Source organism: Pseudomonas sp. GW821-FHT07G10, assembly GCF_059418545.1.
On the sequence record NZ_JBWKQB010000021.1, the window covers coordinates 1 to 55135 of the forward strand.

A 55135-nucleotide genomic window follows, 5' to 3' on the forward strand; every position below is an offset into this window, starting at 1 on the left:
CGTGCCCTTGTTCGCCGGCGCACTGACCGCGTTCAGCGTGAACAGGTGGCCGTCGTCGACGTCGGTGTCGTTGGCCAGCACGTTGACGGTCAGGGTCTGGTTTTCCGTGCCGGCGGCTACATCGGCCACCGCTACCGGCGCATCATTGGTGCCGGTGATGGTCACCACCACGGTGCTGCTGGCGGGCGCTCCGTGCTCGTCGGTCATGTTGTAGCTGAGCGTCACGTGTTCGACCACGCCTTGCGCCAGGTGGTCGAAGTCGACCCCCGGGTTGAACACCAGCTGGTTGCCGACCACGCTGGCCGTGCCCTTGTTCGCCGGCGCGCTGGCGCTGACCAAGGTGAACGCGTGGCCGTCATCGACATCGGTGTCGTTGGCCAGCACGTTGACGGTCAGCGTCTGGTTTTCTGTACCGGCGGCCACATCGGCCACCGCTACCGGGCCGTCGTTGGTACCGGTGATCGACCATGACACCGACTCGGGAGTCGTGGCAATGCCGTCGGTAACACCAAAGCTCACCGTCACCGTCATCGGCTCGCCCGCTGCGAGGTGTTGATAGGCAGCGTTTGTCGGGTCAAGCGTGAAAGAATGCGTTGTCGCGTCATAGCTCACGCCGGCAGGCAGAGAGGCCGGGACATTAACGACAGTGAGTATCGTGCCATGATCGACATCTGAGGCGTGTGCTAGCGCGTTCAACGTGACGGCTTGCCCGTCCTCGGTGGCATTGCCGGTTACCGTGCCTGTCACCACCGGTGCGTCGTTGCGCCCCGCAAACTGCACCGTCGCAGTGGCCCAACTGAGCGTGCCGTTGCCGAGACGAATCGCATAAGTAAAGCTGTCCGTCAGGGACTCGCCAAGAGCAAGCGCCTGGAGTTGTGCCTTGAACGCAGTCGACAAGGCAGCGGTGTCGTAGCCGACCTTGCCATCCGACGTAATCCAGATCTTTGCACCATTGATACTGGTGTCAGAACTCGTTGCCTCAATTCTGCTTGTGTCTTGAACCAGGAGGTCGGCCGGAGCATAAACCTTGGTGTCAGTAGAAACACTGGTCGCGTTATCGAGTGACCAGAGTGTCTTCGCGTTGCCGCCGAGGTCATTGGACATGACATCCAGATACACGACTGCTAGCAGATCTTCAGTGATGGTCACGCTGCTCGTGCCAATAACACCAGTAGTGAAGATGTCATCCTGGGCTTGCGGCGTGTTGGAAAACGAAGTGACGGTTCCGCCGCTGGTAGTTGTGGTGGTAGCCATGTCTTTCTCCCGAGAATGCCAGTTCTTTTAAGAATCGCTACGGACTGCTAACAGCCACAAAACGGACTCTTCCTTGCTGGAGCAAACCGGCGCAGTGTTCTGTCCATTCACGATGTCGTCATCCGATGTCTGTGAGGCGATTGGGGTGAAGTCCCGTTCTTGTACCGTTGTACCGCTCAGGTTGTTCAGGAGCGGTGCGAGGCGGCTGCCAGACATCGTCGGCCAGCTGGACAGCCGACTGCCGGGATGGGCGCTGCCGGCAGAGGGGCGCCGGTATCGCGATGGTGGAGAGGTTCGCCGCGCTTGAGGAGCGGATCGCAGGACAGGTTGGGCAAACGTGGGGCCGAGTCTGCAGCTGCGCAGCGCATGGCACGCAATAAACTGAGAGCACCCATGTGGAAGGGACTCCTGAAATTATGGCTGGGTGGGGCCGTGTCTTGGGGTAGCACTGACTCAGGGAAACGGCCTTTCCTGGTATCAGTTTGATATTTTTTTTAGCTGTCGGGTCAGGCGTTGTAAAGGTGTTACCCGGAGGGAAAGGCACAATGCGCCAATATTCCGACAGGTGGGCACTATAGCGTCGGTATTCTGGCGATCTATTTTTGGCGAATGGGTCGCAAGGGCCATGGGCACTCAACACTGGCGCGGCTCGAATGAGCTGAAAACCCAGACGGCGGCGTAGGCTGGCTGAGTCTGTACCGGCGCTGGTTCTTCTGCCTGTTCTTGATGCTGGCCCTGGTCCGCCGACCGCCTGTTCCCGCTGCAGTTGCCCGGTGATGATCTGGCCCGGGTGGTGCTGGCCGAAGACGGCGCGCCCCTCTGGCGCTTTGCCGATGCCGAGGGTGTTTGGCGTTACCCGATCAAGCCAGAGGAAGTCTCGCCTTACGACCTGGAGGCGCTGCAGACCCAAGAGGACCGCTGACCAGCAGTTGCGAGGTCATTTGCAAGCTGCTGTCACGTCCCTGGGGCAATTGCTGGCCATTTTGCAAATGCACGACCACCGCGCCTTCGGCACCGGTGACCAGTTGATCCCCGACAAACAAGCGGTCCCCCTCGACCAAGGCACGTCGGGTTCCATCCCCTCCACCACTTCCCCGCCCTATGTTGAAAAAGTGATTGAACTTTCCTTCAGACCGCCAAAGCCCCTGGAGCGAATAAATCAAGGGGGCCTTCGGTTTGAACAACGTGCTGGATTTAGCAGAGCGCATAAGTTTTTTTTTTGACATAGGCTTTATGAGAAATTCTTCTTAGCTGCTCTCCAGGATGTTCTTAGCTCTCCGTTACAAACCTGAAACGGTTTGACCTATAAAGGTCGTCAATTATTTGGCGACCGATAAGTACCATCAGGATCAGGGACTATGGGCGTTTCGAACCCCCTCTGCAGCGCGATTTTATTGGCCATGGCTTGTTCACATCAGGCCCACGCAATGTCACTGACCGAAGCGATTCAGAGCACACTGGATAACCATCCGGAACTGCATGCCAGCGAGAACAATCGCCTGTCTGCCGATGAGGACGTGAAAGTTGCCAAAGGGGGCTTCTACCCTACCGTCGATTTGAATGCCGCTTACGGGCGCGGCTTCAGCGACAACAGCTCCACCCGCTCGTTGGGTAATCACAATACTGAAACCCTGACTTACACCCGGTCGGAACTGCGTCTGAGGCAAATGCTGTTCGATGGTTTCAACACCACCAATGAAGTCGGGCGGACCAAATCAGTGGTCAACTCCCGGGCTTACTTTACTCGTGGCACTGCCGAAAGCCTGGCATTGCGCACCATCGAGGTGTACCTCGAAGTTCTCAAGCGCCGTGAACTGGTAACCCTGGCCAAGAACAACCTGCAGGCGCACTTGCGAGTCAACGATCAGATCGGCCTGCGTACCGAACGCGGCGTGGGCAGCAACGCTGACCGCGATCAGTCGAGCGCCCGTCGGGCACTGGCGCAAAACAACCTCGATACTGCAGAAGCCGACCTGGCCGATGCCAAGGCGAATTTCTTCAGCGCGGTCGGGCGCATGCCCGATGAGCTGGAAACCCTCCCCTCGATCAGAGGCGAAGTCCCCACCACTCTGCCCGATGCGCGGAAAAGCATGCTGGAGAACAACCCATACCTGAAATCCGCCCAGGCTGACATTCATGCCGCCGAGAGCCAGTACGAGGTTGCCAAGTCACCGTTCTATCCACGCTTCGATGCCGAAGCAGCAGTCGGTGCCAACGACAATATTCAAGGCGACAAGGGCCACGACAACGAATGGCGGGTCGGCGTGGTGATGAACTACAACCTGTTCAAAGGCGGCAGTGACAAAGCTCGCCTGCAATCGGACGCACACAAAATCAACCAGGCCATGGACATCCGCAACAACGCCTTGCGCATGCTCAACGAGAACATCACGCTGGCCTGGAACGCCATGGTCAACGCGAAGAAACAAACCCCGACCACCCGTGAATACGCCGAAACCACCACCCGTGTGCGGGCCGCCTATCAGGACCAGTTCGGCCTTGGCCAACGGACCCTGCTCGACCTGCTGGACAGCGAAAACGAGCTGTACAACGCTAACCGCCGCTATACCGAAGTGCGCTACACCGAAGAGTTCTCCATGTACCGCGTTCTGGCCAACATGGGCCAGTTGTTGAACAAAGAAAAAGTAGTGGTGCCTGCCGAAGCGATCGCACAAACAGAAGTGAGAAGCGAAGCCCGTTTGCCAGAAATGAAGTAGGTAAAGGAGAGCTCAATTTGACCAGCATGGAACCTGCAAACTCTGGTGTCGATCCGCGCCAGAGCTTTGATGACCCGCTGTTGGACGGATTATTGATCCTCTGCAAACTGCATGACTGCACTGTCAGCCGCGCCAGCCTGAGCGCCGGATTACCGCTGCCCCAGCAGCGCCTGAGCCTGGACTTGCTACCGCGTGCCGCAGCGCGGGCCAGCTTGCAGGCGCGTTTACTGCGCCGAGAGCTGGGGGCTATCTCGGCACTCAACCTGCCGGTGCTGCTGATTCTCAAACATGGCCGATGCGCGGTCTTGCGGCGTTGGGGCGACGATGGCAAGGTGCTGATCCTGCCGAGCGAAGCCGAGGGCGGTGAACAATGGGTCAGCCGTGAAGAACTGGCCGAAGACTACAGCGGCCAGGCGCTGTTTGCCCGGCCACGGCATGAACTCGAAGACTTGCGCACACCACTGGTGCCGAGGGTCGAAGCCTGGTTCCGTGACACCCTGAAGCTGTCGCGCTGGCTGTACAGCGATGCGATTCTGGCGAGTTTCCTGATCAACCTGCTGGGGTTGATGGTGCCGTTGTTCGTTATGCAGACCTATGATCGCGTGGTACCGAATCAGGCGACTTCGACGCTTTGGGTGCTGTCCATCGGGCTGCTGATCGGCACCGGTTTCGAACTGGTGCTACGGGTAGTCCGCGCCCACCTGCTGGACCAGGCCGGGAAGAAAACCGACATCATCCTTTCCGCCACCTTGTTCGAGCGCATCACCGGTATGTCGATGAAGGCGAAGCCTGCGACCATCGGCGGCTTTGCCCAGAGTATCCACGACTTTCAGGGCCTGCGGGATTTTCTCACCGCCGTGACCCTGACCAGCCTGATCGACCTGCCGTTCGCCGTGCTGATGCTGGTGGTGATCGGCTTGCTCGGCGGCTGGCTGGTGGTGATTCCATTGCTGGCCTTCCCCATCACAATTCTCGTCGCCATGCTGATTCAGCTACACCTGCGCGACACTGTGCAGAAAAGCCTGAGCCTGGGCGCCGAACGCCAGGCGCTGCTGATCGAAACCCTCGGTGGTCTGGAAACCCTCAAGGCTTGCAGCGCCGAAAGCGAACGCCAGCACAAATGGGAAAGCATCCACGGCGCACTGACCCGACTGGACAGCCATGCGCGTAACCTGTCGGCGCTGGCCACCAACGGTACATTGTTCATTCAGCAATTCTCCGGCATGGCGACCATCGTCGCCGGGGTCTACAGCATCATCGCCAGCAACCTCAGCGTCGGCGCCCTGGTGGCGACCTACATGCTCGGCAGTCGGGTACTGGCTCCGCTGGGGCAAATCGCCGGGCTGATCACCCGCTATCAGCAAGCCCAACTGACCATGCGCAGCACCGACACGCTGATGTCGCTGCCGCAAGAGCGCGACACCAAACAGCGGCCGCTGGAGCGCACTCAATTGCAGGGTGGGCTCGATGTCAGCCAGGTGACCTTCCGCTACAAAGGGCAAAACACACCGGCCCTGGCCAATATCAGTTTCAGCATGAAACCCGGTGAACGAATCGGCATCATCGGCCGCAGCGGCTCGGGCAAAAGTACCCTGGCGCGGTTGGCAATGGGCTTTTATGCACCGGAAGAAGGTCAACTGTTGCTCGATGGTCTCGACCTGCGGCAACTGGATGTCGCCGACCTGCGCCAGCAAATCGGTTATGTCGCTCACGACCTGCCGCTGCTGGCCGGCAGCCTGCGGGACAACCTGACCCTCGGCGCCCGCTATATCAGCGACTCGCGGATGCTCGAAGTGGCCGAACTGACCGGTGTCACCGACCTCGCCCGTCAACACCCTCAAGGCTTCGATCGCCCCGTCGGTGAACGCGGCCAGTTGCTGTCCGGCGGCCAGCGTCAGATGGTGCTGCTGGCCCGAGCGTTGTTGCTCGACCCGCCGATCATGTTGCTCGACGAACCCACCAGCGCCATGGACAACAGCAGCGAAGATGTTCTGCGCCAACGCCTGCACAAGTGGGTTCAGGGCAAGACCTTGCTGCTGGTCACCCACCGCACCTCGATGCTCAGTCTGGTGGATCGGCTGGTGGTGCTGGACCACGGCCGGATCGTCGCGGACGGTCCGAAAGAAGCGGTCATCGATGCACTGCGCAAGGGCCATGTCGGCTCTGCGGCTGTCTAGGGTCTGTTGACGCTTGGTGACGACCGCGACGGGAACCCACTTGCGCGAGGCTGCGTTGCGGGATTTGCCAAGGGAACAACCATTAGCGGCATCCCGCGCCTTGCCTCGCACAAGTTGGCACAGCAACGCGGTTCGCCACCAAACGTCAACGGACCCCAGGAGTCGCCCATGTCTGCTTCACAAGGTTCACGCGGCTATTTCGACAGCTTCAGCAAAAGCGCAGAAAGCGAATTCATGCCCGACATCTGCGGAGCATCGCTGCAGGATTCGCCGCGCCGGTCGCGGATGACGGTGTGGATCGCCGCGGCGCTGATCATCACCGCGCTGATCTGGGCCAGGTTCGCCGTGCTGCAAGAAGTCACCATAGGTGAAGGCAAGGCCATACCGTCGAGCAAGGTTCAGGTGATCCAGAATCTGGAGGGCGGCATCGTCACCGAGATCTTCGTGCGTGAAGGGCAAATAGTGAACAAGGGCGATACGCTGCTGCGCCTTGATGACACACGGTTTCTGTCCAACAAGGGCGAGAGCGAAGCGGAACGCTTTGCCTTGATCGCAAAGGTCGAGCGGCTGTCTGCCGAAGCCGAGGGTCGGCCTTTCAAGCTCTCCGACGAGGTCATCGCCAAAGCCCCACAAGTGGCTGAAGACGAGCGCTCGCTGTTCGAACAACGGCAACGCCGCCTGGCCAGCGAGCAACGCACACTGACGGAACAACTTCGGCAAAAAACCCAGGAGTTAGCGGAGTTTCGTTCCAAACAGGGCCAGTTCAGTTCCAGCCTGGCTTTGCTGCAACAGGAAATGAACATGTCGGTGCCGCTGGTGGGGACCGGTGCGGTTTCGCCGGTGGAAATCCTTCGACTCAAACGCAGTGCGGTGGAGATTCGCGGCTCGTTGGACTCCACCACCCTGGCCATCCCACGGGCTGAATCGGCAATCAACGAGATCAAGAGCAAGCTCGATGAATCGGTGCAAGGCTTCCGGTCGGACGCCGCCAAGGAGCTCAACGAAAAACGCACCGACCTGTCGAAAATCACCGCGTCGAGCATCGCTATCGACGACCGGGTGACCCGCACCACCGTGGTCTCGCCGGTGCACGGTGTGATCAAGCAATTGAAGGTCAACACCATCGGCGGCGTGGTCCAGCCGGGCAGCGACATGGTGGAGATCGTGCCGCTGGAAGACAACCTGCTGATTGAAGCCAAGGTCCGTCCGCAGGATGTGGCATTCCTTCATCCCGGGCAGAAAGCCATGGTCAAGTTCAGCGCCTATGACTACACCATCTACGGGGGGCTAAGCGCCAAACTCGAACTGATCGGCGCCGACACCATCACCGACGACAAGGGCAACAGCTTCTACCTGATCCAGGTGCGCACCGACAAAAACCATCTGGGCGGCGAAGCCAAACCGCTGCTGATCATCCCCGGCATGGTCGCCACCGCGGACATCATCACCGGCGAGAAAAGCGTGCTGGATTACTTGCTTAAACCAGTGCTCAAAGCGAGGACCGAGGCAATGCGCGAGAGGTAGTATTCTTGATTGTTCCCACGCTCTGCGTGGGAACAATCTCTTTAGCCCTTACTTTCACCATGATTACGCCGAAAAGTCTCCTCCCCCATCGCCGCAATCTGTCCGTCGATCAACGCTTCAAACGGTCGCAACAGCGGCTCGAACGAGGTCGGGGCTTCAAGGGTCTGCAATGCCTGGACAATCGCTTCCAGCGTCGACAACGCCCCCGGCCCCGGAGCCTTGCGCAAACGGTAACGGGAGACCGAACCCTCGGCCAGCGTCACGCGGGGCAGCGCCGCCAGCAACGGATTGAGGTGCAGTAACTTGCGTGCCTTGCGCCAGGTACCGTCCGGCACCACCAGCAGCAATGGTTGATCCGACCCAGCGTAGGCTTGCAACGGTTGCGCATCATCCGCCGGAAACAGCAGTCGCGCTTGATAGCCGGGTGGGTTCAACAACGCGGGCAAATCCTCGAACACCTCCCCCACGATCAACTCGGCATTGTTCAAGCCCAGCGCCGCCAGCCGTGCGGTGTTCAGCGCATGGTTCACCTCGCTGGGATGCTGCAATAGCAGCACTCGGGTGCGACTGTCCATTTGCGGAATCAGCGGGCACAGGCAGTGGGTTTCAGGGCGCAGGCAACGGGCGCATTGGCTTCTGGACATGAGGTTCTCCCGATCAGGCCTGGTTGAGCTGGGCTTTGAGCAAGTCGCGGAAGGTCTGGATCAGCGGTTCGCGGCTGCGACCACGGCGCACGATCATCGAGAACGGTGCCTGATAGCCGAAGGTCGCCGGCAGCAGCACGCGCAAATCCCCCTTGTCGGCCCATGCCTGGGCGTAATGCTCCGGCAGATAGCCGATATAGGCACCCGATAGCACCAGAATCAGTTGCGCCTCCATACTTTCCACCGTCGCCGCACTGTGCTTGAAGCCGTGGCGAGCCAGTTCGGCCTGGCTCCAGTAACCGCGACCGACCATGCGTTGCTGGGTGATGACTTGCTCCGGGATACGTCGCTCGGTGAACAATGGATGGCGATTGCTGCAATACAGCCAGTGCTGCTCGCGGTACAGCGGCATATAGACCAGCCCGCTCATGCGAGTCGAGAACGCACCGATAGCCAGGTCCAGACGATTGTCCTGAACCCCGAGCTGTAGCTCATAGGGACTCATGACCGATAAGTGCAAATGCACCGCCGGGTGTTCCTGGCTGTAGGCACCGATGGCTTCGGCGAACGGCAGGGCCTTGTCGCTGACGGTCGAGTCGATCACCCCCAGGTTAAGGGTGCCACGCAATTCGCCCTTGAGCGCTGCGGCGTATTGTTCGAAACCTTCCAGTTCGCCGAGCAGGCGCAGGGTTTCCTGATGGAACAATTCACCTTTGCTGGTCAGGCTGAAACCACCCCGGCCGCGATGGCAAAGCACCAGGCCCAACGCCGCTTCGAGCTGGCTCATGTAAGTGCTGATGGCCGATGTCGACAGGTTGAGCTCCTGCTGAGCATTGGCAAACCCCTGATGCCGCACCACGCTGACGAAGATGCGCAATAGTTTCAGGTCGGGTAAAGCGTTGGCCATGGGGGCTCCACCTGGAAAATGTGTTCAAAGCTCATTCCCACGCTCCGCGTGGGAACTGGATGCGGAGCGTCCGGGGAGGCATTCCCACGCGGAGCGTGGGAACGATCAAGTCTAATCCCCAACCAACCATTAGTTTAGAAAAATCTGAACTAAGTATTTGCCAGTAGCGATTCTTCCCGTTCACTACATTTCTGCACAATCGCCTCCTGACAAATAAAACAACGATGAGGCTTATCCCGTGGACAAAATATTTCACCAACCACTGGGCGGCAACGAAATGCCGCGCTTCGCCGGCATCGCCACCATGATGCGACTTCCCCACTTGCAATCACCGGCAGGGCTCGATGCTGCTTTTGTCGGCGTCCCACTGGACATCGGCACCTCGCTGCGCGCCGGCACCCGCTTCGGCCCACGTGAAATCCGCGCTGAATCGGTGATGATCCGCCCGTACAACATGGCCACCGGTGCCGCGCCGTTCGACTCGCTGTCGGTTGCCGACATCGGTGACGTGGCGATCAACACCTTCAACCTGCTGGACGCCGTGCGCATCATCGAAGAAGCCTACGACGATATCCTCAGCCACAACGTTATCCCGCTGACCCTGGGTGGCGACCACACCATCACCCTGCCGATCCTGCGTGCGATTCACAAGAAGCACGGCAAGGTCGGTCTGGTGCATATCGATGCCCACGCCGATGTGAACGATCACATGTTCGGCGAGAAGATCGCCCATGGCACCACCTTCCGTCGCGCCGTGGAAGAAGGCCTTCTGGACTGCGACCGCGTGGTGCAGATTGGTCTGCGGGCTCAGGGCTACACCGCTGAAGATTTCAACTGGAGCCGTAAACAGGGCTTCCGTGTGGTTCAGGCCGAAGAATGCTGGCACCACTCGCTGGCGCCACTGATGGCTGAAGTTCGCGAGAAAGTCGGCGGCGGTCCGGTGTACCTGAGCTTCGACATCGACGGCATCGACCCGGCCTGGGCACCTGGTACCGGCACCCCGGAAATCGGCGGTCTGACCACCATCCAGGCGATCGAGATCATTCGTGGTTGCCAAGGGCTCGACCTGATCGGCTGCGACCTGGTAGAAGTCTCGCCGCCTTACGACACCACCGGCAACACCTCGCTGCTGGGCGCCAACCTGCTGTACGAAATGCTCTGCGTACTGCCAGGTGTGACCCACCGCTGAGGAATGACCATGAGCGAACGTGATCAGGTGTTGGAAGCCGCCGCAGAACTGGTGTCGGCCTTTGCCCGCAACGATCGCGAAGCCTACTTCGGCGCGTTTAGCGCCGATGCCAGCTTCGTTTTCTACACCCTCGAAACGCCATTGCTGTCGCGCGATGCTTACCAGGCCTTGTGGGACAACTGGCGCCGCAAGGATGGCTTCGAGGTGCTTTCGTGCACCTCGAGCAACGCCTTCGTCAGCCTGCAGGGTGATGTGGCGATTTTTATTCATGACGTCGCCACCGAGCTGCGCATGCAAGGGGAGCAACTTTTTAGCCAGGAACGCGAAACCATTCTTTTTAAAAAACAGGGGTTTCGCAAAGAAGAACAAGGCCGTTGGCTGGCCTGCCACGAACATTTGTCCGCAATGCCGGAAAGACTGCCCTCCCCTTAGCCAACACAGGTGACGCTCACGCACGATGAGCGCGCCTTGATGATCGGAGCAGATCATGAATAACAACAACAAAGAACAAAGCATCAGCACTATTGAAACCTTCGGGGTCGAACAGATCCCGGACCATGAGCGTACCGCCAGGCCCATCGATCTTTTTCGAATGATCTTCGGTGGCTCCAACACCTTTGCTACTGCGGTGCTCGGGAGTTTCCCGGTGCTGTTCGGCCTGTCCTTTCAGGCTGGCGTCTGGGCTATTGTGCTGGGCGTACTGTTCGGCGCGATTATCCTCGCGCCGATGGGCCTGTTCGGTCCGATCAACGGCACCAACAACGCGGTCTCCTCCGGTGCGCACTTCGGCGTGCACGGTCGGGTCGTCGGCTCATTCCTGTCGCTGCTGACCGCCATCGCCTTCTTCTCACTTTCGGTGTGGAGCTCGGGTGATGCATTGATCGGCGGAGCCAAGCGCTTGATCGGCGTTCCGGAAAACGACCTGACCCTGGCCCTGGCCTACGGTCTGTTCGCGATCCTGGTGCTGACCGTATGCATCTACGGTTTCCGCTTCCTGCTGTGGGTCAACAAGATCGCAGTATGGAGTGCCAGCCTGCTGTTCCTGCTGGGAATCTTCGCCTTCGCAGGGCCTTTCGACATTAACTTTGCCGGTAGCGTCAGCCTCGGCCAGCCAGGTTTCTGGGCAGCCTTTATCGGTGCAGCGCTGGTGGCCATGAGCAACCCGATTTCCTTCGGCGCGTTCCTCGGCGACTGGTCCCGCTACATCCCGCGGGACACCCCGAAAGGCCGGATCATGGCGGCGGTGATCATCTCGCAGATCGCCACGCTGATTCCGTTCATGTTCGGCCTTGCCACCGCGACCATCGTTGCCATCAAGGCACCGGATTACATTGCGGCGAACAATTATGTCGGCGGCCTGCTGGCGGTTTCACCGAGCTGGTTCTTCCTGCCGGTGTGCCTGATCGCAGTGATCGGCGGCATGTCCACCGGCACCACCTCGCTGTATGGCACCGGGCTGGACATGTCCAGCGTGTTCCCACGGGTGTTGTCGCGAGTCAAGGCGACCTTGTTGATTGGCGTGCTGTCGATTGCCTTCATCTTCATCGGACGCTTTGCGGCAAACCTGGTGCAGAGCGTATCGACCTTCGCCGTGCTGATCATCACCTGCACCACCCCGTGGATGGTGATCATGATCATCGGTCTGCTGGTGCGTCGTGGCTTCTACTGCCCGGATGACCTGCAAGTCTTCACCCGTGGCGAACAGGGCGGTCGCTACTGGTTCCAGCACGGCTGGAACTGGCGTGGTCTGGGTGCCTGGATTCCTAGCGCAATGGTCGGTCTGTGCTTCGTCAATCTGCCGGGGCAGTTCGTCGGCCCGCTGGGCAATCTGGCTGGCGGCATCGATATCAGCCTGCCGGTGACCCTGGGTCTGGCTTCGCTGGTGTACCTGACGCTGTTGAGCCTGTTCCCGGAGCCGACACTGGTTTTCGGACCGAACGATCCACGCAACAAGCGCACGGATTCGCGCGCCAAACCTGAACTAGGACAAGCAGCCTGATTAAGCCCCCCTACCTGTAGGAGCAAGGCTCGCCCGCGATGAACGATAACGCGGTTGGCGTGCAGTACCGCGCCTCCCTTCTCGCGGGCAAGAGCTAGGCGCCCCCCCTGCTCCTGCAGTGCTCGATTACGTTCCACATAAAAAAGACAATCGGAGACACGCTGTAATGGCTTTGGATTTATTTGTTGTTCTCATTTATGCCGCCGGTATGCTGGTGCTCGGTTATTACGGCATGCGCAAGGCCAAGACCCACGAAGACTATCTGGTGGCCGGTCGTAACCTTGGCCCGACGCTGTACATGGGCACCATGGCTGCTACCGTACTCGGCGGCGCGTCGACGGTCGGTACCGTGCGTCTGGGCTACGTCCACGGGATCTCCGGCTTCTGGCTCTGCGCCGCACTGGGCTGTGGCATCATTGCGTTGAACCTGTTCCTGGCCAAACCGCTGCTCAAGCTGCGGATCTTCACCGTCACCCAAGTGCTGGAAAAACGCTACAACCCGATGGCCCGTCAGGCTAGCGCAGTGATCATGCTGGCGTACGCGCTGATGATCGGCGTGACCTCGATCCTCGCCATCGGTACCGTGCTGCAAGTGCTGTTCGGCTTGCCGTTCTGGATCTCGGTGATGCTCGGCGGTGGCGTGGTCGTGGTCTATTCGACCATCGGTGGCATGTGGTCGCTGACCCTGACCGATATCGTCCAGTTCGTGATCAAGACTGTCGGTCTGATGTTTGTCCTGCTGCCAATCTGCCTGTACCGCGTCGGCGGTTGGGATGAGCTGGTCACCAAGTTGCCAGCGTCCAGTTTCAGCTTCAGCACCATCGGCTGGGACACGATCATCACCTACTTCCTGATCTACTTCTTCGGGATCCTGATCGGCCAAGACATCTGGCAGCGAGTGTTCACCGCCAAAAATGAGAAAGTCGCGCAATACGCGGGTACCTTCGCCGGTTTCTACTGCATCGCCTACGGCCTGGCCTGCGCCCTGATCGGCATGGCCGCTCACGTGCTGCTGCCAGATCTGGACAACGTCAATAATGCCTTCGCAGCGATCGTTAAAGCGTCCTTGCCGGACGGTCTGCGCGGTCTGGTGATCGCCGCAGCGCTGGCGGCCATGATGTCCACCGCCAGTGCCGGACTGCTGGCCGCTTCCACCACCCTGACCGAAGACCTGCTGCCGAGACTGCGCGGCGGCAAACAGTCGAGCCTGAGCATCAACCGTCTGTTCACCCTGCTGACCGGTATCGTGGTGCTGGGTATTGCCTTGGTGGTCAACGACGTGATCAGCGCCCTGACCCTGGCCTACAACCTGTTGGTGGGCGGCATGTTGATCCCGCTGATGGGTGCCATTTTCTGGAAACGTGCGACCACCGCCGGGGCAATCGCCAGCATGGGTCTGGGCTTTGTCACTGCACTGGCGTTCATGGTCAAGGACGGTCTGGATGCCAACACGCCGATCTACTACAGCCTGGTGGTAGGTTTGATCAGCTTCGTATTGGTCAGCCTGCTGTCCCCTCGCCCGGTGGCAGTGGCCAACGCGATCTAATCTGAGCGTAACAACGGTTTACCTTTTTCTTCGATGGGTACGGCGTCGGTTGCCGTACCCTTTTTTTTTCGCCTGAAGTTTTTCCCCCCTGAGGAGCCCCCAATGAAAATCGTCAGCCGCGATCAATGGTTCGAAGTCAAAACCCTGAGCGACGGTGTGCGCCTGATCCACGAGCCGTATATCCGCCCCTTCTACCGCTGCAACCTGTGGCATATCCAGGGCCGCGACAAAGACCTGCTGGTGGACAGCGGCTCCGGGCTGGTCAGCCTGCGCGAGCAATTACCCTGGCTCACCGAACGACCGCTGCTGGCAGTGGCCAGTCATTGCCATTTCGACCACATTGCCGGCCATCACGAATTCCCCGAACGCCTGGTCCACCCGGCTGAAGCGCAAATCCTCGCCGAGCCCGATGGTGACAACACCCTGGCCACCGCCTTCGTCGGCGACGACATGTTTGAAGCCCATCCGGATTGCCCGTTGTGCTACGCCGAATACCGGGTCAGGGCTGCGCCCGCCACCCGTTTGATCGAAGAAGGCGACGTACTCGACCTCGGTAACCGCACACTGCAAGTGCTGCACACACCCGGCCATTCACCGGGCGGTATCAGCCTCTGGGAGGCGGCCACCGGCACGCTGTTCAGCGGCGACATCATCTATGACGGTCCGTTGATCGAAAACGCCTACCACTCCAATCTCGAGGACTACGCGAAAAGCCTTCAGCGACTGCGCGAACTGCCAATCCGCACCGTGCACGGCGGACACTTCCCGAGTTTTTCAGGAGAGCGCCTGCGCGTACTGATAGATGAGTGGAACCGTCAGCATGAGTAATGTGTGCTGTACTGGCAGTTAGCGACTGCCGTTTTTGCAGGAAGATGGTACAAGGATCGCTAACGTCATTTATGACAGCTATCGCGTACCCCTCGGACGGGCCAAAAAACAACGACAACCTCCCCTTGCCAGAGGTGTGTATGAACGGCACTGAAACACAATCAATCATCTGCCGCCCCATCGAAGAACCGCCGGCCCTGAAATCGCCGCCCCCTCCCCCCGGGTTCACTCCTGGAAAAAACGCCGCCAGTCATTCCTTCCCTCCTGACCAGCTGTACCTGAGCCACGCGAGGAATGACCATGAAAAGAGCAGCCGTTCGTAATGCCGTGCATCGCTTCATCAGTCGTCTGCTGGATGGCAACGAGGATTTCGATGACAGCGTGAGCCTGGAGCAGTTGGGGTTGGACAAACAGGATATCGAGGACCTTATCTTCCGCCTGGAGGACGAGTTTGAGCTGAGTGCGTTTACCAGCGAGGAAGATCAGCTCCTCAAGAGCGCGACCACGGCCAATGACTTGTGCCGGTTTCTGCTGGAGATTTCCCGGCACTAATGTCCGCGTTGCTGGCAACGCCGGGTTGGTGTAAAGGCTCGGGGCGTGAAGCGGTCATAAAATCAGGCGGTGGGATTCGTCAGCGCGACGGCGTGAAACAGACGCAGCGCTACAAACCTGAATGGAAGACCATCAAGCCGCGCTTTTAACAAATGAGGTTTTTGGCCTGGTTCCCGTTGATCAGTCAGCAGGAAGCCGGGCCTTTTTTTCGCATGATGCAGGGGTTCCTGCGCAGTGCGCAGGATGGCTCAGCCATCGATCATTTACCTGCGCTGCTGGCGCCGACGCTGCTCGTCGTCAGTGCGCACTGGCACGGGTTGCAGAGGCGGTTCAATCAGGCCGAGAGCAACACCGAGGTCGTGGAGCCAGTTTTGTAGTTTCTCTTTCATGGTGCCCCCTTCAGGGTAGTGCTGAGCGACCGGGATTCTGTAGCCGCTTCATACAGATAATAGTCCGAAGTCCTACGCAATGCTCGCCCGGTATGACAATGAACTGTTACAGAATTAGTTCGAATGTGCTGGGAAACACTCAGGCGCTGGCCCGGGTTTCCAGCGCCTGAACCGGTCTGGCCGCCTGTTGCAGCTCAATCCAGGCATTGAGGTTGGCGCCAACCATGCCCTTGCGCCACATCAGCCAGGTGGTGGCACTGGCGAACGGCTCGGCCAGCGGGTGCACCGCCACGCTTTCTCGCCCTGGCAGGCTGGCAAGCATCGATTCCGACATCAACGCCACACCGGAACCGGCAATCACACAGGCCAGCATCCCCTGATACGACTCGATCTCCATCGCCCGGCCCATGGCCGCGTGATCATTGGCAAACCACGCCTCCAGACGCATCCGGTAAGAACAGCCCTGACGAAAGGTAAACACCGAACGCCCTTGCACATCCAGGGCACTGCGTACCGGCGGATGATCAGCCTCGCTGATCAGCACCAGTTTCTCCTCGCACAGCGGTACACCGTCGAGCCCGGCCAGCTCCAGCGGGCCGTCCACCAGTGCCGCATCGAGCCGACCGGCAAGCAAGCCCTCCAGCAGCTCACCGCTGGGAGCGGATTGCACCTGCAGGTTCACCGCCGGGTAGGTGCGGTGATAACGCGCCAGCAACGCTGGAAGATGAATCGCAGCCGTGCTGTACATGGTGCCCAGCACGAAGTCACCGGCCGGTTGACCACCCTGCACCGCCGCATGGGCTTCGTCGTGCAAGGCAAACAGCCGCGCGGTGTAGTCCAGCAAGACTTTACCCGCAGGTGAAAGCTGCAAGCGCTGACGCTCACGCAAAAACAGTTCGACGCCCAGTTGCTCCTCCAACTGCTTGAGCCGGGTCGACAGATTGGACGGCACCCGATGCAGCCGATCGGCCGCCCGGGTAATGGAACCTTCCTCTGCAACAGCCTGGAAGATGCGTAATTGGCTGAACTCCACACCTTTCTCCAAAAATGAACAAGTTACTCACTATTATTCATTTTTAAAGAAAGTCAATCAGTCTTAGCCTGACGGTCATTGCTCCTTTGCAGGAATCCAGACCATGTCACCTCTGATTCGCTTACTGGCCAGTTTTATCGCCCTGATGATGGCCATGGGAATTGGCCGCTTCGCCCTGACCCCGCAGTTGCCGCACTTGATCAGCGAAGGTCAGATCGATCTGACCGCCGCCGGGCTTATCGCTGCGGCCAACTACCTTGGTTACTTCATCGGCGCAGTGGACGCGATGTTCGCCCGCCGCCCTGAGCAGGTTCGTCGCCGTTTGCTCGGCGGTCTGTGGTTATGCGTACTGCTGACACTGGCTTCGTTCTGGGCCACGGGTTTCTGGTCGCATCTGCTGCTGCGCTTCGGCACCGGCGTGGCCAGCGCCTGGGTGCTGGTGATGATTACTGCGCTGAGTCAGCCGCTGGCCGTCGCAGCCGGGCGTCCACGACTCGGGGCATTGGTATTTGCCGGACCAGGGTTGGGGATTTTTCTTACGGGATTGTTGGCACTGGGCTCGAACCTGATGGGGCAAAGTTCGGCCACGCTGTGGCTGGTGTATGCCGGTGTAGCGTTGCTGATGCTGCTGGTGATTCTGCCGATCCTGCCGCAACCGGCAGCCAGCATGACCGCGGCGCCCACAACCGTGGCCTCGGGCAACGCCGCAATTCCCCGGCTGGGTTTGATCTACGCCTTATACGGTCTGGGCTACATCATTCCCGCGACGTTCCTTTCGCAAATGGCCAGCGCGCACTTTCACGGGCAATGGCAGGCCGACCTGTTCTGGCCGTGCTTCGGCCTGGCCGCGGCCATTGGCGTGGTGTTGGTCAGTTTGCGTCGATACAACCCGAATACCACCCGGCATTGGTTGATTGCGACCTTATGGCTGCAAGCCGCCGGGGTGTTCGCTTGCCTGCTGGGCAACGGTCTTGGGCTGGCATTGGGTGTGATCCTGTGCGGCACGCCGTTTTTGGCCTGCATGCAACTGGTGATGCAACGCTCACGGGAACTGGCCCCCCACAACACCCAACGCAACGCCGGGCTACTGACGGCCTGTTTCGCCGTGGGTCAGCTCAGCGGGCCGTTGCTGGCAGCGCTGAGCAGCCATTTCAGTGGAGGATTGCAACCAGGGTTAATGATTGCCGGTACCGGGTTGCTGCTGGGGGGTGGGCTATTGTTGCGCCCGGTCATTGCCCGAGAGCTTTGCGCAAACGACGCCGCATCCACTGTTCTGCGCTGACAAAGGTGATGCCGAGCAACACCAGCACGGCACCGACCACGAAGTTGAAACTCAGTGGCTCACCCAGCAGCACCACGCCGAACGTGACGCCGAACAACGGCGTCATGAAGGAGAACACCGCCAGATTCGCCGCCAGGTAGCGACGCAACAGCCAGAACCAGGTCAGGTAACTGAAGAACGACACCACCAGGCCCTGGAACAGCACACTGGCCACAGCCACCGTGGTCAGGCTGACATGGCTGATCTGCCCGCTCAGGGCGGCAATCACCAGCAGACCGACGAAGCCTACGATCAGTTGGTAAAACAGCGTCAGGGTCGCCGGGGCCTCTGACAAACGTGAAGCACGCACCACTACTGTGGTCGCGCCCCAAGCCGCCCCGGCCAATACACCCATCGCGTCCCCCAACAGCATCCGTTTATCAAGGTTGTCCAACGACAAACCGCCGGCAAACGCGAATCCAATGCCGACAAACGCAAGGAGAATCCCCAGCCATTGCAACCGCCGCAGTCGCTCACTCGGCAACAGCCAGTGCACACCCAACGCGGTGAAGATGGGGGCGGTGTAGAGGAACACCGACATATGCGCCGCGGTAGTCAGCTTCAGGCCTTCGGCAATGAACAGAAACTCGAGGCCAAACAGGCTGCCAGCGAGCAGACCGCCCCGCCAGGTGCTGCCGACCTGTTCCCAACCGCCTTTCCAGAAGATCAGCAATGCGACCAATACCGCGGAGATTCCAGAGCGTCCGGCCGCTTGCATGACCGGTGCGATGTCCGCTGCCGCCCATTTGATCATCACCTGCTGCACGCCCCAGATCAGGCACAGACCCAGCATCACTTGCAGGGCAAAACCATCGGCGCTGCGCCGTGTGGCGATCACCGCAAAACCTCGAAGACAAACAAAAACATGGCAGTTACTCGACAGAAACAACAAAACCCCGGAGCGAGTCCGGGGCGAAGAATTATGTGCTGTCGATTATAGGGGCCTGTTGACGTTTAGTGACCAACCGCATTGCTGTGCCAACTTGCGCGAAGCAAGGCGCCTCAGCGAGAAACCGCTGTGGCCTGTGCTGCCCGCAGCGGTGCCTGCTCGCGCCGCGCCAGGACATAGAACAGCAAGCCGCCGAGCAAGCAGCCCGTGAACCAGGCGAAATTAGCCATCGGCAGCAAGACCGGGGTAAAGGTGATGGCAATGCCCGCGACGGTGGCCGGCACCAGTGCCTTGACGGCGGTCCAGTTCACCCCGCCGTTGTAGTAATAACGTCCGTTGGGACTGTCATCGAACAACGCGTCGACCTCGATCTGCTGTTTTTTGATCAGGTAGTAATCCACCAGCAAAATCCCGAACAACGGCCCGATGAACGCCGCCAGCACATCCAGGGTGTAGTGGATCACTTGCGGATTGTTGAACAGGTTCCACGGCGTGATGAAGATCGAGGCCACGGCAGCAATCATGCCGCCGACCCGCCAACTGATCTTGCTCGGTGCGATGTTGGCGAAATCGAAGGCTGGCGAGACGAAGTTAGCGACGATGTTGATGCCAACGGTCGCGGTGACAAAGGCAAAAGCGCCCAGCAAAACTGCCACGTTATTGTCGATTCGCGCCACGGTGGCGATCGGGTCGTGGAGCATCTCGCCGAACACTGGCAGGGTCCCGGACACAATCACCACGGTCACCAGGGAGAACGCCAGGAAATTCACCGGCAGGCCCCAGAAATTGCCGCGCCGCACGTCCCGCATACTGCGGCAGTAGCGGCTGAAATCGCCGAAGTTCAGGGTTGGCCCGGAGAAATACGACACCACCAGCGCCGTCGCCACGATCACCTGGCCGAAAGCTTGCCAGCCGGACAGCGACTTTTCCGCCAGGGTGAAGCTGATGTTGCTCCAGCCGGCCTTCCAGACAATCCAGCCGGCCAGCATGAACATGACGCCGTAGACCACCGGCCCGGCCCAGTCGATAAAACGCCGGATCGACTCCATACCGGTCCAGAACACCAGCGCCTGAACGAACCACAGACTCAGGAATCCGAACCATCCAAGGTAGGACAACCCGGCAAAATGCGGCTCAGCAAAAGCCGCCATCGCGGGGAAAAACCGCAGCACCACAATGATCAGTGCGCTGGAGGCCAGGTAGGTCTGAATCCCGTACCAGGCCACCGCGATCAAGCCGCGAATCACCGCCGGAATATTCGCCCCGAACACACCAAAGGCCAAGCGACAAATCACCGGATATGGCACCGCTGCCTGCTGGCTCGGTCTGGCCACCAGATTGGCAATCAGTTGCACGATGCAGATCCCGACCAGCAAGGCGATCAATACCTGCCAGCTGGCCAGCCCCAGGGCAAACAGGCTGGCGGCGAACACATAGCCGCCGACGCTGTGCACATCGCTCATCCAGAAGGCAAAGATGTTGTACCAGTTCCATTTCTGCGGCAGCGGCCCCAGGTCCTGGTTATACAGGCGGGGGCTATAGCCGTTGGGTAGTTGCTCGGTCATCGCGTGACTCCTCGAAAGTACAGGCTCAGCCCTCGCGATTGACCTTTCAATCACACTGCGTACGGGAGCTGGCACAGTTTGTATACGAGTCAGTACGCAGAATGCGTGCCATACCGTTAAAACCTGTGGCTTATATGGCTGCAAGGCAGGTGTTTAAACGGCGAACCGGCAATTGATTCAGGGGATCGACAGCAAACACTTCGCCGGCTAAATGCCCATAGACAGTGCGCAAGCGCCTGTTAACAGTGCATGAAAGGCTTGAGATGGGGGAAGGGAGATAGGCAGTAGAACTGTATACAACAGACAAGGGAAAGTATTGAGCGCTTCGGGTAAGCACCCGTTAAGCCGATAGCAGGACACAAGACCTGTGGCGAGAGGGGCAGCCCCCTCGCCACAGGTTATGCACAGTCCATGGGAGCGGGCTTACCGGCCCTCGGGATCAGCTCAGCTCGATACGGTCGGCATGAATCACGATCTGTCCGTTCTTGTAGAGCGCACCAATGGCCTTTTTGAAGTTGCCCTTGCTCACGCCAAACAAGCCACTGATCACCGCCGGGTCGCTCTTGTCGCTGACCGGCAAGGTACCGTTGTTTTCGCGCAGCTTGGCAAGGATCTTCGAGTTCAGACTGCTGGACGCTTCTTCACCCACCGGCTGCAGGCTCAGGCTGATCTTGCCGTCAGCGCGGATTTCTTTGATGAAGCCTTTCTCCTCCTTGCCGGCGCGCATGAACTTGAACACTTCGTTCTTGTGGATCAGGCCCCAGTGCTTGTTATTGATAATGGCTTTGAAACCCATATCGGTTGCTTCGGCCACCAGCAAATTAACTTCCTGACCGACCTGGTAGTTAGCCGGGGTTTTGTCCAGGTAGCGGTCAAGGCGCGCGGTGGCGGTAATACGGCGGGTGTGTTTGTCGAGGTAGACATGCACCACGCAATATTCGCCGGCCGTCATCTGGCGTTTTTCTTCGGAATACGGCAGCAGCAGGTCTTTGGGCAGACCCCAATCGAGGAAAACCCCGATACTGTTCACTTCAACGACTTTCAGACTGGCAAAATCGCCGACCTGAACTTTCGGCTTTTCAGTAGTTGCGATGAGTTTGTCATCGCTGTCCAGATAAATAAAAACGTTGAGCCAGTCTTCATCTTCACTGGGAATATCTTTGGGAATATAACGATTGGGCAACAGAATTTCACCGTCCGCCCCACCGTCCAGATACAAACCAAAGTTAGTGTGTTTAACCACTTGCAAGCTGTTGTAGCGCCCGACTAAAGCCATTTCCAATACCCTCATTGCGTGGGCGGCATTCTACCCGAGTTTGCCGGTACAGTTCTGCGACCAGCCGGATGGCAGATGAAAAACCTCCGCGGGCCTTGATTTTCCTGGCCTTGGGGGCAAATGCGGGCCCGCTCGTCAGACCAATCGAGTGGCTTTCCCCTGACGCGAGGATGTCCACCGCTGATAATTTCCACCAAGGTTTTTAGTTAAAACAGCAGCTTAGCCGCTTATTGCGAAAATCAACTTATGCTTCATCGACCTGTGCGCCTGGTCATTTCAGGGGATATTTACCAAGCAATTGTCAAGTATTTCCTGTACGATGCCTGGCCAAGTTAATTTTCTACAGGTTAATGGCCGCCATGCGTGTAAAAGCATCCAACAGCAAAGCAAAGCCAGCTCCAGCCGTTGAAACCAGCGAATCGATCAACGACCAGATTGCTGCTTTCCTGAAATCCGGCGGCGAAATCCAGCAAATTGCCAAAGGCGTCAGCGGCCAGACTTTCGGCCCGTCCAAGCAAATTACCCTTGGCAAAAAGTAATACCCCCGTGTCACCCCCTGGTCCCTAAGCGCTTTGAGCCTCGAAGCGCTAGGACTAGAGCCCTCCCCGCAACACCCCGCCAGTTAATCAATCTTGCAGAAATCGACGAACAGACCTCTCTGCCGAGGATTCGCCGGAATGCTTGCGCACCTCCAGGTTGGGCGCTTCAATCAATTGCGTGGCTCCTGCTCCACACTTCGCAAGGATTGGCCCATGTCGCACCGGTTGAAACACTTCACCTTGTTGCTGATGTTGAGCCTTGTGCTGTCCGGCTGTAATCGCGTGAGCATGACCTACCGCAACCTCGACGTGATCATTCCCTGGACGCTCAGCGATTATCTGGACATGAACACCGAGCAAAAAAGCTGGTTCAACGAGCAGCTCAAGGAACATCTCGATTGGCATTGCCGCACGCAACTGCCCGGTTACCTCGACTGGCTGGTTCGCCTGCAACACATGGTCGAAACCGATCAGATCACCGACGCCGCCCTGCAAGCCCGAATCCAGGAAGCCAGGCAGGCCATCGCACAAACCGCCCGGGAAATCACCCCCTCGGCCATCGAGTTGCTTCGAGGCCTTGACGATCAACAGGTCGAAGAAATGGACCTGGCATTTGCCAAAGACCTGCGCAAACGTCAGAACCTCTACCTCAAACCCTCCCTGGAACAACAGATCAAACAACGTAGCGAACGGATGGATAAACGCCTGAATGACTGGTTTGGCCCCCTCACTCCGAGTCAGGAACAACGCGTGGTTGCCTGGTCGAACTCATTGCGCGATCAGAACCAGCAAAGGGTCGCCAACCGCGCCCATTGGCAGGCGCAATTCAGTGCAGCCGTGGAGCAGCGTCGGAGCAGCGACTTCCCACAACGCATCGAGCAACTTCTGGTTAATCCCGAGAGTTTATGGACTCCCGCCTATCGACAGGCCTACAGCCAGGCGGAACAAGCGGCCCGCAGCCTGCTGGTGGACCTGATGGCCCAAAGCACACCGGATCAACGCCAGCATCTAGTGACGAAGATCAATGGTCTGCGCAGTAGTTTCAGCACGTTGAAGTGTTTGAAGGCTGGGCGGCAGGGGTAAATCAGGGAGACGTTCGGCCAGGGATTCAACCTGTTGAGTATTGAGCGGCAAAACCGCTGGGCGCCTTGTCGATTTCAGCCTCGGCCAAACGACTAGGCTGTGTAAATAACCTCGCGGCAAAGCGCTGCAACCATCGCAGGAGGAAAGATCATGAACACTTGGCAACAGCCACAGCCCAAGGTCGTGTCCCGCGAAGAGTGGATCGCGGCACGCAAAGAGCATTTGCTTCACGAAAAAGCCTTCACCCGGGAACGGGACAAACTCAGTGCCGAACGCCGCGCACTGCCTTGGGTGAAAATCGACAAACCCTACAGCTTCGAAGGTCCCGACGGACGGCTAAGCCTGGCTGACCTGTTCGGCGGTCGCAGCCAACTGATCGTCTATCACTTCATGTTCGCGGCAGGCTGGAAAGAAGGCTGCCGGGGCTGCTCGTTCGTGTCCGATCACATCGACGGCGCCAACCAGCATCTTGCCCACCATGATGTGGCGCTGGCGGTGGTTTCCCACGCCCCCCTGGCCGAATTCCAGCCGTTCAAGAAGCGCATGGGCTGGAAGTTCAACTGGGTGTCATCAGCCGGCAGCGACTTCAACGCGGACTTCAAAGTGACCATCAGCGGTGAAGAACTCGCGGCCGGCACCGCCGTCTACAACTACGAAAAAAGCACCAGCACCGCAGGCGAAATGCCCGGACTCAGCGTGTTCTATCGCAACGACGCAGGCGAGATCTTCCACACCTACTCCACCTATGCACGCGGGCTGGACCTGCTGATCGGCGCCTACAACTTCCTCGACCTGACGCCAAAAGGACGTAACGAAGACGAAATCATGGAGTGGGTCCGCCACCATGATCGCTACGAAGACGAACCGGCAGTCAAGGGGGCGTCAAGCTGTTGTTCCGAGTGAGGCCGATGAATTGAGTGTTCAGCCACAAAGGGCTGTGTTGACGACTCAATCGCCATCGCGGGTCAGCCTCGCTCCTACGGGGTACGCGATCATCGCAGGAGCGAGGCTGGCCCGCGAAGAGGCCCGAGGGCTAAACACAAAAAATCTGCATGAGCTGCGCCCTGACGACTCAGCAAAGGAAAACAATAATGAACGTCACCCTCGAAGAACTGCCACCTGCTCGCGTAGCTTACATGCGCTACACAGGCCCCTACGGCCCGGGCATCGGCACGTTCTGGCGCGAAACCGTCGCCCCGTGGATGATCGAAAACAACCTGCTGCATCGAGTGCGCTACGGCATCGGCTACGACAACCCGAAAACCACCCCACCCCACCGTTGCCGTTACGACGCATGCGTCGAAGTCCCTGACACCTTCAACGCCACCTACCCCACCGCCGTCACCACCCTGCCCGGCGGCCTCTACGCTGTTGCCCACTTCAAAGGTTCCGGGAAGGATATCGCCGCCGCCTGGGGCAAACTCTGTAGCACCTGGATGCCCGGCAGCGGCCTGCAATACGACACTCGGCCCTGTTTTGAGCGCTACCCGGTAGATGCGACCTATGATGAGAACGCCGACATGCTGGAGCTCGAAATGTGCATAGCGGTAAAAGCACGCTGATCGACAAACTTCCGAAGGAGCTGGATAGCGCAGCGGCAAAGGCTGACAGCTGATGAAGCATCATCGTTATGAGGACGAACCGGCGATCAGGGGTTCATCAAGCTGCTGTTGCGAATGAAGCCAATAGGTCCTGCGTTGTCAGTTCAATAGCCATCGCGGGCAAGCCTCGCTCCTACAGTGACCGCGTACCCTTGCAGGAGCGAGGCTTGCCCGCGAAGACGGCCTCACCGTCAACACAAATACTTGAGCGCCCCAACCCCACATCCACCACCGATGTAAACTTCCCCACCATGACTCGCGCCTACCACAGCCTCTGCGAATACACGCGTCGAATGAACCGGGTGCTGGAGCATATCGACCGGCATCTGGACCAACCGCTGGAGCTGGCCGATCTGGCGCAAATCGCACACTTCTCGCCTTGGCACTTTCATCGGCTTTTCACCGCGTGGGTCGGCGAAACCCTCGGCGATTACCTGCGCCGACGCCGACTGGCCTGCGCTGCTCAGCAACTGGCCAACAGACCCGACGCCTCAATTCTGGAGATCGCCCTGGAAGTCGGCTTCAGCTCCGGCGAAGCCTTTTCCCGTGCCTTCAAGCAACACTTCTCAGTCACCCCGAGCACCTGGCGCACCACCGAACCCGGGCGCTGGGATCAGCGTCTGGCCGGCATCCGCGAACGACGCCAGCAGCAATTGAGCAATCCTGATCAGGCACAGGCCACAAACTTGGCCGATCCTGACGCCTTCACTCACATGAAGGACCAGATGATGAACGTCACCCTCAGAGAGCTACCCCCCGCGCGCGTAGCCTACATGCGCTACACCGGCCCCTACGGCCCGGGCATCGGCACGTTCTGGCGCGAAGCCGTTGCCCCGTGGATGATCGAAAACAACCTGCTGCAACGGGTACGCTACGGTATCGGCCACGACGACCCGTTCACCACGCCCCCCGAAAAGTGCCGCTACGACGCCTGCGTTGAAGTCCCGGACAGCTTCGGCGCCAGCGAAGACGCCGCCGTCACCACCCTGCCAGGCGGCCTCTACGCCATCGCCCAATTCAAAGGCAAAGGCCCGGACATCGCGGACGCCTGGACCGAACTCTGCCGTGACTGGATGCCCAAAAGCGGGATGCAGTTCGATGCCCGGCCGTGCTTTGAACGGTATCCGGTGGATGCCCAATACGATGAGAAAACCGGTGTACTGGAATGTGAGATTTGCATACCGGTGAAAGCGCTCTAAACAGCGCCCACCCCTTAGATCGTGGGTGTTGAACTGAGCAAGCGATCCCGGACAGGTGACCGGACCCGAACTTGCAGATGCAAATATGAATATGTATCATTTAGTTTCAATTTTAGGGCGCAGGGAGTGCATGACCCAAATAAAAACAAGGTCAAGGCAATGCTTAAAATGCTACTCGTCTACGGTCATCTGCTCGCCACTTGTATTGCCCTGGGCCGGGTGTTACTGGCCGATCACAAGCTTTGGAGTTGGCGCAAGGAAGTTCTGGATCAAGGGCGGCGTGAGTATCTGGAGGAAACTCAAAAGATTGCCACCCTCGCGTTGCTGGCCCTTTGGGGAAGCGGCCTGCTGTTGGTGCTCCAGGGTTACCACGATGACGGGGTCGCGTATCTGCTCAATCAGAAGCTCTGGGCCAAGGTGAGCATCGTCGCGCTGCTTAGCCTGAACGGCGCATTGTTGCATCGAGTCGGTTTCCCACTGTTGCAAAAGGCTCCCTTCGTCCTGTTAGACAGCTGCGCCCGTATCCGCCTTGCTCTATTGGGGGCGTTCTCCATGAGCGGCTGGCTATTCGCCGCTTTCCTGGGCGTAGCTCGAGCGTGGAATCATGTGTTGCCTTATCTGTATCTGATGGGTGCTTTCGCTGTGTTCTCGTTACTGGCTTGTGCCGTGGCGTTTGCAATAGCCAGTACAGCGGGCGCTGCGGGCGAGAAGGAACCCTCGGTGTCAGGATAGTTATCGCCTGATCGAATCTGTCAGAACTGTGTCTAGTCCTTAAACAGGTGTAAACCTTATTCAGGACGAGACAACGCTGTTCAAAAGGCCCTGACGGCGTATCCTTTTAGTTAGAGCGGATCGTTTTTTGAAACTGCCCATGCTCTAACGTAACTGGAGAACCATCATGTTCCGCCATGTCGGTTTACTTTCACTGGCCATTTTGCTCAGCGCCTGCCAGACCAACCGCATCAGCCAAGACTACGACGCGAGCCGCGATTTTACTGCCTTCCGCAGCTGGACATGGGAAGAGCCTGCCCTGCAATACCGCCCGGACGACCCCCGAATCAAGAGCGACCTGACCGAGCAGCGTATCCGCCAGGCCGTCAGCGAGCAGTTGGACCAGCGCGGGCTGCGCCCGGCCCAGGGCAGCAGCAAGGGTGACCTCAAAATACAAACCTATTTGATTGTGGAGAATCGTCAGCAACAGTACACCGCCACCAACTACGGTATGTGGGGCAATCGTTGGGCGGCCCCGATGTACTACGAAACTCGCAGCTACGACTACAAAGTGGCAACCATCCAGGTCGACATGCTCGATGGCCGGGACGGCAAACTGGTCTGGCGTGGCAGCGCCGAACAGGTCATGAACAATTACTCGCCCGGCCCAAGCGAAAGCAATATGGCGATTCAGCAAACCGTGGCCAAGGTCCTGTCCAACTACCCGCCTAAATAACCTTCGCAGCACTTCGCCAGTCGCGATAAAGGCGACTGGCTATCATTCTGCCCAAGCCTTGCCTGCAACCCCTCTTTAACGCCTGAGGATGACCCTCGCTGCCACCTTGATCTACGCCCTGCCCACCTGGGCCTGTACTCAGGAGAGGCGACGGCCAAATGCGAGCAACCGGCCAAGGAGGTGACCAGGATCATCGAGCAGAACCCGGCCAAAGACAAAGAGATCAACGTTGAGCTACAAAAGATGGATTTGGGCATCCGAGCAAAGATTTGCCGGACAAATGCCAACTGATCGACAAACGCCTGAAGGAACTGGATAGCGCAATGGCAAAGGCTGACAGCTGATACGCAAAAAACCAGGCGCAAAAGATCGCAGGCTGCGCCAGCTCCTACAAAAGCGATTGCGTCTAACCGTAGGAGCTGGCGAAGGCTGCGATCTTTTTGAAAAAAAAACCCGGACAATCAATGTCCGGGCTTTTTATTTTTCGCTACGGCGCGTTATTCCGCGGCCGGTGCTTCTGGCTTGCGGCGCTTGAGCGGTGCCATGCCGTCCTTGCTGACCAGCGACAGGGCGTCGGTTTTCGGTCGGTTGGCGATCTTGCGCTTGGTGGGTGCCTTGGCGCCGGTTTTCTTCTTCTCGCCTTTGGCGTCGGTCTTTTTCTTCTTCACGCCAACGGCTTTACCCGAAGCCTTGACCTTTTTCGGTCCGCCGTAGGTGCCTTTGACTTCCTTGATGGTACGGCGCTCGAAGCTCTGCTTCAGGTAGCGCTCGATACTCGACATCAGGTTCCAGTCGCCGTGGCAGATCAGCGAAATGGCCAGGCCATCATTGCCGGCGCGACCGGTACGACCGATACGGTGAACGTATTCGTCGCCGCTGCGCGGCATGTCGAAGTTGATCACCATGTCCAGACCGTCGACGTCCAGGCCGCGAGCGGCGACGTCGGTGGCCACAAGAATTTTCACGCCGCCCTGCTTCAGACGGTCGATCGCCAGTTTGCGGTCTTTCTGGTCCTTTTCGCCGTGTAACACGAAGGCTTTGTATTCCTGTGCCACCAGTCGGCCATAGATACGGTCGGCCATGGCGCGGGTGTTGGTGAAGATGATCGCCTTCTGATACGTCTCGTTGGCCAGCAGCCAATTGACGATCTGTTCTTTGTGCTGGTTGTGGTCAGCGGTGATGATTTGTTGACGAGTGGTGTCGTTCAACTGGCTGACGGCATTGAGCTGCAAGTGCTCAGGGTTGTTCAGCACCTTGGCGATCATCTCGCGCAGGCCCGAACCGCCGGTGGTGGCGGAGAACAGCATGGTCTGCTGACGGTTGGTGCATTCGTCGACCAGACGCTGTACGTCTTCGGCAAAGCCCATGTCGAGCATGCGGTCAGCTTCGTCGAGCACCAGCACTTCGACTTCTTTCAAGTCGAGGTTGCCGGCGTTCAGCTGCTCGATCATCCGGCCCGGGGTGCCGATCAGGATGTCCGGCACCTTGCGCAACATGGCAGCCTGGACCTTGAAGTCTTCGCCGCCAGTGATCAGGCCGGATTTGATGAACGTGAACTGCGAAAAGCGTTCAACTTCCTTGATGGTCTGCTGGGCCAGCTCGCGGGTCGGCAGCAGGATCAGGGTTTTGATGCTGACGCGGACTTTGGCCGGGCCGATCAAACGGTTGAGGATTGGCAAAACGAATGCAGCGGTTTTGCCGCTACCGGTTTGAGCCGTCACCCGCAGGTCACGCCCTTGGAGCGCGAGCGGGATAGCCGCTGCCTGCACAGGCGTTGGCTCGACAAATTTAAGCTCGGCCACGGCTTTGAGCAGGCGTTCGTGCAGGGCGAATTCGGAAAACACGGGTGCTACCTCGAAGAAATACAAAAAAACAGCTGCATAGGGTAACGGTTTCGAGCGCCAAGGCCGAGTTTCTTTGTTCAAACGGCAGCAAACAGATGCTTTTTTGTTAGCGACTTTGTCCCGGAACGTAACTTTGGTGGTCTTAAATGCTCTAATCGACCCCTTTGGTCCTACACAAGAATCGTTTTGGCATATGGATATCAAACAGCTCTGGCTCAACGCCCAAGACCTTTGGGGGGCTCTCGATCAGCATCCACTCCTGCACTCCGGCCTGGCGCTGGCGTTGCTGTTAGTGATCGCGTTAGGCCTCGGACGAGTGGCACGCTATCTCATTTTGCATGCAGTCAAATTGCTCGGTCGACAACCGGCGTTGCATTGGCTCAACGATTTGCGGCACAACAAAGTCTTTCATCGCCTGGCGCAGATGACGCCGTCGCTGGTGATCCAGTTCGGCCTGAACCTGGTGCCGGAGTTGAGCAAGGCCAGCCAGCATTTCCTCGGCAACGTGGCGCTGGCCTTCACCATACTGTTCCAGTTGTTGGTCTTGAGCGCCCTGCTCAACGCCTTGCTGGATATCTACGCACGCACCGATCACGCCAAGACCCGTTCGATAAAGGGCTACGTGCAATTGGCAAAGATGGTGCTGTTTGTCTGTGGCGCGATCATCATTATCGCGACGCTGATCGACCGCTCGCCGCTGCTCCTGTTATCCGGTCTGGGTGCAATGTCGGCGGTGATTTTGTTGGTCTACAAGGACACCTTGTTGTCGTTCGTCGCAGGCGTACAGCTGACCAGCAACGACATGCTGCGGGTCGGCGACTGGATCGAAATGCCGCAAGTCGGCGCCGACGGCGACGTAGTGGACATCACCCTGCATACCGTCAAAGTGCAGAATTTTGATAAAACCATCGTCTCGATTCCGACCTGGCGTTTGATGTCCGAGTCGTTCAAGAACTGGCGCGGCATGCAGCAGTCCGGCGGTCGGCGGATCAAGCGCAGCCTGTTCATCGACGCCAGTGGCGTGCGCTTTCTGCATGATGAGGAAGAACAGAAACTGACCCGGATCCGCTTGCTGACCGACTACATCGTCCGTAAACAGGCGGAGCTCAAAAGCTGGAACGAAGCCCAGGGCAATGTCGCGGCGATGTCGGCTAACCGTCGGCGCATGACCAACATTGGGACCTTCCGCGCTTATGCATTGGCTTATCTGAAGAGTCATCCGCAGATTCAACCCGGCATGACCTGCATGGTCCGGCAGATGCAAACCACCGCCCAAGGCGTTCCGCTGGAGATTTACTGCTTCACCCGCACCACCGTCTGGGCCGATTACGAGCGAATCCAGGGTGATATCTTCGATTACCTGTTGGCGGTTTTGCCGGAATTTGGTTTGAGCGTGTATCAGCAACCGAGCGGCAATGATTTGCGCGCCGGGTTGTTACCGGCGGTGTTGGGGGCGGGCTACATCCCCGAATCTGAAAAGCGTTCGATGTAATAACGCTGCCCTTGCAGGAGCAAGGCTTGCCCGCGATGAACGATGACGTGGTGTATCTGACAGTCCCACCTTCGAGCAATGACGATAAAGGTCGCGATGACCACGTAAACCTCAACGCCGCCCATAGGTCATGCACCACACCTTTGGTGTGATACCGGGAAAAAGCGACGGAACAGACGGCCACTGGCAACATTGATGATCAAATAGACGAGGCCGTTGAAAACCAGCAACCACATTGCAGCGAAATGCCACTGCAGTGCCCCGCCCAGCCAACCGCCCAGAGTGATGCCGGATTACCTGGCCAAAGCTGACGCCTTGACTGGATTGCACAACCGGTGCTGCATATACGGGGAATTTGAAAGCGCGATCAACAAGGCACAACGTGAGCAGTACCAACCGTGGAGAGCAGGCGCGTGACCCTCTCTATTTCGCAAAAACAGCCCAGAGAAACAACTATGCAATCCAAGGATCACTGGGAAAACGTCTACACGACCAAAGCCGCCGATGAGGTTAGTTGGTTTCAAGAGCATGCCGCACTCTCACTCAAGTTGATTCGAGAGGCGGGTGTACCGCTTAAGGCTTCGATCATTGATGTTGGCGGCGGCGCATCAACGCTGGTTGATGATCTCTTGGCTAACGGCTATGAAAACGTCACGGTGCTTGACCTTTCCGGGGCAGCGCTTGCCACTGCAAAAACCAGGCTCGGCGTCCAGGCTTCGAAGGTACAGTGGCTAGAAGCCAATATCATCGAAACCAGGCTTGATTCGAACGCCTACGATGTGTGGCATGACCGGGCCGTATTTCATTTTTTAACCACGGCACAAGAGCGACATGCATATGTCCAGGTGGTGCTTGGGGCGGTTAAACCTGGCGGTCTGGTCATCGTGGCAACCTTCGCAGAAGATGGGCCAAGCAAATGCAGCGGCTTGCCGGTAATGCGTTACGATGCCGATGAGCTTCATGCCGAATTTGGTGAGCCGTTTGTCATGCTTGGGCATGAAAAAGAGTCTCACCATACACCAGGGGGCCATGAGCAGAAGTTCGTTTACTGTTTTTGCCGCAAGGTAATCTGAGAGGCCTTGCTGAGTACGATGTGCCAGCCTGCGAACTTCATCAGCAACCACTGCAAAGCAGCGTCCCGCCTCCCCTGCCCTTGCTGCCTCAATGGCGGCATTCAATGCCAAGAGATTCGTTTGCTCGGAAATACTGCAAATGACTGCCAGAATCTGTCCGATATCCGCTTCGCGTAACGCCTCGGTAGTCAGTTCGAGCATCCGCTTGTCTTGCCGCAGGCAAGAGCCTGATCCCTGTTGGCATGAGTGTCGAAGTCTTGACTCTGCACTTATCCCATCAATTCCATAAAAGCACCTGAACCACACGCAGCTCTCGACACCATCACGACTGACACAATCCAATCGCCGTGATAACGAGCATTAAGGGCTTTTCAATCGTGCGGCACAAGAATAATGTAGAGAAACAAACTATTTTTGAATGTGTCTCTACATGAAAAATTGGCTCACTTTGATCCTTGGCCTACCGACCGCAAACGCCACCGAGCGTATGCGCGCCTGGCGTGCCCTGAAAGCTTGCGGAGCTGCGGTGTTACGCGATGGTGCCTATCTGTTGCCGGACACCAGCGCCTGTCGTGAAGCGCTGGCCTCTGTCGAGCGCGATATCCTGGCCATCAATGGCACCGCTTACGTCCTGCCTGTCGTCGACCCCAATGGCGAACGCTTCGTAGAGTTGTTCGACCGCAGTGATGAGTACAGCAAGCTAGGCGCTGAGATCGAAGCCTGCCGGGCACAGCTCAATACCGAGAATGCACTGGCGTCCACCAAGCAGATTCGCAAGCTACGCAAAGCCTACGAACAACTGACCACTATTGATTACTTTCCTGGCAAGCCGAAGCAGCAGACCGACTCGGCGTTGCAGGAGCTTGAGAGCGCTGTCAGCAGAGCGTTGTCTGCAGACGAACCCCACAGCCGCGACCAGCCAATAGTGCCGCTGAGTCCAGGTGACTTTCAGGGACGCATATGGGCAACTCGTCAGCGGCCCTGGGTCGACCGACTGGCTTGCGCCTGGCTGATTCGACGCTTCATTGACCCACACGCTCGGATCCTCTGGCTGAATAGCCCACAAGACTGCCCAGCCGATGCGCTGGGTTTCGACTTCGATGACGCAACTTTCAGTCATGTCGGCAACCGTGTGACCTTTGAAACCCTGCAAGCCAGTTTTGAAATCCAGGAGCCCGGTCTGGGGCGCATTGCTGCCCTGGTGCACTACCTCGATGTTGGGGGGATCCAGCCAGTGGAGGCTGCCGGCATCGAACGGGTGCTGGCAGGGCTACGCGAAACCATTCCCCATGACGACCATCTGCTGGCGGCTGCCAGCGCCATCTTCGACGGCCTGCTCGCAGCGTTTGTCAATGAGGAACAACCCAATGAGTAAGGTTTCCCCATCAGTCGTTGAAGAGGATCTGCCAAGACCTGAGGCGGTCAGTTTGCGTGAGGCATTCTGGTTCTGGCTCAAGCTCGGTTTCATCAGTTTCGGCGGGCCCGCGGGACAGATCTCGATCATGCACCAGGAATTGGTCGAGCGGCGGCGCTGGATATCGGAACGGCGATTTCTGCATGCCCTCAACTACTGCATGTTGCTCCCTGGGCCAGAGGCTCAACAGCTGGCAACCTACATCGGTTGGCTGATGCATCGAAGCTGGGGTGGAGTGATCGCCGGGGGGCTGTTTGTACTGCCCTCGCTGTTCATCCTGATCGCGTTGTCCTGGATGTACATCGCCTTCGGCGACGTACCGGTGGTGGCCGGACTCTTCTATGGCATCAAGCCCGCTGTAACGGCCATCGTGGTGCAGGCGGCGCATCGAATCGGCTCGCGCGCACTGAAGAACAATTGGCTGTGGGCCATAGCGGCGGCGTCGTTCGCGGCAATATTTGCATTTGATGTGCCCTTTCCGCTGATCGTGCTGAGTGCGGCGTTGCTTGGCTACCTGGGTGGCCGTTTTGCTCCCGAGAAATTCAGGATCGGAGGCCATGGCACAGCCAAAAAATCCTATGGCCCGGCCTTGATCGATGACGACACTCCATCCCCCGACCATGCCCGATTCAGCTGGTCAAAACTGGCGCTGCTGGCACTCGTCGGCGCAGCGCTGTGGGCGCTGCCGATGGGGATCCTGACCACGCTGTTTGGCTGGGAGGGTACCTTGACCCAGATGGGTTGGTTCTTTACCAAGGCCGCGTTGCTGACCTTTGGTGGCGCCTATGCAGTGCTTCCTTATGTTTACCAGGGCGCAGTCGGTCACTATGGCTGGCTGACCCCGACACAGATGATCGATGGCCTGGCGCTGGGGGAAACCACGCCGGGGCCGCTGATCATGGTGGTGGCTTTCGTCGGTTTTGTCGGCGCCTATGTCTCGCAGGTGTTCGGTGCCGATCAGGTATTTCTGGCCGGTGCCCTCGCGGCCTCGCTGGTGACCTGGTTCACCTTCCTGCCTTCGTTCCTGTTCATTCTCGCCGGCGGCCCGCTGGTGGAGGCGACTCACAACGAACTCAAGTTCACCGCGCCGCTTACCGGGATTACTGCGGCGGTAGTGGGGGTGATTCTCAATCTGGCGGTGTTCTTCGGCTATCACGTGCTGTGGCCCAAAGGGTTCAGCGGCCCCCTCGACTGGCCCTCTGCGCTAATCGCGATTGCCGCCGCGATTGCCTTGTTTCGCTTCAAGCGTGGCGTGATTCAGGTACTGATGGCCTGTGCGCTCATTGGTTTGGCAGTGCATCTGCTGCGTTAGCGAGCGTGGGGTGATCAACAGTTCTCTGGCGGGCATCGGGCCCGCCAGATCACCCAGCCTACCGAGTTAGGCAGGAGGTGTTCCATGAGGTGGATTACTCGCGAACGACCCAAGATCGACCGTATTGCCTGTCCCTGGCTGATCACCCGTTTCATCGACCCCGAGGCCGAGTTTTTGTACGTGCCCAGCAGGGAGGTTCTGCAGATTGCCGCTGAGAAAGACGCAACGCCTTACGATATTCCGGGTGTTGAGCTTTCCCACGAAGGAGAGCTATGCAGCTTCGATGCGTTCCTGAAGAAGTATCAGCTCAGTGATCCCGCCTTGCAGCATTTGGCCAGAATCGTGCGCGGCGCAGATACCTCCCGCCTGGACCTGACGCCGCAGTCGGCCGGGCTGTACGCGATTTCACTGGGGCTATCGCAGCGCTATGCCGATGACCACGAAATGCTGGCACAGGGTTTGATCATGTATGACGCGCTGTATGCCTGGTGCAAGGAGTGTCAGGGCGAGTCGCATAACTGGCCTCCACAGATGTGAAGAGGCTTGTTCACACTGCAGCCCAGAGCTGGGCCAGGCTCATGATCAGCGGAACACTGAACGTTCTAATCCTGCATGACTGGGACAAAGGCAGGGCGATTGAACCCGCCCTGCCCGAGCAGAAGAGGGTCTCATGAACATACGGCACAATCGACGTTTCGCTCTGCCAGTCCTCGCCGCCCTGTTGACTGCGCTAGCCGTTATGGACTTCGCAAGCCTTCGTTACTGTCAGGCGGCAGACGAGCCGCCGACTAGCGACTTGCCACTGAGGCACGTCACCGACATTCCATTGCCCGGTGGCGCCACTCGGCTCGACTACGAGAGCTACGATCCAGAGCGCAAGCTGTTGTTCATCGCACATCTTGGTGACGGCGAAGTTATCGCCTTTGACATGCGTGAGTCCCGCGTCGTTGGGCGCATTGCGAACGTCTCGTCGGTACACGGTGTGCTCGCTATTGCTGAGTTGTCGCGCGTCTATGCGTCGGCGACAGGCACCAACGAAATCGTTGCGATTGACGAAGCGACCCTGGCTGTTGTCAGTCGCATACCGGGCGGCATCTATCCCGACGGCATGGCTTATGCGCCCGACGTTCACAAGCTTTACGTATCGAACGAAAACGGCGAGACCGAAACGGTGATCGACGTACGCACCAACATGCGTATTGCGACGATTCCGTTGGGAGGTGAAGTCGGCAACACACAATATGACGCGGTATCACGACACATCTTCGTCAATATCCAGACACGTCGGCAACTTATCGAGATCAATCCCGCGACCGACCAAATTGTGGCGCGCATTGATCTGCCGGGGGCGCGCGGCAACCATGGTTTGTGGATCGATCCGCGTGACCGACTTGCCTTTATCGCGTGCCAAGGTAACGACAAGCTCCTTGTACTGGACATGCACACAATGCGGGTTATCCAGGAGTTCGATACGGGGGGAACCCCTGATGTGCTTGCGTTCGATCCTGTGCTGAGCACACTTTATGTGGCCGCAGAGGCCGGTATTGTGTCGATGTTCCACGTCAAGGACACAGTCGTCACGAAAGTCGGCCATGGCAGCGTGGGCCCGCATGCGCACGTCGTTGCCGTCGATGCCGCGACGCACCGTTCGTATTTTCCGCTCAAGGATATCGACGGGCACCCGGTACTACGGATTATGGAGCCCCGGTAGCACATTCATGCAGCTGTCGACTCGTGAACCTGGCGAATCCATCCGGCTCGCCACCGAACCTATGGACATGCGTTCCGGCACCGACACCGCGCTGGCGCGGGTATCTCACTTTACTGGTTGTATACCGATTTTCGAGTAACTGTCCAAGGGCCTTGAGCTACAGTTGTACTGTCTCCTCTCCAGGGGTTTCAAGTCGTTCGCTTTGGCCAACGGCTTTGGGCCAGGCCTTGTCGAGGCCATGGCTGCTCACTCCGATAGTCGAGCACGACTGACTCTTGAGACATCCTTGAGGACAACCCGTGCGATGCATCAAGACGATTCACATCTGGCGTCGTTGATGGCTGCGGCCCAGCTTGGCGATCAGGCAAAATACACGCGACTACTGCGCGAGGTTACCCCGATCCTGCGTCGGCTGGCCCGCCAGGGATGGCCGATGGGCAGACCCGCCGATATTGAGGACGTAGTCCAGGACACGCTGCTGACGCTTCATTTGATCCGCCATACCTATGATCCGACTCGCCCTTTCATGCCGTGGCTGCTGGCGATCCTGCGGCGGCGCCTCGTGGACGGCGTGAGGCGCCGCTCGCGGACAGACCGCAAAGAACTCGTGGTTGACGCGCTCGACGTAACCTTTGCGGTCGAGCCGACGAATGATACTTACGAACCCCCGGTGGACACGGAAACGCTGGGAAAGGCTATCGCCTCGCTTCCTCAAGGCCAGCGGCAGGCGATCGAACTGCTCAAGCAGCGGGAAATGTCGCTCAAGGAGGCGTCGGCAGCGACCGGGATGAGCATTGCAGCGCTCAAGGTGGCCACTCATCGGGCGTTGAAAAGACTTCACGACCTGCTGCTGATGAAGTGACATGAAAACCGATGAACTCATTGATGTGCTTGCGGCGGATCTGAAGCCGGTTCGACGCCTGCTGCCCCCCGCCTGGCGTTTGATCGGGTGGCTTGCCGTGTCGGTGCCAGTCATGGCGCTTATGGTCGCCGCAATGGGGATGCGTCCGGATATCGGGGTGAAGTTCGCCGAGCCGGTTTTCCTGACGCAGGAACTGGCGTCGCTGGCCACGGCGTTAATAGCTGGCTGGGCCGCGCTCGTCACCTGTGTGCCGGGTGAGCCGGGCTGGAAGCAGTGGACACCCATGGCTCCGCTGACCCTATGGATCGCGACCCTGGGCCATCAGTGCTGGGACGAGTGGATGCGCCTGGGGTTGAGCGGGATGGCGTTTCATTCCGACCTCATGTGCCTGCCGGCCATCGCGATGACCGGCGCTGTCCCGGCACTGGCGATCGTGCTTGCGATCCGGCGTGGTGCACGCCTGCCCGCCCCCTGTGCGGTGTGGTGGGGCAGCCTGGCGTCTGCGGCGCTCGCCAACGTGGCATTGCGGCTTTTCCATCCGGAAGACGCCGCGTTGATGGTGATCGTCTGGCAATTTGGCAGCGTACTGCTATTCATGACCTTGCTTTCACTGTGCCGGCGCTACCTGGTGCCAGAACGGACGGTGTGCGCCCTTCGCTGATCGGGCTGTCTCGCGGCAGGCAATGCGTCCTTCGTGGTCGACCTGTAACCTTTTGCCGCCGCTGACGAAGTATTCGATACCGGTCTCGCATCGAGGCCGCTCACGTCAGGATCCTGAGCTATGAACCGTCGACTTTACGCCGCCACCACGTTGTCTGCCGCGATGGGGCTGGCGCTCGCCATGCAGGGTTTACCGGCCGGTGCGCAGGAGATGAAAGACATGTCGAATGCGCCACCGATGGTGAAAGAAAACATGATGAAAATGCAGAAAAATCACCTCGAAAAATGCTACGGGATCAATGCCGTCGCAAAAAACGACTGTGCCGAAGGCACCCATTCCTGCGCCGGCCAGGCCAGCCAGGCGCGCGACACGAAATCGTTCGTGCTATTGCCCGCCGGGGTGTGCGGCAAGATCGCGGGCGGGGCAATGAAATCCACCTGATCGACGGAGAGCGCGGCCATGAGTCTGTCTCAATCCGGCCGGTGCGCGACGTCCGGCCCGATCCCGCCTTCGGCGGGGGTCGGGCTGCGCTTCCCGCATCATCAGATCTTCGTCGATATCCATCCACCGGTCGGCTGGCTGGAAGTGCACGTAGAAAACTACATGGGGGGCGGCACGCCGCTACACTATCTGGAAACGCTGCGGCGCGACTATCCGGTCTCGTTTCACGGGATCGGCCTGTCACTGGGTAGCGCGGACGGACTCGACCCCATCCATCTCGAGCGCCTGCGCCGTGCAAGCGAGCGCATCGAACCCGGCCTGATCTCGGAACACCTGTCGTGGAGCGTAGTCGGACAGACGTATCTCGCCGATCTCCTGCCACTACCGATGACGGAAGAGGCGCTCGACGTCGTCTGTCAGCACGTCGAGCAGGCGCAGACGCGGCTGGGTCGGCAAATTCTGGTCGAGAACCCTTCAACCTACCTGCAGTTCAGTCATTCGACGATTCCGGAATGGGAGTTTCTGTCGACCGTCGCCGCACGTACGGGCTGCGGGATTCTGTGCGACGTCAACAACATCTATGTGAGCGCGCAGAACCATGGCTGGGATGCGTCGGCCTACCTGCGGGCACTACCACCGGCCGCGATCGGCGAGATACATCTGGCGGGCCACTCAGTCGTGGCGCTCGATTCCGGCGCCATGCTGCGCATCGACGACCATGGCTCGCGTGTCGCACCTGCCGTCTGGGCGCTCTATGAAGAAGCGCTGGCCCGCTTCGGCCCGGTTCCGACTTTAATCGAGTGGGACACCCATATCCCTTCGCTGGACGTGTTGATCGAAGAGGCCACACACGCCGAGCGCTACCTCGCGCATTCAGCGCCAAGGAACGATCATGCCGTCCTTGCGTGAGTTGCAGGATGCGGTGCGGCGCAGCATCGTCGATTGTGACAACGTCGATGCCGTGGCACACGTCGTTGCCAACGGGATCGCTGCGCAGGAGCGTCTGTCGGTCTACCGGAACACTTTCGCGCAAACCCTGATACGCGCGCTTCGCCTGTCTTACCCGGCTGTCGACCGGCTGGTGGGCACTGAATTCTTCGACGCGGCGGCACGCGAGTACATCACGCAGCGGCCGCCCCGCAGCAGCTACCTCAATGAGTTCGGCGGCGATTTTTCGGCCTTTCTCGGACGGTTTGCGCCGTGCGCTTCGGTGCCTTACCTGTCCGATGTGGCACAACTCGAATGGGCCGTCAGCTGCGCCCTCCACGCAGCCGATGCACCGGCGCTGACGATTGCGTCGCTGCGTGCAGTCGAGGCTACGCAATACGCTTGGCTCAGCTTTGTGCCTCACCCATCCGTCAGCATGATTCGAACCGGCTACCCTGCTGACACGATCTGGCATGCGGTACTCATGGATGATGAGGCGGCGTTGACGGCGATCGACCTGTCGGGCTGTCCGACCTACCTGATGGTTCAGAGGAGGGGCTCTGGCGTTCGGGTTGACCGTGTCGACGGGATGGTCTGGCGCTTTAGCCGTGCGCTGTGTTCGGGATGCATGCTGGGCCTTGCCCTCGATGATCATCCCGGCATCGATGCCACTGCTGCACTGGCCAGTCTCCTGGCACAAGGGTGCTTTGCCGGGTTCAGCCAGGCTTCGCAGTCTGGGCCAACTCAATCGCTAACGGAGTTGCCATGAACCACCCGGCTGCGCCGCGCGGGCTAGCCCTCACGTTTTACGTGCGGGCCTTGCACTGGCTCGAGCGCATTCCCTATTGGTTTCTTGCCATTGTGTTGCGACTAGCGGTGGCTACGGTGTTCTGGAACTCGGGCATGACCAAGCTCGCCAGCTGGGACACGGCCGTTGCGTTGTTCACCGACGAGTACCAGTTGCCGCTTCTACCGCCGGAAGTGGCGGCGTATATCACGGTATCGATCGAACTCACGTCACCGGTGCTGTTGATCCTCGGTCTGCTCACCCGGCCCACGGCCGCCGTTCTGCTTGGCATGACCACGGTCATCGAGGTATTCGTCTTTCCACTGGCGTGGCCAACCCATATCCAGTGGGTCGCCATGCTGCTGGTACTGCTGGCGCGCGGCCCCGGCCGACTCTCGCTGGACGGGTTAATTCGCAAGCACCTGCTAGGCGACGCCTGATTGCCGCATTGTCACCAGTGGAGAACTGCGCGTACCCGGTGATACTCATGGATTGCTCTGTTTGATTGATCAGGTGACGGAGGTTGCGTGCGAAGCAGTCAAGCCTCCACACGACCAGAGTGTCGCCTTCGCGTAAAGCCTTTAAGCCGGACAATCCCCCTTCCGTGCCAAGGTCTGATCTTCATAAAAATGTGTCGGAGCGACCCCGGCCGCAACGAAAGCATCATGTTGGTAAGCGTCTAACATCCCTCGTCACGTTGACGTCGACACAACCTGATGTGAATGCACCACGGAACACGCTCGCTTGCCGCCTTTGACGATGGGCGGCTTCTACCTCGAACCGAAGGAACGGCAGATACAAATCGGGATGGCAAAGTCCTGTTGGCTCGCCACAGTAAGACACAGAAAACAACGTCCAATTGATCGCGGTGAGTGCTTGGCTATCAGGTATACCGCCAAGACGGGCGTAGCTTTTTATGCATCTACGCCGGTGTTCAGGGAAAACTTCGGCATGAGGGCTATGTGGTCAGTGCACTGGCGTGCAGCATTCACGCTGCTGCTGGATCGGCGGACACTTCACCGAGCCGAACGAACAGAACACACAGCAGTCGCCCGCATTAGGGCGCAACAGCGCCTTACAATTGCCGCATTCGTAGAAAAACTGGCAAGCGTTGGTAGGCATGGTTTCCAGCTTGGCAAAACCGCATTGCGGGCAGGTCAGCACGGACTCAAGAACGACGGTGTTCATTAAAACCTCACTTATGGACGGTCGAAGGATAACCAGCGTTTGTGGTTGCCCCGGTCAGTGCATCGGGCTGGGACTGGTCAGCGTCGTAGGTGACGATGGCTGTCTTCTTGTCGAAATCGACCTTGACCGAGCTCACTCCGGGAACTTTTTCCAGCGACTTTTTGACCGTGATCGGGCACAGCTCACACGTCATGTTCTGTACATCGAGCGTGACCGTCTGGGGAGTTGCAGCCAGCACTGCGAAGGGGATGGCGGTCAGCATGGCCATGAGTAGTTTGCGCATGAGGGACTCCTAGTAGAACAGTGGGGCCAGTGACGGTACGGCGAGTAGACCGAGCAGCAATATGGCGACGATCCAGAACGTGAGCCGCTGCCGCTTGATGGTTCGAGCGTCGGCGCAGGGCGTACCCGGTGCGCAGACTTGTGGCACCACATAGAGCTTGCGCAAGGCCAGGCCAAGGAACAACAGCGTCAACCCGATAAACAGGGGCCGGTATGGCTCCATGGCCGTCAGGTTTCCTACCCATGCTCCGCCGATGCCGAGTGCTAGCAATATGAGAGGGCCGACACAGCACACCGACGCGCCAATAGCAGCCAGTACGCCCGCGATCAACGAGCCTTTCCCAGTGAGTTGCATCCTGTTCACGCCTTAAATCCGATTGCCCATGTATCATTCTAGATCCCGTACTCAGGTACGGAGTCAAGGAGAATGCAATGGTGACCGAACTGACCATCGGCAAGCTGGCGGAGGCTGCCGACGTGAACATCGAGACGATCCGCTATTACCAGCGGCGCGGTCTGCTGGAAGAGCCCCCAAAGCCGCTTCGCGGTCATCGGCGTTACCCACCCGACACGGTAAAGCGCGTGCGCTTCATCAAGCGGGCGCAAGCCCTCGGTTTCACGCTGGCAGAAGTCAGCGGATTGCTTCGACTCGATGCTGTGCATGCATGTGCCGAGACACGAGCCTTGGCTGTCCGCAAGCTGACCTTGATCAATCAGAAGATGTCCGACCTCGCCGCCATGCGGCAGGCGTTGGGAGGACTGGTTCAGCAGTGTGATGTTGGCAACGACGGGGTGGCCTGCCCAATCATCGACATGTTGGAACGGGAGTAAGAAGTTCAACAAACCGCAGCAAGTGGGCTTACCTGCTTGATGCGCAAAGCACACAGTTATCAACAAGCGCCCTCCTCCCAGAGAAGAGTGAAGGATGCGCCTGTCTCGTTCTACCAAAAACACCCGAAAAGCAATGAAAAACTCTGCTACTTAATAGTGTTTGTAGGCTAACCAAACGCCCGCCAGGGCTACCAGCCAAACTAAAACGATGAGCACCGCCGCCACTTTACTCACTGGGCGCTTCACGTGACGTTCCTCCCACTCGCTAGCCTTTAGCTGACACGCCTCAAGCACAAGCGGCGGCATCAATCGGATAGCGAGCAGAATGCCGAGCGGCAGAATGATTACGTCGTCCAGATAGCCGAGTACAGGAATGAAATCGGGAATGAGATCGATTGGACTCAGTGCGTAAGCCACCACAAAAACGGAGATCCACTTGGGCAGCCATGGGGTTTGTGGATGCTGATAACAAAACCAGAGAACCATGGTTTGACGCTTGAGATTTCTAGCCCAACGGCGTAGGTGTTCAAGGATGCCTTTCATTCAGTGCTCTTGCTTATGGTGGGGAGTGCAGGTCTTTTTCTGACGGATCAATCTGTATGCGTGCGGTATGTCAATTTTGCGGTTGCCGGAAAACTACACAACATCGGGAAGCTGCAAGGTGAAACGGCTTCCGCCATTCGGGTCGGGTTCATGTCGAACTCCCCATCCAAGGTGATCTGCAACACGTTTGACGATAGGCCCAAGCCCGAACCGCCCGTGAAATCATCGTCACCTCGAACAAACCGATCAAAGAGGCGGGCTTGTACTGCATCGGGTAACCCCGTACCGCTGTCCTCCACAACAATTTGAGATGAGCTCAAGTAAATGGTGATGATGCCTTGCTCAGTGTGCTGACAAGCATTACGTAGCAAATTGCTGACCGCAATAGTGACCAGCACAGGTATCGCCGTGACCATCACGTCATCAGGGTGATATCTTCGATTACCTGTTGGCGGTTTTGCCGGAATTTGGTTTGAGCGTGTATCAGCAACCGAGCGGCAATGATTTGCGCGCCGGGTTGTTACCGGCGGTGTTGGGGGGCTACATCCCCGAATCTGAAAAGCGTTCGATGTAATAACACTGCCCTTGCAGGAGCACGGCTTGCCCGCTTCTACGAAGGGCAACCTGCGGCACGCCTCGCACCGAATCGGCTAATCCACACCGCCCCCAGAATCACCAGCCCACCAAAGAATAACCGCCCCAACGTTTCGTGCTGATTCCAGATCAGCAGGTTGATCAACAGCCCCACCGGCACATGCAGGTTGTTCATCACCGCCAGCGTCCCGCCATTGACCAGGCACGCGCCCTTGTTCCACCAGTACAGGCCCAATGCCGTACTCACCAGGCCAAGGAACACCAGCACGCCCCATTGCAACGGCGCCTCGGGCAGGAAATTCGCCTTGCCGAACAGCACAAACGCCGGCAACGCCACTGCCAGTGCTCCCAGATAGAAATAGCCAAAGCGCCGGTAATGCGGCAGATCGCTCGGGTAACGTGCTACCAGATGCTTATAAAACACCTGCCCTGCGGCGTAGGTGAAATTAGCCAGTTGCAGCAACAAGAAGCCCATAAAGAAGTCCGGATTGATCCGGTCATAGCGGATCACCGCCGCGCCGAGCACCGCGACCAATGCCGCCACCAGTGCCCAGAGATTGAAGCGGCGATTCAGCGCATCTTCGATCAGCGTCACGTGCAGCGGTGTAAGAATGGTGAACAGCAATACCTCCGGCACCGTCAACACGCGAAAGCTCAGGTACAGGCAGACGTAGGTCACGCCAAACTGCAACGCGCCGATCAACAGCATCCCGCGCATGAAGGCCGGTTCAACCTGCCGCCAGCGGGTCAAGGGAATGAACACCAGCCCGGCCAGCAGCACGCGCACCAGCACCGCAAAGTAACTGTCGACATGGCCGGCCAGGTATTCACCGATCAAACTGAAGGAAAACGCCTGAATCAGCGTGACAAAAAGTAGATAGCCCATACGCGCCTCGTCTCGAATGGCGGCGACGATAGCGGTTTTGCGACTGGCAGTGAAATCACAGACAAAAAAAACCCGATCTCGCATTGGCGTCGATCGGGCAGGAGCACTCAGGGGCAACAAGTGCAAAGGGAGGTTCGATGCGCGAACCGGCTTGAAGGGAGTGCACAATGGCGCTACTAAACCATCAGGCGATTATCCGGTGATTAACACCTCAGGCGACCTGGGCGAGCCTGGCGTTAGCCTGGTTCAGACCTTTTTCGTGGAAGTCTCCCCCTAGGTTCATGCCTTCGGCGTGAATGAACTCGACGTCGTGGATCCCGATGAATGCCATGACCTGACGCAGGTAGGGTTCCTGGTGATCGGCGGCGCTCCCGGCATAGATGCCGCCACGAGCGGTCAGCACATAGGCACGCTTGCCAGTGAGCAGGCCTTGCGGGCCGGTTTCGGTGTATTTGAAGGTCACGCCGGCACGCAGCACATGGTCCAGCCAGGCTTTCAGCGTGCTCGGGATGGCGAAGTTGTACATAGGCGCGGCCATCACCAACACGTCGGCGGCCAGCAGCTCATCGGTCAATTGGTTGGAGCGCTCAAGGGAGGCGTGTTCGATCTCGTTGCGCTGTTCGGCAGGTTTCATCCAGCCGCCCAACAGGTTGGCATCCAGGTGCGGAACCGGGTTGATCGCCAGATCACGGATGGTGATCTGGTCAGCCGGGTGAGCGGTTTTCCACTGGCTGATGAAGGTTTGGGTCAGTTGGCGTGAAACCGAATCTTGCTGGCGAGCGCTGCTTTCGATGATCAGTACGCGGGACATGGGTTGTAGCCTCCATCGGTGAATGCTGTAAGTCGATGGAGTGGAGATTAAACAGAGTCGTATCGATGAAAAAGCGCAAATAACTGCTATAACCCATCTATAAATTCGTTTATAAGCGGAGCATGCCCGGCAGACCTGCTCCGTGCTGCCTCACTTGGGCGGCGTACAGCTGAGTGCAATCCGCAGCTTGATGATCTTGCGGTTGAACCTGGCCGAGACATCACTGCGTTTACCGGCCTCCACAATGACCCGTCGTGTGCGCGGTGACTCCGGACCATTGCGAAACACCACCGAGCATTCCACCGGCACCGTGCCGTAGTTGTTCAGGGTGATGGCCCCCATGTCGTAGTCGGTTGCGTAAGTGGTGTAGTCAACGCTCAAACCATTGAGCTGCTTCTCGACATCGATAGGGTAGGCAAACGCACTGAGCGGCAGCATCGCCAGCAACACGAAACAGATTTTTCTCATTCGGCAGTCTCCAATATGGACAGCCAGCTTAGGACAAGAGGAGCTCATCTTGAAAGCGCCCCGCGTTACCCTTGATCAATGGCGGACACTGCAGGCCGTGGTCGACCACGGTGGCTTTGCCCAGGCAGCCGAAGCGCTGCACCGCTCACAATCCTCCGTCAGCTATACCGTGGCGCGCATGCAGGACCAGCTCGGCGTACCCCTCTTGCGTATCGACGGCCGCAAAGCCGTGCTGACCGAAGCCGGTGGCGTGTTGTTGCGCCGTTCCCGGCAACTGGTCAAACAAGCCAGCCAGCTTGAGGACCTGGCGCACCACATGGAGCAAGGCTGGGAAGCTGAAGTGCGGCTGGTGGTCGATGCCGCTTACCCGAATGCCCGTTTGGTGCGCGCTCTGACGGCGTTCATGCCGCAAAGCCGTGGCTGCCGCGTGCGCTTGCGCGAAGAAGTGCTGTCCGGGGTCGAAGAGGTGCTGCTCGAAGGCGTCGCCGACCTGGCCATCAGTGGCTTCAGCATTCCCGGTTACCTGGGCACAGAAATGAGTGCAGTGGAATTCGTCGCCGTGGCTCACCCGGAACACCCACTGCATCGGCTGAACCGCGAGTTGAATTTTCAGGACCTGGAAAGCCAGTTGCAAGTGGTGATCCGCGACTCTGGCCGCCAGCAACCGCGGGACGTCGGCTGGCTCGGCGCCGAACAGCGCTGGACCGTCGGCAGCCTGGCCACCGCCGCGACCTTCGTCGGCAGCGGCCTGGGGTTCGCCTGGTTGCCACGGCACCTGATTGAACGTGAACTCAAGGAAGGCCTGCTCAAGCTGCTACCGTTGGACCAGGGCGGCAGTCGTCACCCCACGTTCTATCTGTACTCCAATAAAGACAAACCGCTGGGCCCGGCCACGCAGATTCTCATCGAACTGCTGCGCACCTTTGACACCGCGCCGCTGGATGCGCCCTTCGCCGCCCCACAACAAGCCTGAAACCCGGTAGACCGAACAGGAGTTCCGCCATGGCCTATTTCGAACATGAAGGTTGCACCCTGCACTACGAAGAATATGGTCACGGCGAACCCGTGCTACTGCTACACGGGCTGGGCTCAAGCGCCTTGGATTGGGAGGATCAGATCCCCGCGCTGGCGGCTCGCTACCGGGTGATCGTCCCGGATGCTCGTGGCCATGGTCGCTCCGACAAGCCCCTCGAGCGCTACAGCATTGCCGGCTTCAGCGCCGACCTGATCGCCCTGATCGAGCACTTGAACCTGGGCCCCGCCCATGTGGTCGGGCTGTCCATGGGCGGCATGATTGGCTTTCAGCTGGCGGTGGACCAGCCGCAGTTGCTCAAGAGCCTGTGTATCGTCAACAGCGCACCCCAGGTAAAACTGCAGACGCCGGATGAGTATTGGCAGTGGTTCAAGCGCTGGAGCCTGATGCGACTCGTGAGCATGAGCGCCATCGGCACGGCGCTGGGCGCGAAGCTTTTCCCCAAACCGGAACAAGCCGGGCTGCGTAGAAAAATAGCCCAGCGCTGGGCAAAAAACGACAAACGTGCTTATCTCGCCAGCTTCGATGCAATCATCGGCTGGGGCGTGCAGGAACGACTTTCCCGTATTATCTGTCCAACCCTGATCGTCAGCGCCGACCGTGACTACACGCCGGTCGCGCTGAAAGAGGCCTATGTAAAACTGTTGCCCAATGCGCGGCTGGTGGTGATCGCCGATTCCCGCCACGCGACCCCACTGGATCAACCAGAACGCTTCAACCAAACCCTGCTCGAGTTTCTAACCGCAGTTGACACCACCACCCAGGATCACTGACCCATGCTAAAGAAAATCGCCCTCCTCGCCGGCTCCGCTCTGTTTGCCGCTAACCTGATGGCCGCCACACCTGCCAAGGCGCCGCACGTTTTGCTGGAGACCACCAATGGCCAGATCGAAATCGAATTGGACCCGGCCAAGGCTCCGATCAGTACCAAAAACTTCCTTGAGTACGTCGATAGCGGCTTCTACAACAACACCATTTTCCACCGAGTGATTCCGGGCTTCATGGCCCAGGGCGGCGGTTTCACCGCGCAGATGCAGCAAAAAGACACCAAGGCGCCGATCAAGAACGAAGCCAGCAACGGCTTGCATAACGTACGCGGCACCCTGTCGATGGCTCGCACCTCGAACCCGGATTCGGCCACCAGCCAATTCTTCATCAACGTCGCCGACAACGCCTTCCTCGACCCGGGCCGTGATGCCGGTTACGCGGTATTCGCCAAAGTGGTCAAAGGCATGGACGTGGTGGACATCATCGTCAACTCCCAGACCACCACCAAAAACGGCATGCAGAATGTGCCAGCCGACCCCGTGTTGATAAAGTCGGCCAAGCGCATCGACTAAGCTACACAGGAGTCTTGAGCGGCAGTTCTTTTGAAGTGCCGTTCACATTTTAGAAAGGAGAGCCCGCCTGGCGGGCGTTAGAACCAATGCTCTATCGTCGTTTTGAACAACTGATCGATATTTTCCGCGACGCTCCGACAGCGGCTCCGCCGAACACGGTTCTACCCTTTTACGTTTATTACCTGCGTCAGGTCTGGCCAAGTTTTGCCGCCCTGCTCATCGTCGGCCTGTTCGGTGCGCTGATCGAAGTCGCACTGTTCAGTTACCTGAGCCGGATCATCGATCTGGCCCAAGGCACGCCGAATATCGACTTCTTCAAGATTCACGGCATCGAGCTGATCTGGATGGCGGTGGTCGCCCTCATCCTGCGTCCGTTCTTCGTCGGTCTGCACGACCTGCTGGTGCACCAGACCCTCAGCCCCGGCATGACCAGCATGATTCGCTGGCAGAACCACAGCTACGTGCTCAAACAAAGCCTCAACTTCTTTCAGAACGATTTCGCCGGGCGCATCGCCCAGCGGATCATGCAGACCGGCAACTCCCTGCGCGACTCAGCCGTGCAAGCGGTGGACGCATTGTGGCACGTGCTGATCTACGCCATCAGTTCGCTGGTGCTGTTCGCCGAGGCCGACTGGCGCCTGATGATCCCGTTGCTGAGCTGGATCGCCTGCTACATCGGCGCGCTGTGCTATTTCGTGCCGCGGGTCAAACAGCGCTCGGTGGTGTCCTCCGACGCTCGCTCGAAGCTGATGGGACGGATCGTCGACGGTTACACCAATATCACCACGCTCAAATTGTTCGCCCACACCCACTACGAACAACAGTACGCCCGCGAAGCCATCGAAGAGCAAACGGAAAAGTCCCAGCTGGCCGGTCGCGTCGTCACCAGCATGGACGTGGTCATCACCGGCATGAACGGCCTGTTGATCGTCTGCACCACGGGCCTGGCCCTGTGGTTGTGGACCCAGTCGCTGATCTCGGTCGGCGCCATCGCGCTGGCCACCGGCCTGGTGATTCGCATCGTCAACATGTCCGGATGGATCATGTGGGTGGTCAATGGCATCTTCGAAAACATCGGCATGGTCCAGGACGGCCTGCAAACCATCGCCCAACCCGTCAGCGTGACCGACCGCGAACAGGCCCCGCGCCTGGAAGTGGCACGCGGCGAAGTCCGTTTCGATCACGTCGATTTCCACTACGGCAAGAAAAGCGGAATCATCAGCGACCTCAACCTGACGATCAAACCCGGCGAAAAAATCGGCTTGATCGGCCCCTCTGGCGCGGGCAAATCGACCCTGGTCAACCTGCTGCTGCGTCTTTACGACCTGCAAGGCGGACGAATTCTGATCGATGGCCAGAACATCGCCGAAGTGGCCCAGGAAAGCCTGCGCGAGCGAATCGGCATGATCACCCAGGACACCTCGCTGCTGCACCGCTCGATCCGCGACAACCTGCTCTATGGCAAGCCCGACGCCACCGATGAAGAACTCTGGGAAGCGGTGCGCAAGGCCCGTGCCGACGAGTTCATCCCACATCTTTCCGATGCCCAGGGCCGTACCGGTTTCGACGCCCACGTCGGTGAGCGCGGCGTGAAACTCTCCGGTGGTCAACGCCAACGGATCGCCATTGCCCGGGTGCTGCTCAAGGACGCGCCGATACTGATCATGGACGAAGCCACCTCGGCGCTGGACTCTGAAGTCGAAGCGGCCATTCAGGAAAGCCTGGAAACCCTGATGGAAGGTAAAACCGTGATCGCCATCGCCCACCGGCTCTCCACCATTGCCCGAATGGACCGTTTGGTGGTGCTGGAAAAAGGCCGGATCGCCGAAACCGGCAGCCACAGCGAACTGCTCGCCCACGGCGGTTTGTATGCGCGGTTGTGGCAGCACCAGACCGGTGGGTTTGTCGGTATCGATTGAGCTGCGTGATTGACGCTGACCCTGTGGGAGCGGGCTTGCTCGCGATAAACGATTCAGCAACTGTGGATGTTCTGGCTGGCGCCGATCCTCGGTGCGGTCATTGACGGCGTGACCTGGCGCTGGTTGGGCAAGGAAGACCGCTGATCCAGGGATCAGCGAGGATCAGTCTTGCCTATACGGCAAGGCGGTTCTCGCTTCCTCGGCATACGCCAGCACGCCGAGTCGCTCCTGTTGCAGGAAGTCCTTCACCGCCGCCTTCAAACCCGGATGCCTCAGGTAGTGCCAGGAATGGGTGATCACCGGTTCGAAACCACGAATCAACTTGTGCTCCCCCTGAGCTCCGGCATCGAACCGTTGAAAACCGTTGGCAATCGCGTAATCCATGCCTTGATAAAAGCACGTCTCGAAATGCAGGCGGTCGAACTCCGCCAGGCAGCCCCAATAGCGACCGTAAAAACTGTCGCCACCCACCAGACTGAACGCCATAGCCACTGGCCGTGAACCTTGTTTGGCCAGCACCACGCGAATGGCTTCGGGCATGCGTTCGGCCAGCAGACTGAAAAAATCCCGAGTCAGGTACGGCGCCTGCCGGCGTATTGCGTAGGTATTGGCATAGCAGGCATAAACGAAGTCCCACTGCGCTTGATCAAGTTGCCGTCCTTCGAGCCATTCAAACTCAATGCCCTGCCCTGCGACCTGCTCGCGCTCCTTGCGCATCTGCTTGCGTTTGCGCGAACTCAAGGCGTCGAGAAAGTCCTGGAAATCCCGGTAACCACGGTTTTGCCAGTGGTACTGACAGCCGACACGTTGCAGCCAACCCGGCTGCTCGGCCAGCGCGGCATCGGTGAACGGGTCGGTGAAATTTATATGAGCACTGGAGAGCCCTTCGATTTCCAGATACCCCGGCAGGCTTTTCAGCAACTCGAAGCCATCCTGTGCATTGGCGGCCAACAGACGCGGCCCGCTCACCGGACTGAACGGCACGGCAGTCAAAAGCTTTGGGTAATACTCGATCCCGGCGCGCTCACAGGCATCGGCCCACCCATGGTCGAACACGTATTCGCCGTAAGAGTGCCATTTTCGGTAACTGGGCAATGCAGCAAGTAATCGACCGCCCTCAACATGCAGTAAATGCTCGGGTTGCCAACCGGAGTGCGGACCAAGGCTGCCACTGTCTTCCAGTGCACTGAGGAAGGCATGTCGCAAGAACGGCTGACCGTCGGGCACCAGCGCATCCCATTCTTGAGAGGCGATTGCGGACAGACTCTCCAAACGTTGTAACGGCATCACATTCCCCGACGATCATGACTCACAGACGCGCCGAGTATCGCCCATCTCCGCTGCGGCCGAAATAAAAATACCCCGTCGAGGCGAGGTCAAAACGAAAGGAGCTTTAACGGATGAGAAAGAGCCGGTTTCGGTTTTAAGCCTTGCTTGGAACACGTACTGCACACGAGCTACAAGTGCATCGCCGCTGTCATCACCGTCGTTGTTGGTGATTTTGTCAGTTTCCAGACCGAAGTCTTCGTCGAAACGGCCGGCGCGGAAGGTGACCGGCTTGAAGCCGACGCAGGAAATCGACGCTTCGTCGAAGTAACCGTCGTTCGCAGTCCCCGAGTTATGGGAGAAGTCGTAGTTGATCTGGTATTTCCAATCCTTGTAGGCGGTGCCGCCCAATTCCAGAAAAGCACGACGCAAGAAAGCGGCGTCGGTTGTATCGCCATCCTCGTAGCCGCCTGCGGCAGTGGCTATTGGTTGCTTTTGCGTTCTTCGGCCAGACGTTTGGCCAGGTCGTCAACATCGGGGACGGGAGGTTCAGGCATCACGCGCAAGGTGGCCTGCATCAAGCGCATCTGACGAATAAAGCGCCGGCAGTTGGGGCAAAACATCAAATGATGGCGCACCATCAAACGCTCACGAAAGCTCAACTGGCCATCGAGGTAATCACTGGAACGCGCCACTTGTTCCTGACAGGTCAACATTCGCCGGTTTCCTCAAAATGCTCCACCGTAGCGAAGACTTTCAGCCGTGCCCGATGCAGCAGCACACGAACATTGGAGAGCGAAATCTCCAGAAGATTACAGATCTCTTCCAACTCCAGGCCTTGGCGCTCGCGCAGCAGCAACACACTGCTTTGCAGTTCAGAGAGGCTCAGCAAGGTATGTTCCAGGCACTCGCGCAGCTCATTTTCGGTGAGCAGGGCATCGGGCGTGTCCTCGTGCCAAGCGAACGGAGCCACTAGCCAGTGACCGTCACCTGGGGAAAACCGCTCATCCCCAATCGTGCCGTGGGGCGACGGTAAATCATCCAGCAGGACTTCCCGACGGTTTTGTTTGTAACGGCTTTTTGCAGAGTTGGCGGTGATGGTCAGCAGCCAGGTCTTGAGGCTCGAACGCCCCTGAAACCCGGCCAGGTTACGCACGACCGACAGCCAGGCGTCCTGCACCACTTCGTCGGCATGGCGGTTGCCGACAATGGCATAGGCCACAGCGCGCATGGCGCTCTGGTAAGTGTTGACCAATTCCTTGTAAGCCCGCTGCTCACCCACCAGCAAGCGTTCGAGCAGTTGCGTGTCGTCAGCTGCGGCCATTCATGCCTCGTGCCATAAACCATGACTCCCGTAGGAAGCGAGCTTTTGTGGCGAGGGGGGCTTGCCCCCGCCTCACACAAATCAACGCTTACGCAGAATCACGCTACCAATCGAGTAACCCGCGCCAAACGAGCTGAGCACCGCCAGCGAGCCGCTCGGCAAATCGTCCTGATTCTTGTGGAATGCAATCACCGACCCTGCCGAGCTGGTATTGGCGTAGGTGTCGAGAATTACCGGGGCTTCTTCGACCGAGGCTTCACGGCCCAGCAGTTTCTTGACGATCAGGTGGTTCATGCTGAGGTTGGCCTGGTGCAACCAGAAGCGCTTCACGTCGCTGACGCTGAGCGTGTTCTCTTCCAGGTGGGTGGCGATCAGCTCTGCCACCATCGGGCAGACGTCACGGAAAACCTTGCGACCTTCCTGCACGAACAGCTTGTCGGGAGCACCGACGCCCTCTTCGGCTGCGCGGTTGAGGAAGCCGAAATTATTGCGGATGTTGTTGGAGAACCTGGTCAGCAGTTTGGTGCCGACAACATCGAACTGGTACGGCGACGTTGCCAGATCGGCACGCTCGATGATCACTGCCGTCGCGGCGTCGCCAAAAATGAAGTGGCTGTCGCGGTCGCGGAAGTTCAAGTGGCCGGTGCAGACTTCCGGGTTGACCATCAGAATCGCCCGGGCCTGGCCGAGCTGGACACTGTTAGCGGCGGCCTGGATGCCAAAGGTCGCCGAGGAGCAGGCCACGTTCATGTCAAATCCGAACCCCTGAATACCCAGCGCCTCCTGGACTTCGATGGCGATGGCCGGGTAGGCCCGTTGCAGGTTCGAGCAAGCAACGATAACGCCGTCGATGTCGGCGGCGGTCTTGCCGGCGCGCTGCAAGGCTTGCTCGGCGGCACCGACGGCCATTTGGCATAGCACCGACCATTCGTCGTTGGAACGCTCAGGCAGACGCGGCGCCATGCGCTGCGGGTCAAGGATGCCTTCCTTATCCATGACGAAGCGGCTTTTGATCCCCGAAGCCTTTTCAATGAAGGCAGCACTGGATTCGGTCAGCGCCTGAACTTCGCCGCGCTCGATGGCAGCGGCGTTATCGACATTGAACTGCTGTACATAGGCATTGAAAGACTGCACCAGCTCTTCGTTGGAGATGCTGTTGGCCGGGGTGTACAGGCCGGTGCCGCTGATGACGACGTTATGCATGCTCATATCTCTAATCTGTTCAGGCAGAAAGCATTGGCACTGACGTACCAACACGTAAAGGGTCTGATCCCGTCAGAGGGGATGAAACCTTGCGTCGCTTTATTCCAATCAGCCCAGGCTGCGAAGGCTCAAATCTGCGGGGCCGGCGTTTATGACTGCGAAGTTTGCCATAACCGCAGGCATTTGGCCCCTTTTTGCAGGATGAAACGCCTGCCACAAACTCAGCGGCATGCCTGTAGGAGCACGGCTTGCTTAAACGCTTGTCGGAGATTGGTACCCTGGTCCCCAATTGTTGGGCAAACAACGAAACCCGGTACTCCTCCAACCACCAGCGATACAGCTCCAGCTGCGGATCGCGCTTGCCTTCCTGGGCGTGTTTGTTGGCCCGCGCCTGGTATTGCGTCCACAACCCGGCCAGTTCGGTACTCCAGACCCGATCCTTTTGCACCTGGCTTGGCAGTTTCTCAAGGCGCAACTCGATGGCTTTGAGGAAACGTGGCAGTTCCTTAAGCCAAACAGCCGGCGTTTCGCGGACAAAGCCTGGATACACCAGCTGACTCAATTGTTGCTTGATGTCATTGAGGGCCACCGCCTGCGCCAGGTCGATCTTGCCTTTGAAGCGCTTTTGCAGACCGTGCCAGAGCTTGAGCGTCTCCAGCGTCAGTTTCGCCAACCGCTCGGCGTGCTCGGTCCAGGCGCCACGCTTGCGTTCAGCCAACGCAGCCAGCCCGGCGCCATCGCGCGGCAGGTTGGCTTCGCCGTCGAGAATGCAGCTATCGAGGCTGGCCAACAGGATGTCTTCCACCAGGCTTTCGATACGCCCCAGCTCGCGGTACAGCAAACCCAGCTCGGTCATTCCCGGTAATTTTCCGCGCAGGAATTTCGCCGGCTCGGCCAGTTGCTGCATCAACAAGCGCTGTAAAGCCCGGCGATGCTGGAACTCGGCCTCGGCGGCGGTGGAGAATCGTCCTTCCTTGACCGTACCGCCCTCTTCCACCAGCGCCGGATAAACCGTCATCGACAACCCGGCGATCTTCTGTTGGGTTTTTTCGGCCACCGCGGCGAAGACCCTGGCCTCCACCGGCTGCTGGCTTTTCGCTGTTTGCGGCACGGCCAGCGCGGCCTGGCTGGCCTCGGCGAAACGCGCGGTCAACTCGGCCAGGTCACGACCTTCGCCAAGGAACTTGCCCTGACCGTCGACAATCTCCAGGTTCATCCGCAGATGGCCTTCAACCTGCTGAGCC

General features: G+C 58.7%; 56 protein-coding genes and 9 pseudogenes (1 of these 65 cut by a window edge). 39 read left to right on the forward strand and 26 right to left on the reverse strand.

Features of this window, described 5'->3' with window-relative positions:
* On the reverse strand, positions 1-1254 hold a 1254-nt coding region (locus AC07O1_RS21050; protein WP_495089989.1), incomplete at its 3' end, for a cadherin-like domain-containing protein.
* A 736-nt stretch (positions 1255-1990) separates the two neighbouring features.
* On the opposite strand from AC07O1_RS21050, the pseudogene AC07O1_RS21055 reads away from it, so the two are divergent.
* Positions 1991-2173, forward strand: a pseudogene (locus AC07O1_RS21055) (hypothetical protein); the annotation flags it as partial.
* A gap of 4 nt (positions 2174-2177) precedes the next feature.
* Here the strand turns inward: AC07O1_RS21055 and AC07O1_RS21060 are convergent.
* A pseudogene (locus tag AC07O1_RS21060) lies at positions 2178-2357 on the reverse strand (hypothetical protein); the annotation flags it as partial.
* A gap of 255 nt (positions 2358-2612) precedes the next feature.
* Here AC07O1_RS21060 and AC07O1_RS21065 point away from each other — a divergent pair.
* The 3 genes from AC07O1_RS21065 (at position 2613) to AC07O1_RS21075 (ending at position 7672) form a co-directional block, all read left to right on the forward strand.
* A complete protein-coding gene (locus tag AC07O1_RS21065; RefSeq protein WP_495089990.1) occupies positions 2613-3971 on the forward strand; it encodes a TolC family outer membrane protein in 1359 nt (452 codons plus the stop codon).
* Positions 3972-3988: 17 nt separating this feature from the next.
* Positions 3989-6148, forward strand: coding sequence for a type I secretion system permease/ATPase (locus tag AC07O1_RS21070; RefSeq protein ID WP_495089991.1), 2160 nt, complete (start codon positions 3989-3991; stop codon positions 6146-6148).
* Positions 6149-6316: 168 nt separating this feature from the next.
* Complete coding sequence (locus tag AC07O1_RS21075) at positions 6317-7672, forward strand: HlyD family type I secretion periplasmic adaptor subunit (protein ID WP_495089992.1); 1356 nt, start codon at positions 6317-6319, stop codon at positions 7670-7672.
* A gap of 41 nt (positions 7673-7713) precedes the next feature.
* Here the strand turns inward: AC07O1_RS21075 and AC07O1_RS21080 are convergent, their stop codons facing one another.
* Both AC07O1_RS21080 and AC07O1_RS21085 read right to left on the reverse strand, forming a co-directional pair.
* On the reverse strand, positions 7714-8316 hold the full coding sequence (locus AC07O1_RS21080) for a tRNA-uridine aminocarboxypropyltransferase (protein WP_494994666.1): 603 nt from the start codon (positions 8314-8316) through the stop codon (positions 7714-7716).
* Between the two features lie 13 nt (positions 8317-8329).
* Entirely contained in the window at positions 8330-9223 is an 894-nt protein-coding gene (locus tag AC07O1_RS21085) for a LysR family transcriptional regulator (RefSeq protein WP_494994665.1), read from the reverse strand.
* Between the two features lie 238 nt (positions 9224-9461).
* On the opposite strand from AC07O1_RS21085, the gene speB reads away from it, so the two are divergent.
* From speB to AC07O1_RS21120, 7 genes are all read left to right on the forward strand, one after another.
* A complete protein-coding gene (gene speB, locus AC07O1_RS21090) occupies positions 9462-10412 on the forward strand; it encodes an agmatinase (RefSeq protein ID WP_494994664.1) in 951 nt (316 codons plus the stop codon).
* Between the two features lie 9 nt (positions 10413-10421).
* A complete protein-coding gene (locus AC07O1_RS21095; RefSeq protein ID WP_495089993.1) occupies positions 10422-10844 on the forward strand; it encodes a YybH family protein in 423 nt (140 codons plus the stop codon).
* Between the two features lie 55 nt (positions 10845-10899).
* Entirely contained in the window at positions 10900-12411 is a 1512-nt protein-coding gene (locus AC07O1_RS21100) for a purine-cytosine permease family protein (protein WP_495089994.1), read from the forward strand.
* Positions 12412-12577: 166 nt separating this feature from the next.
* Positions 12578-13957, forward strand: a complete 1380-nt coding sequence (locus tag AC07O1_RS21105) for a sodium:solute symporter family protein (protein ID WP_495089995.1) — start codon at positions 12578-12580, stop codon at positions 13955-13957.
* A gap of 102 nt (positions 13958-14059) precedes the next feature.
* Positions 14060-14785, forward strand: coding sequence for an MBL fold metallo-hydrolase (locus AC07O1_RS21110; protein ID WP_495089996.1), 726 nt, complete (start codon positions 14060-14062; stop codon positions 14783-14785).
* 300 nt (positions 14786-15085) lie between these two features.
* Positions 15086-15337, forward strand: coding sequence for an acyl carrier protein (locus AC07O1_RS21115; RefSeq protein WP_494994659.1), 252 nt, complete (start codon positions 15086-15088; stop codon positions 15335-15337).
* Positions 15337-15486, forward strand: a complete 150-nt coding sequence (locus AC07O1_RS21120; RefSeq protein WP_495089997.1) for a hypothetical protein — start codon at positions 15337-15339, stop codon at positions 15484-15486. The genes AC07O1_RS21115 and AC07O1_RS21120 overlap by 1 nt, the downstream gene beginning before the upstream one ends.
* Positions 15487-15600: 114 nt before the next feature.
* Here AC07O1_RS21120 and AC07O1_RS21125 read toward each other — a convergent pair whose 3' ends face one another.
* Both AC07O1_RS21125 and ptrR read right to left on the reverse strand, forming a co-directional pair.
* Entirely contained in the window at positions 15601-15726 is a 126-nt protein-coding gene (locus AC07O1_RS21125; protein ID WP_494994657.1) for a PA1414 family protein, read from the reverse strand.
* A 139-nt stretch (positions 15727-15865) separates the two neighbouring features.
* Entirely contained in the window at positions 15866-16759 is an 894-nt protein-coding gene (gene ptrR, locus AC07O1_RS21130) for a putrescine utilization regulator PtrR (RefSeq protein ID WP_494994656.1), read from the reverse strand.
* Positions 16760-16862: 103 nt separating this feature from the next.
* Here ptrR and AC07O1_RS21135 point away from each other — a divergent pair, with 103 nt between their 5' ends.
* A complete protein-coding gene (locus tag AC07O1_RS21135; RefSeq protein WP_495089998.1) occupies positions 16863-18041 on the forward strand; it encodes an MFS transporter in 1179 nt (392 codons plus the stop codon).
* Here the strand turns inward: AC07O1_RS21135 and AC07O1_RS21140 are convergent.
* The 3 genes from AC07O1_RS21140 to AC07O1_RS21150 all read right to left on the reverse strand — a co-directional run bounded on the left by AC07O1_RS21140 (position 17989) and on the right by AC07O1_RS21150 (position 21810).
* Positions 17989-18918: a DMT family transporter gene (locus AC07O1_RS21140; RefSeq protein ID WP_494994654.1), complete on the reverse strand. Its 930-nt coding sequence runs from the start codon at positions 18916-18918 to the stop codon at positions 17989-17991. The two genes, AC07O1_RS21135 and AC07O1_RS21140, sit on opposite strands and share 53 nt — an antisense overlap.
* A 164-nt stretch (positions 18919-19082) precedes the next feature.
* The gene (locus AC07O1_RS21145) at positions 19083-20534 is read right to left on the reverse strand and encodes an NCS1 family nucleobase:cation symporter-1 (protein ID WP_495011659.1); all 1452 of its coding nucleotides are present in this window, start codon (positions 20532-20534) and stop codon (positions 19083-19085) included.
* Positions 20535-20973: 439 nt separating this feature from the next.
* Positions 20974-21810, reverse strand: a complete 837-nt coding sequence (locus AC07O1_RS21150; protein ID WP_494994652.1) for a CvfB family protein — start codon at positions 21808-21810, stop codon at positions 20974-20976.
* Positions 21811-22160: 350 nt separating this feature from the next.
* Between AC07O1_RS21150 and AC07O1_RS21155 the strand changes: the two genes are divergently transcribed.
* From AC07O1_RS21155 to AC07O1_RS21190, 8 genes and pseudogenes are all read left to right on the forward strand, one after another.
* Positions 22161-22349, forward strand: a complete 189-nt coding sequence (locus AC07O1_RS21155; protein ID WP_030131898.1) for a PFL_1563 family small protein — start codon at positions 22161-22163, stop codon at positions 22347-22349.
* Positions 22350-22562: 213 nt separating this feature from the next.
* Positions 22563-23432 (forward strand): DUF6279 family lipoprotein, encoded by an 870-nt coding sequence (locus tag AC07O1_RS21160; protein WP_495089999.1) that lies wholly within the window; start codon positions 22563-22565, stop codon positions 23430-23432.
* A gap of 150 nt (positions 23433-23582) precedes the next feature.
* Entirely contained in the window at positions 23583-24335 is a 753-nt protein-coding gene (locus AC07O1_RS21165) for a DUF899 domain-containing protein (RefSeq protein WP_495090000.1), read from the forward strand.
* 188 nt (positions 24336-24523) lie between these two features.
* Complete coding sequence (locus AC07O1_RS21170; RefSeq protein WP_495090001.1) at positions 24524-24994, forward strand: AraC family transcriptional regulator; 471 nt, start codon at positions 24524-24526, stop codon at positions 24992-24994.
* 290 nt (positions 24995-25284) lie between these two features.
* Entirely contained in the window at positions 25285-26232 is a 948-nt protein-coding gene (locus AC07O1_RS21175; protein WP_495090060.1) for an AraC family transcriptional regulator, read from the forward strand.
* Positions 26233-26391: 159 nt separating this feature from the next.
* The gene (locus AC07O1_RS21180; RefSeq protein WP_495090002.1) at positions 26392-26964 is read left to right on the forward strand and encodes a hypothetical protein; all 573 of its coding nucleotides are present in this window, start codon (positions 26392-26394) and stop codon (positions 26962-26964) included.
* 166 nt (positions 26965-27130) lie between these two features.
* Positions 27131-27679, forward strand: coding sequence for a DUF4136 domain-containing protein (locus AC07O1_RS21185; RefSeq protein ID WP_494994646.1), 549 nt, complete (start codon positions 27131-27133; stop codon positions 27677-27679).
* Between the two features lie 88 nt (positions 27680-27767).
* A pseudogene (locus AC07O1_RS21190) lies at positions 27768-28023 on the forward strand (hypothetical protein).
* Positions 28024-28176: 153 nt separating this feature from the next.
* Here AC07O1_RS21190 and AC07O1_RS21195 read toward each other — a convergent pair.
* Positions 28177-29523 (reverse strand): DEAD/DEAH box helicase, encoded by a 1347-nt coding sequence (locus AC07O1_RS21195; protein ID WP_495011649.1) that lies wholly within the window; start codon positions 29521-29523, stop codon positions 28177-28179.
* A gap of 193 nt (positions 29524-29716) precedes the next feature.
* On the opposite strand from AC07O1_RS21195, the gene AC07O1_RS21200 reads away from it, so the two are divergent.
* On the forward strand, positions 29717-31015 hold the full coding sequence (locus tag AC07O1_RS21200) for a mechanosensitive ion channel family protein (RefSeq protein ID WP_495090003.1): 1299 nt from the start codon (positions 29717-29719) through the stop codon (positions 31013-31015).
* 109 nt (positions 31016-31124) lie between these two features.
* Here AC07O1_RS21200 and AC07O1_RS21205 read toward each other — a convergent pair.
* Positions 31125-31302, reverse strand: a pseudogene (locus AC07O1_RS21205) (cytochrome b/b6 domain-containing protein); the annotation flags it as partial.
* Positions 31303-31470: 168 nt separating this feature from the next.
* Between AC07O1_RS21205 and AC07O1_RS21210 the strand changes: the two are divergent.
* Positions 31471-32088 (forward strand): class I SAM-dependent methyltransferase, encoded by a 618-nt coding sequence (locus tag AC07O1_RS21210; protein WP_495090061.1) that lies wholly within the window; start codon positions 31471-31473, stop codon positions 32086-32088.
* 6 nt (positions 32089-32094) lie between these two features.
* On the opposite strand, the pseudogene AC07O1_RS21215 reads toward AC07O1_RS21210, so the two are convergent.
* Positions 32095-32250: pseudogene (locus tag AC07O1_RS21215) on the reverse strand (methyl-accepting chemotaxis protein); the annotation flags it as partial.
* A 268-nt stretch (positions 32251-32518) separates the two neighbouring features.
* On the opposite strand from AC07O1_RS21215, the gene AC07O1_RS21220 reads away from it, so the two are divergent.
* From AC07O1_RS21220 to AC07O1_RS21265, 10 genes are all read left to right on the forward strand, one after another.
* Positions 32519-33463, forward strand: coding sequence for a chromate resistance protein ChrB domain-containing protein (locus AC07O1_RS21220; RefSeq protein WP_495090004.1), 945 nt, complete (start codon positions 32519-32521; stop codon positions 33461-33463).
* Entirely contained in the window at positions 33456-34814 is a 1359-nt protein-coding gene (gene chrA, locus AC07O1_RS21225) for a chromate efflux transporter (RefSeq protein ID WP_495090005.1), read from the forward strand. The genes AC07O1_RS21220 and chrA overlap by 8 nt, the downstream gene beginning before the upstream one ends.
* 84 nt (positions 34815-34898) lie before the next feature.
* Positions 34899-35351 (forward strand): chromate resistance protein ChrB domain-containing protein, encoded by a 453-nt coding sequence (locus tag AC07O1_RS21230; protein WP_495090006.1) that lies wholly within the window; start codon positions 34899-34901, stop codon positions 35349-35351.
* A 133-nt stretch (positions 35352-35484) separates the two neighbouring features.
* Entirely contained in the window at positions 35485-36525 is a 1041-nt protein-coding gene (locus AC07O1_RS21235) for a YncE family protein (protein ID WP_495090007.1), read from the forward strand.
* 304 nt (positions 36526-36829) lie between these two features.
* The gene (locus tag AC07O1_RS21240; protein ID WP_495090008.1) at positions 36830-37387 is read left to right on the forward strand and encodes a sigma-70 family RNA polymerase sigma factor; all 558 of its coding nucleotides are present in this window, start codon (positions 36830-36832) and stop codon (positions 37385-37387) included.
* 1 nt (position 37388) lies between these two features.
* Entirely contained in the window at positions 37389-38048 is a 660-nt protein-coding gene (locus AC07O1_RS21245; RefSeq protein ID WP_495090009.1) for an NrsF family protein, read from the forward strand.
* A gap of 120 nt (positions 38049-38168) precedes the next feature.
* Positions 38169-38489, forward strand: coding sequence for a BufA1 family periplasmic bufferin-type metallophore (gene bufA1 / locus AC07O1_RS21250; protein ID WP_494994637.1), 321 nt, complete (start codon positions 38169-38171; stop codon positions 38487-38489).
* An 18-nt stretch (positions 38490-38507) separates the two neighbouring features.
* Positions 38508-39398: an MNIO family bufferin maturase gene (bufB, locus tag AC07O1_RS21255; protein ID WP_495090010.1), complete on the forward strand. Its 891-nt coding sequence runs from the start codon at positions 38508-38510 to the stop codon at positions 39396-39398.
* Complete coding sequence (locus tag AC07O1_RS21260) at positions 39382-40185, forward strand: HvfC/BufC family peptide modification chaperone (RefSeq protein WP_495090011.1); 804 nt, start codon at positions 39382-39384, stop codon at positions 40183-40185. Before bufB ends, AC07O1_RS21260 begins: the two co-directional genes overlap by 17 nt.
* Positions 40182-40643 carry a DoxX family protein gene (locus AC07O1_RS21265; RefSeq protein WP_495090012.1) on the forward strand — a complete coding sequence of 154 codons (462 nt, stop codon included), beginning with the start codon at positions 40182-40184 and terminating at the stop codon, positions 40641-40643. Before AC07O1_RS21260 ends, AC07O1_RS21265 begins: the two co-directional genes overlap by 4 nt.
* Before the next feature lie 526 nt (positions 40644-41169).
* Here AC07O1_RS21265 and AC07O1_RS21270 read toward each other — a convergent pair.
* The 3 genes from AC07O1_RS21270 to AC07O1_RS21280 are packed head-to-tail and all read right to left on the reverse strand — an operon-like array spanning position 41170 to position 42028.
* Positions 41170-41391 (reverse strand): GDCCVxC domain-containing (seleno)protein, encoded by a 222-nt coding sequence (locus AC07O1_RS21270; protein ID WP_495011632.1) that lies wholly within the window; start codon positions 41389-41391, stop codon positions 41170-41172.
* Positions 41392-41398: 7 nt separating this feature from the next.
* Positions 41399-41674 carry a mercury resistance system periplasmic binding protein MerP gene (gene merP / locus AC07O1_RS21275; RefSeq protein WP_495090013.1) on the reverse strand — a complete coding sequence of 92 codons (276 nt, stop codon included), beginning with the start codon at positions 41672-41674 and terminating at the stop codon, positions 41399-41401.
* Between the two features lie 9 nt (positions 41675-41683).
* The gene (locus AC07O1_RS21280; RefSeq protein ID WP_495024376.1) at positions 41684-42028 is read right to left on the reverse strand and encodes a mercuric transporter MerT family protein; all 345 of its coding nucleotides are present in this window, start codon (positions 42026-42028) and stop codon (positions 41684-41686) included.
* A 77-nt stretch (positions 42029-42105) separates the two neighbouring features.
* Here AC07O1_RS21280 and merR point away from each other — a divergent pair, with 77 nt between their 5' ends.
* Positions 42106-42504 (forward strand): mercury resistance transcriptional regulator MerR, encoded by a 399-nt coding sequence (gene merR / locus AC07O1_RS21285; protein ID WP_494994630.1) that lies wholly within the window; start codon positions 42106-42108, stop codon positions 42502-42504.
* Positions 42505-42654: 150 nt separating this feature from the next.
* Here merR and AC07O1_RS21290 read toward each other — a convergent pair whose 3' ends face one another.
* Both AC07O1_RS21290 and AC07O1_RS21295 read right to left on the reverse strand, forming a co-directional pair.
* On the reverse strand, positions 42655-43047 hold the full coding sequence (locus tag AC07O1_RS21290; protein WP_495090014.1) for a YkvA family protein: 393 nt from the start codon (positions 43045-43047) through the stop codon (positions 42655-42657).
* Between the two features lie 47 nt (positions 43048-43094).
* Positions 43095-43445 carry a sensor histidine kinase gene (locus AC07O1_RS21295; protein WP_495090015.1) on the reverse strand — a complete coding sequence of 117 codons (351 nt, stop codon included), beginning with the start codon at positions 43443-43445 and terminating at the stop codon, positions 43095-43097.
* Positions 43446-43465: 20 nt separating this feature from the next.
* Between AC07O1_RS21295 and AC07O1_RS21300 the strand changes: the two are divergent.
* Positions 43466-43621: pseudogene (locus AC07O1_RS21300) on the forward strand (mechanosensitive ion channel family protein); the annotation flags it as partial.
* Positions 43622-43657: 36 nt separating this feature from the next.
* Here the strand turns inward: AC07O1_RS21300 and AC07O1_RS21305 are convergent.
* The 3 genes from AC07O1_RS21305 to AC07O1_RS21315 all read right to left on the reverse strand — a co-directional run bounded on the left by AC07O1_RS21305 (position 43658) and on the right by AC07O1_RS21315 (position 45806).
* Positions 43658-44527: a carboxylate/amino acid/amine transporter gene (locus AC07O1_RS21305; protein ID WP_494994629.1), complete on the reverse strand. Its 870-nt coding sequence runs from the start codon at positions 44525-44527 to the stop codon at positions 43658-43660.
* Between the two features lie 211 nt (positions 44528-44738).
* Complete coding sequence (locus AC07O1_RS21310) at positions 44739-45338, reverse strand: FMN-dependent NADH-azoreductase (protein ID WP_494994628.1); 600 nt, start codon at positions 45336-45338, stop codon at positions 44739-44741.
* Positions 45339-45488: 150 nt separating this feature from the next.
* Entirely contained in the window at positions 45489-45806 is a 318-nt protein-coding gene (locus AC07O1_RS21315) for a 3-phosphoglycerate kinase (RefSeq protein WP_495090016.1), read from the reverse strand.
* Positions 45807-45855: 49 nt separating this feature from the next.
* On the opposite strand from AC07O1_RS21315, the gene AC07O1_RS21320 reads away from it, so the two are divergent.
* The 5 genes and pseudogenes from AC07O1_RS21320 to AC07O1_RS21340 form a co-directional block, all read left to right on the forward strand.
* On the forward strand, positions 45856-46779 hold the full coding sequence (locus tag AC07O1_RS21320; protein WP_494994626.1) for a PA3225 family LysR-type transcriptional regulator: 924 nt from the start codon (positions 45856-45858) through the stop codon (positions 46777-46779).
* Between the two features lie 29 nt (positions 46780-46808).
* Complete coding sequence (locus AC07O1_RS21325) at positions 46809-47612, forward strand: alpha/beta fold hydrolase (RefSeq protein WP_495090017.1); 804 nt, start codon at positions 46809-46811, stop codon at positions 47610-47612.
* Positions 47613-47615: 3 nt separating this feature from the next.
* On the forward strand, positions 47616-48179 hold the full coding sequence (locus AC07O1_RS21330; protein ID WP_495090018.1) for a peptidylprolyl isomerase: 564 nt from the start codon (positions 47616-47618) through the stop codon (positions 48177-48179).
* 86 nt (positions 48180-48265) lie between these two features.
* Positions 48266-50098 carry an ABC transporter ATP-binding protein gene (locus AC07O1_RS21335; RefSeq protein ID WP_495090019.1) on the forward strand — a complete coding sequence of 611 codons (1833 nt, stop codon included), beginning with the start codon at positions 48266-48268 and terminating at the stop codon, positions 50096-50098.
* A gap of 51 nt (positions 50099-50149) precedes the next feature.
* Positions 50150-50242: pseudogene (locus AC07O1_RS21340) on the forward strand (aquaporin); the annotation flags it as partial.
* Positions 50243-50260: 18 nt separating this feature from the next.
* On the opposite strand, the gene AC07O1_RS21345 reads toward AC07O1_RS21340, so the two are convergent.
* The 6 genes and pseudogenes from AC07O1_RS21345 to hrpA form a co-directional block, all read right to left on the reverse strand.
* Positions 50261-51385, reverse strand: coding sequence for a GNAT family N-acetyltransferase (locus AC07O1_RS21345; RefSeq protein WP_495090020.1), 1125 nt, complete (start codon positions 51383-51385; stop codon positions 50261-50263).
* Positions 51386-51607: 222 nt separating this feature from the next.
* Positions 51608-51826, reverse strand: a pseudogene (locus tag AC07O1_RS21350) (porin); the annotation flags it as partial.
* A 20-nt stretch (positions 51827-51846) separates the two neighbouring features.
* Positions 51847-52080, reverse strand: a complete 234-nt coding sequence (locus AC07O1_RS21355) for an anti-sigma factor family protein (RefSeq protein WP_495090021.1) — start codon at positions 52078-52080, stop codon at positions 51847-51849.
* Positions 52074-52688, reverse strand: a complete 615-nt coding sequence (locus AC07O1_RS21360) for an RNA polymerase sigma factor (protein WP_495011624.1) — start codon at positions 52686-52688, stop codon at positions 52074-52076. The genes AC07O1_RS21355 and AC07O1_RS21360 overlap by 7 nt, the downstream gene beginning before the upstream one ends.
* Positions 52689-52769: 81 nt before the next feature.
* Positions 52770-53891, reverse strand: a complete 1122-nt coding sequence (locus tag AC07O1_RS21365) for a beta-ketoacyl-ACP synthase III (protein ID WP_495090022.1) — start codon at positions 53889-53891, stop codon at positions 52770-52772.
* 226 nt (positions 53892-54117) lie between these two features.
* A pseudogene (hrpA, locus tag AC07O1_RS21370) lies at positions 54118-55135 on the reverse strand (ATP-dependent RNA helicase HrpA); its annotated part runs 2891 nt beyond the window's last position; the annotation flags it as partial.

What these genes read in the sequence shown, in the direction of transcription:
- AC07O1_RS21110 (WP_495089996.1), top strand. Translation starts at nt 14,060, where the DNA reads ATGAAAATCGTCAGCCGCGATCAATGGTTCGAAGTCAAAACCCTGAGC.
- AC07O1_RS21180 (WP_495090002.1), top strand. Translation starts at nt 26,392, where the DNA reads ATGCTTAAAATGCTACTCGTCTACGGTCATCTGCTCGCCACTTGTATT.
- AC07O1_RS21145 (WP_495011659.1), bottom strand. Translation starts at nt 20,534, where the DNA reads ATGACCGAGCAACTACCCAACGGCTATAGCCCCCGCCTGTATAACCAG.
- AC07O1_RS21240 (WP_495090008.1), top strand. Translation starts at nt 36,830, where the DNA reads ATGCATCAAGACGATTCACATCTGGCGTCGTTGATGGCTGCGGCCCAG.
- AC07O1_RS21100 (WP_495089994.1), top strand. Translation starts at nt 10,900, where the DNA reads ATGAATAACAACAACAAAGAACAAAGCATCAGCACTATTGAAACCTTC.
- AC07O1_RS21185 (WP_494994646.1), top strand. Translation starts at nt 27,131, where the DNA reads ATGTTCCGCCATGTCGGTTTACTTTCACTGGCCATTTTGCTCAGCGCC.
- AC07O1_RS21365 (WP_495090022.1), bottom strand. Translation starts at nt 53,891, where the DNA reads ATGCATAACGTCGTCATCAGCGGCACCGGCCTGTACACCCCGGCCAAC.
- bufB (WP_495090010.1), top strand. Translation starts at nt 38,508, where the DNA reads ATGAGTCTGTCTCAATCCGGCCGGTGCGCGACGTCCGGCCCGATCCCG.
- AC07O1_RS21165 (WP_495090000.1), top strand. Translation starts at nt 23,583, where the DNA reads ATGAACACTTGGCAACAGCCACAGCCCAAGGTCGTGTCCCGCGAAGAG.
- AC07O1_RS21080 (WP_494994666.1), bottom strand. Translation starts at nt 8,316, where the DNA reads ATGTCCAGAAGCCAATGCGCCCGTTGCCTGCGCCCTGAAACCCACTGC.
- AC07O1_RS21245 (WP_495090009.1), top strand. Translation starts at nt 37,389, where the DNA reads ATGAAAACCGATGAACTCATTGATGTGCTTGCGGCGGATCTGAAGCCG.
- AC07O1_RS21200 (WP_495090003.1), top strand. Translation starts at nt 29,717, where the DNA reads ATGGATATCAAACAGCTCTGGCTCAACGCCCAAGACCTTTGGGGGGCT.
- merR (WP_494994630.1), top strand. Translation starts at nt 42,106, where the DNA reads ATGGTGACCGAACTGACCATCGGCAAGCTGGCGGAGGCTGCCGACGTG.
- AC07O1_RS21120 (WP_495089997.1), top strand. Translation starts at nt 15,337, where the DNA reads ATGTCCGCGTTGCTGGCAACGCCGGGTTGGTGTAAAGGCTCGGGGCGT.
- AC07O1_RS21085 (WP_494994665.1), bottom strand. Translation starts at nt 9,223, where the DNA reads ATGGCCAACGCTTTACCCGACCTGAAACTATTGCGCATCTTCGTCAGC.
- AC07O1_RS21175 (WP_495090060.1), top strand. Translation starts at nt 25,285, where the DNA reads ATGACTCGCGCCTACCACAGCCTCTGCGAATACACGCGTCGAATGAAC.
- AC07O1_RS21065 (WP_495089990.1), top strand. Translation starts at nt 2,613, where the DNA reads ATGGGCGTTTCGAACCCCCTCTGCAGCGCGATTTTATTGGCCATGGCT.
- AC07O1_RS21315 (WP_495090016.1), bottom strand. Translation starts at nt 45,806, where the DNA reads ATGAGAAAAATCTGTTTCGTGTTGCTGGCGATGCTGCCGCTCAGTGCG.
- AC07O1_RS21125 (WP_494994657.1), bottom strand. Translation starts at nt 15,726, where the DNA reads ATGAAAGAGAAACTACAAAACTGGCTCCACGACCTCGGTGTTGCTCTC.
- AC07O1_RS21135 (WP_495089998.1), top strand. Translation starts at nt 16,863, where the DNA reads ATGTCACCTCTGATTCGCTTACTGGCCAGTTTTATCGCCCTGATGATG.
- AC07O1_RS21235 (WP_495090007.1), top strand. Translation starts at nt 35,485, where the DNA reads ATGAACATACGGCACAATCGACGTTTCGCTCTGCCAGTCCTCGCCGCC.
- AC07O1_RS21105 (WP_495089995.1), top strand. Translation starts at nt 12,578, where the DNA reads ATGGCTTTGGATTTATTTGTTGTTCTCATTTATGCCGCCGGTATGCTG.
- AC07O1_RS21280 (WP_495024376.1), bottom strand. Translation starts at nt 42,028, where the DNA reads ATGCAACTCACTGGGAAAGGCTCGTTGATCGCGGGCGTACTGGCTGCT.
- AC07O1_RS21335 (WP_495090019.1), top strand. Translation starts at nt 48,266, where the DNA reads ATGCTCTATCGTCGTTTTGAACAACTGATCGATATTTTCCGCGACGCT.
- AC07O1_RS21260 (WP_495090011.1), top strand. Translation starts at nt 39,382, where the DNA reads ATGCCGTCCTTGCGTGAGTTGCAGGATGCGGTGCGGCGCAGCATCGTC.
- AC07O1_RS21160 (WP_495089999.1), top strand. Translation starts at nt 22,563, where the DNA reads ATGTCGCACCGGTTGAAACACTTCACCTTGTTGCTGATGTTGAGCCTT.
- AC07O1_RS21305 (WP_494994629.1), bottom strand. Translation starts at nt 44,527, where the DNA reads ATGGGCTATCTACTTTTTGTCACGCTGATTCAGGCGTTTTCCTTCAGT.
- AC07O1_RS21330 (WP_495090018.1), top strand. Translation starts at nt 47,616, where the DNA reads ATGCTAAAGAAAATCGCCCTCCTCGCCGGCTCCGCTCTGTTTGCCGCT.
- chrA (WP_495090005.1), top strand. Translation starts at nt 33,456, where the DNA reads ATGAGTAAGGTTTCCCCATCAGTCGTTGAAGAGGATCTGCCAAGACCT.
- AC07O1_RS21325 (WP_495090017.1), top strand. Translation starts at nt 46,809, where the DNA reads ATGGCCTATTTCGAACATGAAGGTTGCACCCTGCACTACGAAGAATAT.
- merP (WP_495090013.1), bottom strand. Translation starts at nt 41,674, where the DNA reads ATGCGCAAACTACTCATGGCCATGCTGACCGCCATCCCCTTCGCAGTG.
- AC07O1_RS21115 (WP_494994659.1), top strand. Translation starts at nt 15,086, where the DNA reads ATGAAAAGAGCAGCCGTTCGTAATGCCGTGCATCGCTTCATCAGTCGT.
- AC07O1_RS21345 (WP_495090020.1), bottom strand. Translation starts at nt 51,385, where the DNA reads ATGCCGTTACAACGTTTGGAGAGTCTGTCCGCAATCGCCTCTCAAGAA.
- AC07O1_RS21210 (WP_495090061.1), top strand. Translation starts at nt 31,471, where the DNA reads ATGCAATCCAAGGATCACTGGGAAAACGTCTACACGACCAAAGCCGCC.
- AC07O1_RS21220 (WP_495090004.1), top strand. Translation starts at nt 32,519, where the DNA reads ATGAAAAATTGGCTCACTTTGATCCTTGGCCTACCGACCGCAAACGCC.
- AC07O1_RS21230 (WP_495090006.1), top strand. Translation starts at nt 34,899, where the DNA reads ATGAGGTGGATTACTCGCGAACGACCCAAGATCGACCGTATTGCCTGT.
- AC07O1_RS21270 (WP_495011632.1), bottom strand. Translation starts at nt 41,391, where the DNA reads ATGAACACCGTCGTTCTTGAGTCCGTGCTGACCTGCCCGCAATGCGGT.
- AC07O1_RS21095 (WP_495089993.1), top strand. Translation starts at nt 10,422, where the DNA reads ATGAGCGAACGTGATCAGGTGTTGGAAGCCGCCGCAGAACTGGTGTCG.
- AC07O1_RS21150 (WP_494994652.1), bottom strand. Translation starts at nt 21,810, where the DNA reads ATGGCTTTAGTCGGGCGCTACAACAGCTTGCAAGTGGTTAAACACACT.
- AC07O1_RS21310 (WP_494994628.1), bottom strand. Translation starts at nt 45,338, where the DNA reads ATGTCCCGCGTACTGATCATCGAAAGCAGCGCTCGCCAGCAAGATTCG.
- AC07O1_RS21155 (WP_030131898.1), top strand. Translation starts at nt 22,161, where the DNA reads ATGGCCGCCATGCGTGTAAAAGCATCCAACAGCAAAGCAAAGCCAGCT.
- AC07O1_RS21170 (WP_495090001.1), top strand. Translation starts at nt 24,524, where the DNA reads ATGAACGTCACCCTCGAAGAACTGCCACCTGCTCGCGTAGCTTACATG.
- AC07O1_RS21075 (WP_495089992.1), top strand. Translation starts at nt 6,317, where the DNA reads ATGTCTGCTTCACAAGGTTCACGCGGCTATTTCGACAGCTTCAGCAAA.
- bufA1 (WP_494994637.1), top strand. Translation starts at nt 38,169, where the DNA reads ATGAACCGTCGACTTTACGCCGCCACCACGTTGTCTGCCGCGATGGGG.
- AC07O1_RS21360 (WP_495011624.1), bottom strand. Translation starts at nt 52,688, where the DNA reads ATGGCCGCAGCTGACGACACGCAACTGCTCGAACGCTTGCTGGTGGGT.
- AC07O1_RS21290 (WP_495090014.1), bottom strand. Translation starts at nt 43,047, where the DNA reads ATGAAAGGCATCCTTGAACACCTACGCCGTTGGGCTAGAAATCTCAAG.
- AC07O1_RS21265 (WP_495090012.1), top strand. Translation starts at nt 40,182, where the DNA reads ATGAACCACCCGGCTGCGCCGCGCGGGCTAGCCCTCACGTTTTACGTG.
- AC07O1_RS21355 (WP_495090021.1), bottom strand. Translation starts at nt 52,080, where the DNA reads ATGTTGACCTGTCAGGAACAAGTGGCGCGTTCCAGTGATTACCTCGAT.